Origin of the sequence: Streptomyces sp. NPDC052016, from assembly GCF_044548445.1 — a bacterium.
Lineage (GTDB): Bacteria > Actinomycetota > Actinomycetes > Streptomycetales > Streptomycetaceae > Streptomyces.
On sequence record NZ_JBIUBX010000016.1, the window covers coordinates 1 to 57,671 of the forward strand.

General features: G+C 72.5%; 39 protein-coding genes and 2 rRNA genes (1 of these 41 running past the window's edge). 18 read left to right on the plus strand and 23 right to left on the minus strand.

The genetic code is table 11. The features are described 5' to 3' along the window. Both ACIHAR_RS20595 and rrf read left to right on the plus strand, forming a co-directional pair. A 23S ribosomal RNA gene (locus ACIHAR_RS20595) occupies nt 1-73 on the plus strand; the annotation flags it as partial. 91 nt (nt 74-164) lie between these two features. Further along, nucleotides 165-281 (plus strand): 5S ribosomal RNA (rrf, locus tag ACIHAR_RS20600). Between the two features lie 109 nt (nt 282-390). Here rrf and ACIHAR_RS20605 read toward each other — a convergent pair. The 5 genes from ACIHAR_RS20605 to ACIHAR_RS20625 all read right to left on the minus strand — a co-directional run bounded on the left by ACIHAR_RS20605 (nt 391) and on the right by ACIHAR_RS20625 (nt 6,052). Continuing rightward, nucleotides 391-1,701 carry a DUF58 domain-containing protein gene (locus tag ACIHAR_RS20605; protein ID WP_400020871.1) on the minus strand — a complete coding sequence of 437 codons (1,311 nt, stop codon included), beginning with the start codon at nt 1,699-1,701 and terminating at the stop codon, nt 391-393. Further along, the gene (locus ACIHAR_RS20610; protein WP_365470990.1) at nt 1,701-2,690 is read right to left on the minus strand and encodes a MoxR family ATPase; all 990 of its coding nucleotides are present in this window, start codon (nt 2,688-2,690) and stop codon (nt 1,701-1,703) included. The genes ACIHAR_RS20605 and ACIHAR_RS20610 overlap by 1 nt, the downstream gene beginning before the upstream one ends. Then, nucleotides 2,690-3,886 carry a DUF4350 domain-containing protein gene (locus ACIHAR_RS20615; protein WP_400020874.1) on the minus strand — a complete coding sequence of 399 codons (1,197 nt, stop codon included), beginning with the start codon at nt 3,884-3,886 and terminating at the stop codon, nt 2,690-2,692. Before ACIHAR_RS20615 ends, ACIHAR_RS20610 begins: the two co-directional genes overlap by 1 nt. Next, entirely contained in the window at nt 3,883-4,629 is a 747-nt protein-coding gene (locus ACIHAR_RS20620) for a DUF4129 domain-containing protein (RefSeq protein ID WP_400021075.1), read from the minus strand. The genes ACIHAR_RS20615 and ACIHAR_RS20620 overlap by 4 nt, the downstream gene beginning before the upstream one ends. 106 nt (nt 4,630-4,735) lie before the next feature. After that, a complete protein-coding gene (locus ACIHAR_RS20625; RefSeq protein ID WP_365470928.1) occupies nt 4,736-6,052 on the minus strand; it encodes a glycerophosphoryl diester phosphodiesterase membrane domain-containing protein in 1,317 nt (438 codons plus the stop codon). 140 nt (nt 6,053-6,192) lie between these two features. On the opposite strand from ACIHAR_RS20625, the gene mtnA reads away from it, so the two are divergent. The 7 genes from mtnA to ACIHAR_RS20660 all read left to right on the plus strand — a co-directional run bounded on the left by mtnA (nt 6,193) and on the right by ACIHAR_RS20660 (nt 15,370). Next, on the plus strand, nt 6,193-7,335 hold the full coding sequence (gene mtnA, locus ACIHAR_RS20630; RefSeq protein WP_400020876.1) for an S-methyl-5-thioribose-1-phosphate isomerase: 1,143 nt from the start codon (nt 6,193-6,195) through the stop codon (nt 7,333-7,335). Between the two features lie 172 nt (nt 7,336-7,507). Further along, nucleotides 7,508-8,197, plus strand: a complete 690-nt coding sequence (gene mtrA / locus ACIHAR_RS20635) for a two-component system response regulator MtrA (protein ID WP_355939974.1) — start codon at nt 7,508-7,510, stop codon at nt 8,195-8,197. A gap of 1 nt (nt 8,198) precedes the next feature. After that, entirely contained in the window at nt 8,199-10,259 is a 2,061-nt protein-coding gene (gene mtrB / locus ACIHAR_RS20640; protein ID WP_400020879.1) for an MtrAB system histidine kinase MtrB, read from the plus strand. Then, on the plus strand, nt 10,249-12,093 hold the full coding sequence (locus ACIHAR_RS20645; protein ID WP_400020881.1) for an LpqB family beta-propeller domain-containing protein: 1,845 nt from the start codon (nt 10,249-10,251) through the stop codon (nt 12,091-12,093). Before mtrB ends, ACIHAR_RS20645 begins: the two co-directional genes overlap by 11 nt. Nucleotides 12,094-12,367: 274 nt before the next feature. After that, nucleotides 12,368-13,423 (plus strand): ComF family protein, encoded by a 1,056-nt coding sequence (locus ACIHAR_RS20650; protein ID WP_400020883.1) that lies wholly within the window; start codon nt 12,368-12,370, stop codon nt 13,421-13,423. A gap of 303 nt (nt 13,424-13,726) precedes the next feature. After that, nucleotides 13,727-14,419 carry a ribosome hibernation-promoting factor, HPF/YfiA family gene (gene hpf, locus ACIHAR_RS20655; protein WP_400020885.1) on the plus strand — a complete coding sequence of 231 codons (693 nt, stop codon included), beginning with the start codon at nt 13,727-13,729 and terminating at the stop codon, nt 14,417-14,419. Nucleotides 14,420-14,623: 204 nt separating this feature from the next. Then, nucleotides 14,624-15,370, plus strand: a complete 747-nt coding sequence (locus tag ACIHAR_RS20660) for a response regulator transcription factor (RefSeq protein WP_365470943.1) — start codon at nt 14,624-14,626, stop codon at nt 15,368-15,370. Between the two features lie 56 nt (nt 15,371-15,426). Here ACIHAR_RS20660 and ACIHAR_RS20665 read toward each other — a convergent pair whose 3' ends face one another. Next, entirely contained in the window at nt 15,427-16,599 is a 1,173-nt protein-coding gene (locus ACIHAR_RS20665; protein WP_400020888.1) for a winged helix-turn-helix domain-containing protein, read from the minus strand. 86 nt (nt 16,600-16,685) lie between these two features. Then, nucleotides 16,686-17,309 carry a GNAT family N-acetyltransferase gene (locus ACIHAR_RS20670; RefSeq protein ID WP_365470949.1) on the minus strand — a complete coding sequence of 208 codons (624 nt, stop codon included), beginning with the start codon at nt 17,307-17,309 and terminating at the stop codon, nt 16,686-16,688. A 283-nt stretch (nt 17,310-17,592) separates the two neighbouring features. Between ACIHAR_RS20670 and secA the strand changes: the two genes are divergently transcribed. Then, nucleotides 17,593-20,406 (plus strand): preprotein translocase subunit SecA, encoded by a 2,814-nt coding sequence (secA, locus tag ACIHAR_RS20675; RefSeq protein WP_400020891.1) that lies wholly within the window; start codon nt 17,593-17,595, stop codon nt 20,404-20,406. A gap of 279 nt (nt 20,407-20,685) precedes the next feature. Here secA and ACIHAR_RS20680 read toward each other — a convergent pair whose 3' ends face one another. Further along, nucleotides 20,686-21,327, minus strand: a complete 642-nt coding sequence (locus ACIHAR_RS20680) for an Rv3235 family protein (RefSeq protein ID WP_400020893.1) — start codon at nt 21,325-21,327, stop codon at nt 20,686-20,688. Nucleotides 21,328-21,663: 336 nt separating this feature from the next. On the opposite strand from ACIHAR_RS20680, the gene ACIHAR_RS20685 reads away from it, so the two are divergent. Together ACIHAR_RS20685 and ACIHAR_RS20690 are read left to right on the plus strand one after the other, a co-directional pair. Beyond that, entirely contained in the window at nt 21,664-22,179 is a 516-nt protein-coding gene (locus tag ACIHAR_RS20685) for a DUF6912 family protein (RefSeq protein WP_400020895.1), read from the plus strand. Nucleotides 22,180-22,244: 65 nt separating this feature from the next. Continuing rightward, complete coding sequence (locus ACIHAR_RS20690; protein ID WP_400020897.1) at nt 22,245-22,907, plus strand: HAD family hydrolase; 663 nt, start codon at nt 22,245-22,247, stop codon at nt 22,905-22,907. A gap of 66 nt (nt 22,908-22,973) precedes the next feature. Here ACIHAR_RS20690 and ACIHAR_RS20695 read toward each other — a convergent pair whose 3' ends face one another. After that, on the minus strand, nt 22,974-23,540 hold the full coding sequence (locus ACIHAR_RS20695) for a DJ-1/PfpI family protein (protein ID WP_365470963.1): 567 nt from the start codon (nt 23,538-23,540) through the stop codon (nt 22,974-22,976). 580 nt (nt 23,541-24,120) lie between these two features. On the opposite strand from ACIHAR_RS20695, the gene ACIHAR_RS20700 reads away from it, so the two are divergent. After that, a complete protein-coding gene (locus ACIHAR_RS20700) occupies nt 24,121-29,067 on the plus strand; it encodes an NAD-glutamate dehydrogenase (RefSeq protein WP_400020900.1) in 4,947 nt (1,648 codons plus the stop codon). Nucleotides 29,068-29,532: 465 nt separating this feature from the next. On the opposite strand, the gene ACIHAR_RS20705 is transcribed toward ACIHAR_RS20700, so the two are convergent. Then, nucleotides 29,533-30,372, minus strand: a complete 840-nt coding sequence (locus tag ACIHAR_RS20705; RefSeq protein ID WP_365470969.1) for an ABC transporter ATP-binding protein — start codon at nt 30,370-30,372, stop codon at nt 29,533-29,535. Further along, complete coding sequence (locus ACIHAR_RS20710; protein ID WP_365470972.1) at nt 30,365-31,282, minus strand: ABC transporter permease; 918 nt, start codon at nt 31,280-31,282, stop codon at nt 30,365-30,367. Before ACIHAR_RS20710 ends, ACIHAR_RS20705 begins: the two co-directional genes overlap by 8 nt. A 349-nt stretch (nt 31,283-31,631) precedes the next feature. Here ACIHAR_RS20710 and ACIHAR_RS20715 point away from each other — a divergent pair, with 349 nt between their 5' ends. Further along, on the plus strand, nt 31,632-32,258 hold the full coding sequence (locus ACIHAR_RS20715; protein ID WP_365470975.1) for a TetR/AcrR family transcriptional regulator: 627 nt from the start codon (nt 31,632-31,634) through the stop codon (nt 32,256-32,258). 423 nt (nt 32,259-32,681) lie between these two features. Here ACIHAR_RS20715 and ACIHAR_RS20720 read toward each other — a convergent pair whose 3' ends face one another. The 3 genes from ACIHAR_RS20720 to ACIHAR_RS20730 form a co-directional block, all read right to left on the minus strand. Continuing rightward, entirely contained in the window at nt 32,682-33,611 is a 930-nt protein-coding gene (locus ACIHAR_RS20720) for an ADP-ribosylglycohydrolase family protein (protein WP_400020903.1), read from the minus strand. 133 nt (nt 33,612-33,744) lie between these two features. Further along, nucleotides 33,745-34,725 carry a UDP-glucose 4-epimerase GalE gene (gene galE, locus ACIHAR_RS20725; RefSeq protein WP_400020905.1) on the minus strand — a complete coding sequence of 327 codons (981 nt, stop codon included), beginning with the start codon at nt 34,723-34,725 and terminating at the stop codon, nt 33,745-33,747. A 285-nt stretch (nt 34,726-35,010) separates the two neighbouring features. Next, the gene (locus ACIHAR_RS20730; RefSeq protein ID WP_400021077.1) at nt 35,011-35,589 is read right to left on the minus strand and encodes a MarR family winged helix-turn-helix transcriptional regulator; all 579 of its coding nucleotides are present in this window, start codon (nt 35,587-35,589) and stop codon (nt 35,011-35,013) included. A 155-nt stretch (nt 35,590-35,744) separates the two neighbouring features. Between ACIHAR_RS20730 and ACIHAR_RS20735 the strand changes: the two genes are divergently transcribed. After that, nucleotides 35,745-36,158 (plus strand): organic hydroperoxide resistance protein, encoded by a 414-nt coding sequence (locus tag ACIHAR_RS20735; protein ID WP_365470987.1) that lies wholly within the window; start codon nt 35,745-35,747, stop codon nt 36,156-36,158. Nucleotides 36,159-36,191: 33 nt separating this feature from the next. Here ACIHAR_RS20735 and ACIHAR_RS20740 read toward each other — a convergent pair whose 3' ends face one another. The 9 genes from ACIHAR_RS20740 to ACIHAR_RS20780 all read right to left on the minus strand — a co-directional run bounded on the left by ACIHAR_RS20740 (nt 36,192) and on the right by ACIHAR_RS20780 (nt 53,448). After that, nucleotides 36,192-37,745, minus strand: coding sequence for a hypothetical protein (locus tag ACIHAR_RS20740; RefSeq protein ID WP_400020908.1), 1,554 nt, complete (start codon nt 37,743-37,745; stop codon nt 36,192-36,194). A gap of 73 nt (nt 37,746-37,818) precedes the next feature. After that, nucleotides 37,819-39,096 carry a hypothetical protein gene (locus tag ACIHAR_RS20745; RefSeq protein ID WP_400021079.1) on the minus strand — a complete coding sequence of 426 codons (1,278 nt, stop codon included), beginning with the start codon at nt 39,094-39,096 and terminating at the stop codon, nt 37,819-37,821. 2 nt (nt 39,097-39,098) lie between these two features. Further along, nucleotides 39,099-41,324 carry a CDP-glycerol glycerophosphotransferase family protein gene (locus tag ACIHAR_RS20750; RefSeq protein WP_400020910.1) on the minus strand — a complete coding sequence of 742 codons (2,226 nt, stop codon included), beginning with the start codon at nt 41,322-41,324 and terminating at the stop codon, nt 39,099-39,101. 8 nt (nt 41,325-41,332) lie between these two features. Beyond that, nucleotides 41,333-43,537 (minus strand): CDP-glycerol glycerophosphotransferase family protein, encoded by a 2,205-nt coding sequence (locus ACIHAR_RS20755; protein WP_400020911.1) that lies wholly within the window; start codon nt 43,535-43,537, stop codon nt 41,333-41,335. Between the two features lie 63 nt (nt 43,538-43,600). Continuing rightward, nucleotides 43,601-45,874, minus strand: a complete 2,274-nt coding sequence (locus tag ACIHAR_RS20760) for a CDP-glycerol glycerophosphotransferase family protein (RefSeq protein ID WP_400020912.1) — start codon at nt 45,872-45,874, stop codon at nt 43,601-43,603. A gap of 143 nt (nt 45,875-46,017) precedes the next feature. Then, nucleotides 46,018-46,899 (minus strand): carbohydrate ABC transporter permease, encoded by an 882-nt coding sequence (locus tag ACIHAR_RS20765; protein ID WP_365462124.1) that lies wholly within the window; start codon nt 46,897-46,899, stop codon nt 46,018-46,020. Beyond that, nucleotides 46,896-48,179 (minus strand): carbohydrate ABC transporter permease, encoded by a 1,284-nt coding sequence (locus ACIHAR_RS20770; protein ID WP_400020914.1) that lies wholly within the window; start codon nt 48,177-48,179, stop codon nt 46,896-46,898. The genes ACIHAR_RS20765 and ACIHAR_RS20770 overlap by 4 nt, the downstream gene beginning before the upstream one ends. A 69-nt stretch (nt 48,180-48,248) precedes the next feature. Next, nucleotides 48,249-49,628: an ABC transporter substrate-binding protein gene (locus ACIHAR_RS20775; RefSeq protein ID WP_365462120.1), complete on the minus strand. Its 1,380-nt coding sequence runs from the start codon at nt 49,626-49,628 to the stop codon at nt 48,249-48,251. Between the two features lie 175 nt (nt 49,629-49,803). After that, nucleotides 49,804-53,448: an FHA domain-containing protein gene (locus ACIHAR_RS20780; protein ID WP_400020917.1), complete on the minus strand. Its 3,645-nt coding sequence runs from the start codon at nt 53,446-53,448 to the stop codon at nt 49,804-49,806. Between the two features lie 340 nt (nt 53,449-53,788). Here ACIHAR_RS20780 and ACIHAR_RS20785 point away from each other — a divergent pair, with 340 nt between their 5' ends. The 3 genes from ACIHAR_RS20785 to prfB form a co-directional block, all read left to right on the plus strand. Continuing rightward, complete coding sequence (locus ACIHAR_RS20785; protein WP_400020919.1) at nt 53,789-55,504, plus strand: serine/threonine-protein kinase; 1,716 nt, start codon at nt 53,789-53,791, stop codon at nt 55,502-55,504. 143 nt (nt 55,505-55,647) lie between these two features. Beyond that, nucleotides 55,648-56,892, plus strand: coding sequence for a serine/threonine-protein kinase (locus ACIHAR_RS20790; RefSeq protein WP_365462114.1), 1,245 nt, complete (start codon nt 55,648-55,650; stop codon nt 56,890-56,892). 418 nt (nt 56,893-57,310) lie between these two features. Beyond that, nucleotides 57,311-57,671, plus strand: partial view of a peptide chain release factor 2 gene (gene prfB / locus ACIHAR_RS20795; RefSeq protein WP_365462112.1) — the beginning only. The gene runs 746 nt beyond the window's last position; 361 of the gene's 1,107 nt are visible here — the first part of the coding sequence; it begins with the start codon at nt 57,311-57,313; its stop codon lies off the right edge, out of view.

Consider the following 57,671-nt stretch of genomic DNA (forward strand, 5'->3'; position numbering starts at 1 on the left):
GTTGATAGGCCGGATCTGGAAGCACGGTAACGTGTGGAGGTGACCGGTACTAATAGGCCGAGGGCTTGTCCTCAGTTGCTCGCGTCCACTGTGTTGGTTCTGAAACCACGAACAGCCCCATGCCATGGTCACGGCGTGGCGCGGCGTTCACAGTTTCATAGTGTTTCGGTGGTTATAGCGTGAGGGAAACGCCCGGTTACATTCCGAACCCGGAAGCTAAGCCTTACAGCGCCGATGGTACTGCAGGGGGGACCCTGTGGGAGAGTAGGACGCCGCCGAACAATTTTTGGGAAAACCCCCGCATCGTTGATGCGGGGGTTTTCTGCGTTTATGGCATGTTGCGGACTGGGCGGTTTTCTGCGTGCTCTCGCAGGAGAGCCCGTTCTGGTCTTACAAGCGTCCTGCCGCTTTCAGTGCCAGGTAGGCATCGGCCAGGGCCGGCGCGAGCTCGTCCGGTGTGGCGTCGACGACCGTGACCCCGTGGCGGCGGAGTTGCTCGGCGGTGCGTTGGCGTTCCGTCTGGGCCTGGGCCGCTGCTGAGGCCTCGTAGACGGCATCGATGGTGCCGCGGGAGGCCGCCATGCGGGCGATGTGCGGGTCGGCCACCGAGGCGACCAGGACTGTGTGGCGTTGGGTGAGTTGTGGCAGGACCGGCAGCAGGCCCTCTTCGACGGGGGCGGCGTCAAGGGCGGTCAGAAGGATGATCAGCGAGCGGCGCGGGGTCGTACGGAGGGCTGTGGCGGTGAGGCCGTGGGCGTCGGTTTCGACCAGTTCCGGTTCGAGGCCGGCCATCGCGGTGACGAGGGACGGGAGCACGTCACGGGCGGTACGGCCCTGGACCAGGGCGCGTACGCGTCGGTCGTAGGCCAGGAGGTCGACTCGGTCGCCGGCGCGGGAGGCCAGGGCGGCCAGGAGCAGGGCGGCGTCCATGGAGGCGTCGAGTCGGGGGGCGTCTCCGACGCGGCCTGCTGAGGTACGGCCGGTGTCGAGGACGAGGAGGATGTGGCGGTCGCGTTCGGGGCGCCAGGTGCGGACGGCGACCGTTGACTGGCGGGCTGTGGCGCGCCAGTCGATGGAGCGGGTGTCGTCGCCGGGGACGTATTCGCGCAGGCTGTCGAACTCTGTGCCTTCGCCTCTGGTCAGGGCGCTGGTGCGGCCGTCGAGTTCGCGGAGACGGGCGAGCTTTGAGGGGAGGTGCTTGCGGCTGGTGAAAGGGGGGAGGACGCGTACGGTCCACGGGACTTTGTGGGTGCCCTGGCGGGAGAAGAGGCCGAGAGGGCCGTAGGAGCGGATGGTGACGCGGTCGGCTTGGCGGTCGCCGCGGCGGGTGGGGTGGAGGTGGGTGGTGAGGCGGCGGCGTTCGCCGGCGGGGACCGTGAGCTGGTGGCGGGAGGCGGGGATCTCTGTGCCGGGCTGCCAGCTGCTGGGGGGCCAGGCGTCGCGCAGGCGTGCGCGGAGGCGGCGGCGGGACGGGTTGGTGATCGTGAGGGTGACGTTCGCGTTGTCGCCGAGGCGTACGGAGGTGTCGCCGGAGCGGGTGAGGCGCAAGCGGCGTACGGGGGCTGACAGGGCGAAGTCGCAGGCGCAGGCGGCGGCCAGGGGTGCGTTGACGGCGAGGATGCCGGTCCAGCTGGGGTCCCAGATACCGACGGGGAGGGAGCCGAGGGCCGCGAGGAGGGCGGCGCGTCCGGTGAGAGCCATCAGCGGGGGACGGGGACGTGGGTGAGGATCGCGTTGATGACGGAGTCGGCGGTGACGCCTTCCATTTCGGCCTCCGGGCGGAGTTGGACGCGGTGGCGGAGGGTGGGCAGGGCGAGGGCTTTGACGTCGTCGGGGATCACGTAGTCGCGGCCGGTCAGCCAGGCCCAGGCGCGTGAGGTGGCCAGGAGGGCTGTCGCGCCTCGCGGGGAGACCCCGAGGGTGAGGGAGGGCGATTCGCGGGTGGCGCGGCAGATGTCGACGACGTAGGCGGTGATCTCGGGGGAGATCGTCGTCTTGGCGACCGCGGCGCGGGCGGCTTCGAGGTCGGCGGATCCTGCCACGGGGCGTACGCCGGCGGCGCGCAGGTCGCGGGGGTTGAAGCCCTCGGCGTGGCGGGTGAGGACGTCGATCTCGTCCTGGCGGGAGGGCAGCGGGACGGTGAGTTTCAGGAGGAAACGGTCCAGCTGGGCTTCGGGGAGGGGATAGGTGCCCTCGTATTCGACCGGGTTCTGGGTCGCGGCGACCAGGAAGGGGTCAGGGAGGGGGCGCGGGGTGCCGTCGACGGTGACCTGGCGTTCCTCCATGGCTTCGAGGAGGGAGGACTGGGTCTTCGGCGGGGTGCGGTTGATCTCGTCGGCGAGGAGGAGGTTGGTGAAGACCGGGCCGGGCTGGAAGGAGAACTCGGCGGTGCGGGTGTCGTAGACGAGGGAGCCGGTGACGTCGCTGGGCATGAGGTCGGGGGTGAACTGGACGCGTTTCGTGTCGAGTTCGAGGGCGGCGGCGAGGGCGCGGACGAGCAGTGTTTTGGCGACGCCCGGCACTCCTTCGAGGAGAACGTGTCCGCGGCAGAGGAGGGCGACGACGAGACCGGTCACGGCGGGGTCCTGGCCGACCACGGCCTTGGCGATCTCGGCGCGCAGGGCTTCCAGGGAGGCGCGGGCGCTGCCCGGGTCCCCGGTGATCCCGGCGTTGTCAGTGGTCGGGTCCATCATGGACGGCGTACCTCTCTTTCGAGGGCGTCGAGTTGGTCGGCGAGGGCGATCAGGGTCCTGTCGTCGCCGGGTGGCGGGCCGAAGAGGAGGGGGTGCAGCAACTGTCCGTCGCCGTTCAGGTGGGCGGACAGGGCGGGGATGAGGGCCTCGGGCGTGTGCGCCTGGGTGACGGGGACGCCTACGAGGGGGGCGAGGCGGGTGCGGGTGGTGGAGCGAAGAGCGGCGGCCGCGCGGTCGCGGGCGTTGGATTTGCGGTAGAGGCGGGCGCGGCCTTCGACGGTTTCGGAGGCGCGGATCGCCACGGGGAGTTTTTCGGGCACCAGGGGGCCGAGCCGGCGTGCCCGCCAGAGGGCGGCGAGGGCTGCCGCGACGAAGAGCTGCAGGGTGCCCCAGAGCCAGCCGGAGGGGAGCAGTTCGAAGAAGCTCTTCTCGTCGTCCGGGTCGGTGGCGGTGGTGTCGGAGAGTGTGGGGAGGTACCAGACCAGATGGGGGCGGGAGCCGAGGAGTTGGAGGGCGAGCGAGGCGTTGCCCTGCTCGTCGAGGCGGTCGTTGTGGAGGATGTCGGGGGCGCCGAGGATGACCGTGTCGCCGTTGCCGGAGGTGGTGGGGATGCGCAGGAGGGTGGCGAGGCGGTTGCTGGGGTAGCACTCGTCGGCTTCGAGGTGGGTGGTGGTGTAGCGGATGCCGCCCGTTTCGGCGGGGCCGGCGCTGCGGGCTGCGGGCAGGGTGCAGCGGGGGGAGAGCGTGGCGGCCCGGCTGGTGGCGGGGTCCGCGGTGACGCCGGGGGCGAGCGTTTCGACGGACCAGCTGCCGGGGGCGACGAGGACGGTGCGGCCGTCGGAGTCCGCCATGGCCGTGTGCAGCTGTCGTTGTTGGCGTTCCGTCAGAAGGTCGGGGCCGGCGACCAGGAGGGTGGTCTCGGGGGTGGTCGCGGCGCGGGCCTCGGCCAGGGTGGTGACGACGCGGGTGGTGACGCCGCGGTCGGAGAGGAGTTCGGCGACGGCGCGGCTGCCGGAAGGATCGGCGGAGCGCGGGTCGAGGACGCCGTGTCGGGCGTCGGAGCGGAGCACGGCGAGGGCGACGGCCCCGGCCAGGAGGAACGCGAAGGCGAGTGCGATCCCTCGCGTGCGGGTCCACAGGTGGCGGGCCGTGGGCGAGGCCGAGGTGGACGAGAGCGGGGCCTCGGTCGTCATTCGGCGGCTCCCTGGCGGGTGTGGTGGTCCGCAGTGCGGGCGCTGCTGTGGGCGAGCTGGGGTTTGGTGCTGTCCAGGGCGCGGTCGAGGCCGGCGATGCGGTGGTACGTCTCCTCGGTCACCGTGCGGCCGCCGTATGTGACGTCGTCGAAGTCGCGGGCGGCCGCGCGCAGCCGGTCGGCGTGGGACGGCAGGGTGCGACCTGCCTCCGCGGCGGCTTCGTCGGCGGTGCGGCCGGGGCGGATGTCGAGGAGGGCGCGCTCCTCCAGGGAGCGGACGATGGCACGCATGCGTTCCTGGACGGCCCGGTTCCAGTGGCCCTGGACGGCGTGGGCCTCCGCGGCGGCGCGGTGGTCGGCGGCGCTGCGGGGACGGTCGTCGAAGAGAGTGGCGGAGGAGACGGGTCGGCGGCGCGGGGTGCCGAGGCGCCACCACACGGCGGCCAGGGCGGCGACGACGGCGAGGACGATGACGATCAGGCCGAGTGTGCCGCCCGGGGCGGCGGTGGAGGCGGCGCCGAACAGCTTGTCGATCCAGTCCCAGAGAGTGCTCAGGGCGCGCTCGAACAGGCTGGGGTCGTTCTCGTGGTATTGCCGTTCGGACAGTTCGCGCCGGGCTGCTTCCCGTGCGGGGTCACGCGGGATCGTCAGCGGGGGCTCGTCGTCGGAGCGCACCCATGACAGGGCGGTGGCGTCGCCGAGCCGCAGCAGGCCGTGTGCCGCGCCGTCGGCGGCGCGTGACAGGGCCGCCGGGGCCCAGGCGTCCGTGCCGGGCGGTGTGGACGCGGGTGCGCCGCCGCCCGGCAGGACCGGTGCCGCTGTGAGAACTGCGCCCGCCGGGCTCACCGCATCAGCCCGCAGGGGTGGCGCCGGGGGAGGGGGACCCGTAGCCCTGGACGCCGGCGGCGCGGGCCAGGTCCAGGTCGAGGGCCTCGCGGCGGATGCGCATGTCGATGTACAGGAGGACGCTGACGCCCGCCGTGATCGGGAAGGTGATCAGGGAGCCGATCACGGAGCCGACACCGCTGACGATGAGGTACGTCCACCCGAGTTCGCTGCTGCCGTCGGCGAAGGCGCCGAGACCGCCCTCGCTCAGGGCCGCACCCAGGAGGGCGAAGGGGACGGCGACGATCATCGCGACGATGTTCGCGATGAGCAGGGAGAGCAGCTGGATGCCGAAGATCCGCCACCAGGAGCCGCGCACGAGCTTCACGGAGCGGCTCAGGGACTTCCTGATGCCTTGCTTCTCCAGCATCAGGGCGGGATAGGCGAGGCAGAAGCGGACCAGCAGCCACACCACGACGACGGACGCGGCGATGATTCCCAGGGCCGACAGTCCGTCGCCTGCGGCGCCGTCCACCAGCAGGCCGGGCAGGATGCCCACGGCGAGGACGCCGACCATGATCAGAAGCAGCAGGAAGATCAGGCCGAACAGCCTCAGCACCTGGGGGCGGGCGTCACGCCAGGCCTCACCGGTGGTGACCGGCTTGCCGAGCACGGCGCGACTGGTGACGGTCGTCAGGAGAGCGGTGGCCAGGATCGTGCCGATCATGGCGATCAGGGCGACGACACCGGAGCTCAGCATGACGTCGCCCATGGCGCGGGTCTGCTCGTCGAGGGTGGCGCTCGGGTCGGTGAGAGCGGCCGTGCTCGTGGCCTCCTTCAGGACCAGACCCTGGAGCAGGACGACGATGACCTCGACGAAGACGGCGACCGTCAGCGAGATGCCGAGGACCGTGCGCCAGTGGGTGCGCATGGTGGAGACAGCGCCGTCCAGGATCTCGCCCACACCGAGCGGGCGGAGCGGGATCACGCCGGGCTTGGCCGCGGGCGGGGGGCCGCCCCAGCCTCCGGGAGCGCCGTAGCCGCCGTAGCCCCCGTATCCACCGGGGCCTGCCGGGCCGCCGTGTCCGCCCGGCGGGCGGGGGCCCCAGCCCGGGCCGGGCGGAGGAGGTGGCGGCTGCGCGGGGTTCTGGGCTCCTGTGGGGGCGGACCACTGGGCCGGGGGCGGCTGCTCCTGCGACCACTTCGTGCCGGGGCGCTCAGGGTTCGCGGCCGGCTGGTCCTCGGGTCGGGTGCCGCCGGGCTCGGCAGGGTGGGACGCCCCGGGCTCCTGTCCGTCGGAGGGGGTGGATCCGGGCGAGGCCCAGCCCGGAGTGTCTTTCATCGTCGCTCCTTCACGGTGCCCGTCCGCGGTCGCGGCGGCAGGTTGGGAGCCATCGTGCCATGGGGTGGTCATCGACGGACCGGCCGCGGTCGGGGCTGCACACCTTCAATTGTCCGCCGGATAACGGGCAGACTGACCGCATGGCTGATCAGTACGCGCAACCCGGCGAGGACAAGCGGCCCACCGACATACCGGCGATCCGTTGGGAGGAGCCACCCGAAGGTCCCGTACTGCTGCTCCTGGACCAGACGAGGCTGCCGGCCGAGGAGGTCGAACTGGTCTGTACGGACGCGTCCGCGCTGGTGGAGGCGATCCGTTCGCTCGCCGTGCGGGGGGCGCCGCTGCTCGGCATCGCCGGGGCGTACGGCGTCGCGCTCGCCGCCGCGCGCGGCTTCGACGTGGACGAGGCCGCGGTCGCGCTCGAGGGCGCCCGGCCCACCGCGGTGAACCTGTCCGTCGGCGTGCGCCGGGCCCGCTCCGCCTACCGGGCGGAGCTCGCCAGGGGCGGTGACGCCGAGCAGGCCGCCCGGGCCGCGCTGGCCGCCGCGCGACAGCTGCACCGGGAGGACGCCGAGGCGAGTAGGCGGATGGCGGAGCACGGGCTGGCGCTCCTCGACGAACTGCTGCCCGGTGGCGGGCACCGGATCCTCACGCACTGCAACACCGGCTCGCTGGTGTCGGGTGGCGAGGGGACGGCGTTCGCGGTGGCGCTCGGGGCGCACCGCACCGGCCGGCTGCGACGGCTGTGGGTGGACGAGACCCGTCCCCTGCTGCAGGGCGCCCGTCTGACGGCGTACGAGGCGGCCCGCAACGGCATGGCGTACACCCTGCTCACGGACAACGCGGCGGGTTCCCTGTTCGCGGCCGGAGAGGTGGACGCGGTGCTGATCGGGGCGGACCGCGTCGCGGCCGACGGCTCGGTGGCGAACAAGGTGGGCAGCTATCCGCTCGCGGTGCTCGCCCGGTACCACCACGTGCCGTTCGTCGTGGTGGCGCCGGTGACGACGGTGGACCTGGACACGCCCGACGGTGCGTCGATCGAGGTGGAGCAGCGTCCCGGATTCGAGGTGACGGAGGTGACCGCGCCGCAGGTGCCGGTGTCGGGGCCGGGGGGCGGGAGTCCGGTCGCGCCCCTGGGGACCCAGGCGTACAACCCGGCGTTCGACGTGACACCGCCCGAGCTGGTGACGGCGATCGTCACGGAGGAAGGCGTCATCTCGCCGGTGACGGCGGAGGGGCTGGCCGAGCTGTGTGCCCGGTCGAGCCGGGCGACGACCGGCTGACGGCGGGGCCGAAAGCGGTCGTACCTCGTCCGCGCCCCCAGGTTTTCCGGCCGCTGTGCCGTCACGGGCACGGCGGCGACGGGCGGGGGCAGACAGTGACGGTTCCCTACGACTATCGTCACGGGCCAGTGACCCTGCTCACCAGCGCCACTGTCACTGTTATGAGAATGGGATGATGTCGTTTATGAAGGGACGAGTCCTTGTCGTCGACGACGACTCCGCACTGGCCGAGATGCTCGGTATCGTGCTGCGTGGTGAAGGTTTTGAGCCGTCTTTCGTAGCCGACGGCGACAAGGCGCTGGCCGCTTTCCGTGAGGCCAAACCCGACCTGGTGCTGCTGGACCTGATGCTGCCCGGCCGGGACGGCATCGAGGTGTGCCGCCTGATCAGGGCGGAATCCGGGGTGCCGATCGTGATGCTCACGGCCAAGAGCGACACCGTCGACGTCGTCGTCGGACTGGAGTCCGGCGCCGACGACTACATCGTGAAGCCCTTCAAGCCGAAGGAGCTCGTCGCCCGGATCCGGGCGCGGCTGCGGAGGTCGGAGGAGCCCGCCCCGGAGCAGCTCGCCATCGGTGACCTCGTCATCGACGTGGCCGGACACTCCGTGAAGCGGGACGGGCAGTCGATCGCGCTGACGCCGCTCGAGTTCGACCTGCTGGTCGCGCTGGCGCGCAAGCCGTGGCAGGTGTTCACGCGCGAGGTGCTGCTGGAGCAGGTGTGGGGCTACCGGCACGCGGCCGACACCCGTCTGGTCAACGTGCATGTGCAGCGGCTGCGTTCCAAGGTCGAGAAGGACCCGGAACGGCCGGAGATCGTGGTGACCGTCCGTGGCGTCGGATACAAGGCAGGGCCGAGCTGACATGTCCGGAGACAGTGCCGCTTCGGCCCCCGGCCGGTCCGGGGCCCGCACGGGGCGGCCTGTCGGCCGGAAGAGGGCGGGCTCCCGCCTCGGACACCTCTTCGACGGCGGGCTGCTGCACGGCGGGATCCACAACAGCCCCGTCCTGAGGCTGCTGCTGCGCTGGATACGCCGGCCGCTGCTGCCCGTCATGCGGCTGTGGCGGCGCAACATCCAGCTCAGGGTCGTCGTCACCACCCTGCTGATGTCACTGGGCGTCGTGCTGCTGCTGGGCTTCGTCGTCATCGGGCAGGTGCGCAACGGGCTGCTCGACGCCAAGGTCAAGGCCTCGCAGAGCCAGGCCACCGGCGGATTCGCCGTCGCCAAACAGAAGGCCGACGAGGCGGCCGGCGCGGCCGCGGGCGACGGGACCGCGGTGGACGGCCGGTCCTCCCAGAACGTCATCCAGTGGATGAGCGAACTCGTGTCCTCGCTCTCCAGCGGCGGCCAGGGCGCCTTCGACGTCGTGACGCTGCCCCCCGGCGACGACAGCGGCGGCGGCCGCGGGCCGCGCGCCTCCGGCGACGTCAAGCCCACCAAGAGCATTCCCGAAGCCCTGCGCACCCGCATCAACACCAGCACCGGCGCCGCCCAGAGCTACACCCGCATCATCTACGGCGACGACAGGGAGTCCCAGCCCGCACTGGTCATCGGCAAACAGGTCAACGACCCCAACGGCGACCCCTACGAGCTGTACTACCTGTTCCCGCTGACCCAGGAGGAGAAGTCCCTCAGCCTGGTCAAGGGCACCCTCGCCACCGCCGGGCTCTTCGTCGTCGTACTCCTCGGAGCCATCGCCTGGCTCGTCGTGCGGCAGGTCGTCACACCCGTGCGGATGGCGGCCGGGATCGCCGAGCGACTGTCCGCGGGACGCCTCCAGGAACGGATGAAGGTCACCGGCGAGGACGACATCGCACGGCTCGGCGAGGCCTTCAACAAGATGGCGCAGAACCTCCAGCAGAAGATCAACCAGCTGGAGGACCTGTCCCGCATGCAGCGCCGCTTCGTCTCCGACGTCTCGCACGAACTGCGCACGCCGCTGACGACCGTACGGATGGCCGCCGACGTCATCCACGAGGCACGCGAGGACTTCGACCCCGTGACCGCGCGGTCCGCCGAACTCCTCGCCGACCAGCTCGACCGCTTCGAGTCGCTGCTCGCCGACCTGCTCGAGATCAGCCGCTTCGACGCCGGCGCCGCAGCCCTGGAAGCCGAACCGATCGACCTGCGGGACGTCGTGCGCCGCGTCGTCAGCGGAGCCGCGCCGCTCGCCGACCGCAAGGGCACGACCATACGGATACTCGGCGACCAGCAACCCGTCGTCGCCGAAGCCGACGCACGCCGCGTGGAGCGCGTCCTGCGCAACCTCGTCGTCAACGCCGTCGAACACGGTGAGGGCGAAGACGTCGTCGTCAAGCTCGCCTCGGCGGGCGGCGCGGTCGCCGTCGCGGTACGCGACTACGGCGTCGGACTCAAGCCCGGCGAGGCCACCCGCGTGTTCAGCCGCTTCTGGCGGGCCGACCCGGCACGCGCGCGTACCACGGGCGGCACGGGCCTCGGACTGTCGATCGCCCTGGAGGACGCCCGGCTGCACGGCGGCTGGCTGCAGGCCTGGGGCGAACCCGGCGGCGGCTCGCAGTTCCGCCTGACCCTCCCCAGGACCGCCGACGAGCCACTGCGGGGCTCGCCGATACCCCTGGAACCCAAGGACTCACGCCGTAACCGGGGGCTCGACGAAGCCGGCCTGCCGCGCGGCGGAGGCGAGAAGAGCGCCACCGTGCCCGTACAGCCCGCCGGCGAGCAGCGGGCCCCGCTCGCACCCCGCCTGGCCACGGTCGCCCCCACCGCCGACCCCACGGCCCTGCCCGGCAACGGCGCACGCGTCGTCCCCCGGCCCGCCACCGGCGCACGCCGACAGGACGAGCCGCCCGCCACCGGCACGCCACACGACGACACACCGGAACGGACGGACGCGGAATCCAAGGGCTCCGTACAGCAAGGGGAGGCATTTCGTGGTCGCTGACCGCGAGGGAGGGCACCGGCGCACGCCGGGGCGCGCGGCCGGGCGCACAGCGGTGTACGCCACCTGTGGCGCCGTACTGCTGGCAGGGTGCGCCTCGATGCCCGACAGCGGGGACCTGCGAGGTGTGGAATCCACCCCTCGCCAGGACACACAGGTGCGGGTCTTCGCGATGCCGCCCGGCGAAGACGCACCGCCCTCCGAGATCGTCCAGGGCTTCCTCGAAGCGCTGACCAGCGACGACCCGCGCTTCTCCACCGCCCGCCAGTACCTGACCAGCAGGGCCGCCCAGCGCTGGGAGCCGGAACGCTCCACCACGGTCCTCGCCGACGGGCCGGGCACCGAGGCCAGCCAGCCCGGCGACCGTGAGAACGGCGACGACTACACCTTCACCCTGACCGGCACCAAGATCGCCACCGTCGACGCACAGCAGTCGTACGCCCCCGCATCCGGCGACTACCGGCAGACCGTGCACCTCACGCGCGACAAGAAGACCCGGCAGTGGCGCATCGACGCCCTGCCCCAAGGCGTCGTCATGGGCAGGTCGGACTTCCAGCGCAACTACATGTCCGTCAACAAGTACTACTTCGCCTCCAACACCACCTCCGCCGGCTCCGACCAGCCCATGGCCGTCGCCGATCCCGTCTACGTGCGCGAACGCGTCGACCCCATGACCCAGATGGTGCGCTCCCTGCTCAACGGGCCCACCAGCTGGCTGCGGCCCGTCGTCAGATCGAGCTTCCCCACCGGCACCGCACTCTCCAAGGACGTCACCTCCCTCACCCCCGACGACCGGAACAAACTCACCGTCCCGCTCAACGACAAGGCGGCCGGCATCGGGCACGGCAAGTGCGACGAAATGGCCGCCCAACTGCTGTTCACGCTGCAGAGCCTCACCCAGACCGTCGACGAGATCGAACTGCGGGCGGGCGGCAGACAACTGTGCGTCCTCGGCGACGACCGGGCCACCGCCGTGGCCGACCGCGGCGCGGAGACCAACCCCGACTACCTGTACTTCATCGACGGCGGCCACCGGCTGGTCCGCATGACCAACCACGGCGGCAACAGCGTCAGGCCCGAGCCCGTGCCCGGAGCACTCGGCGACGGCAGCAAGGCGCTGCGGTCCGTGGCCGTGGCACGCGACGAACACAGCGCCGCCGGAGTCGCCCTCGACGGCAAGGCCCTCTACGTCGCCCCGACGATCGCCGGCAGCACCCTCGGCGAACCCGCCCTGCAGAGCAAGGGCAAGACCGAGGCCGACCGGCTCACCACACCCAGCTGGGACGCCCAGGGCGACCTGTGGGTCGCCGACCGCGACCCCGCCGCCCCACGGCTGCTCCTGCTGGAGAAGGGCGGCGGCCAGCCCGTGAACGTGCTCACCCCCGGCCTGGACGGGCGGATCAACGCCGTACGGGTCGCCGCCGACGGCGTACGGATCGCCCTCGTCGTGGACAAGAACGGCACCCAGTCCCTGCTCATCGGGCGCATCGAACGCGACAGGACCGGAGAACAGCCCACCGTCTCCGTCCAGGAACTGCGCTCGGCGACACCCGACCTGGAACAGGTCACCGCCATGTCCTGGGCCGCGGACAGCCGCCTCGTCGTCGTCGGGCGCGAGTCGGGCGGAGTCGAGCAGGTGCAGTACGTGCAGTGCGACGGCTCCATCCCCGAGACGGGAGCACTGCCCGGTCTCACCAAGGTGACCAGCATCGCCGCCTCCGAGGACAGCGACGCCCCGCTCTTCGCCACCTCCGAGGACGGGCTGCTGTGGCTGCCCGGGGGGAGCGGATGGCGGACAGTGAAGGAGACGGCTTCGGTGGCGTTCTATCCGGGGTGATTCGGGCTATGGGCCGGACGGGACTGGTTATGGGCCGGGCCGGATGGGTTATGCGCCCGACTGGACGGGTTATGGGCCAGGTCGGATGGGTTATGGACCGGGTCGGATGGGTTATGGACCGGGTCGGATGGGGCGTTCATCGTCTCGGCTGACATGTGTGGCTGACATGTGTGCTCGAAGGGCTGACCATTCTCCGGTCAGCCCTTCGCCAGTTTTCCACAGACGTTTTCCACAGGGGTGGTCAGCGGGTGCCGGCACCGGCACAGTGGTGGACGTGGAAGGCGTCCGACGGTGGTGGCAGGAACTGACCGGCCTGGTGCTGCCGGCCGAGTGCGGCGGCTGCGGGCGCGCCCGTACGGTGCTCTGCCCCGAGTGCCGCGCCACCCTCTGCGGCAGCCCCCCGCGCCGGGTGCGGCCGGTGCCCGAGCCGGCCGGGCTGCCCGCCGTCCACGCGGCCGCCCGGTACGCGGACGAAGTGCGGGCCGTGCTGCTCGCCCACAAGGAACGAGGGGCGCTGGGGCTGGCGCGACCGTTGGGGGTGGCGTTGGCGGGGGCGGTGTGGGAGGGGTTGGGGGAGGTGGGGGAGGGGGAGGGGCCCCCACCCCTCGGAAACGTACTCCTCGTCCCCCTCCCCTCCACCCCCCGATCCGTCCGAGCCCGAGGCCACGACCCCGCCCGTCGTATCGCCCTCGCGGCGGCCGGTGAGCTGCGCAGGGCGGGGGCGTCGGTGCGGGTGGCCGCGGTGCTGCGGCAGCGGCGCGCCGTGGCCGACCAGTCGGGGCTCAACTCGCGGCAGCGGCTGGAGAACCTGGTGGGCGCGCTCGCGGTGGTGCCCGGTGGTGCGCGGGTGCTGTGCGGCGGTTCGGTGGTACTCGTGGACGACCTGATCACCACAGGTGCGTCCCTCGCGGAGGCGGCGCGTGCCGTGCGCGTGGCGGTGGCGCAGGAGCGGGCGGCCGCCGGGGCAAGGGAGGGTGACCAGGCCGCGGCGACGACGGCGGGTGAGGAGGCTGTCAGGGTGACGCCGGGTGAGCGGGCGGCCCGGGCGACCGCGACCACGACGGCGACCGGGAACGCTGCGGCGAGTACGGGCGCGCGGCGAGCCGGGGCGTTCGCGTGGACGGATCGTGCGGAAGGCGCGAGGGCCGTGTACGGAGGCGTGACTCGGGAAGGCAGAGGGGTACGGCCGTCCGGAGCACGGGAGGGAGGTGCGCGTGGGGTGCCGACGGGGCCCGCGGGCGTCGGCCATGCGGGTGACGTGGTGTGTGCGGCCGTAGTGGCGGCACCGCCGGACGCTTTCGAAATAAACCGGAACTGCCGCAGAAGTTGAGTCGTTGCAGGGAATGAGAGGGCCAATTCACCTGAACGGAGGTACGCCGCAGTAGAGGGTGACGACATCCGTCCGGGCGAGATATGTTCGGTTGTGAGGGAAAGCCGCAGGCCACACCTCTCAATTTCGAATGCCGTGCTGCGGTTTTCGGCTATCACCCGCAGCACCTGGGGTGGAGATCTCGCCGATGGGGGAGGAGGAGGTGGAAGTCACCGAGTCCGAGGTTCCGGAGCTCACCGGAGCCTGGTGCAAAAGGGAGATGCTCCGCCGTTGATGTGGAGCGATCCGGGAACGGAGTTCTGCGTGGACATCGTCGTCAAGGGCCGCAAGACCGAGGTGCCCGAGCGGTTCCGCAAGCACGTGGCCGAGAAGCTGAAGCTGGAGAAGATCCAGAGGCTCGATGCCAAGGTGATCAGCCTCGACGTCGAGGTGTCCAAGGAGCCCAATCCGCGACAGGCGGACCGCAGCGATCGAGTGGAGATCACGCTCCGCTCCCGCGGTCCGGTGATCCGGGCGGAGGCAGCGGCCAGTGACCCGTACGCGGCACTCGACCTGGCGGCGGAGAAGCTGGACGCCCAGCTGCGCAAGCAGCACGACAAGCGTTACACGCGACGCGGCACACGCCGGCTCTCGGCAGCGGAGGTCCCCGACCACGTCCCAGGCGTCGCGACCCTCGGCGGCAACGGCCGCCCCGTCCCGGCCGAAGAGGCCGAGAGGGTGCCCACGAAGAAGGTCGGCTCGCTCGAGGTGCAGGGCGACGGCCCCCTCGTGGTGCGCGAGAAGACCCACGTCGCCGCACCGATGACCCTTGACCAGGCTCTCTACGAGATGGAGCTGGTCGGGCACGACTTCTACCTCTTCGTCGACTCCGAGACGAAGGAACCCAGCGTCGTCTACCGGCGGCACGCCTACGACTACGGTGTGATCCACCTCAGGACGGACACGATGGTCACGCAGGCGCACGCGCCCGAGGCGGGCGGCGCGCTGGGCGGCTGACCCGGTGCGGTGACAGCGGAGCAGGTGCCCCTGGAGCGCTTGTGCGCCCCCAGGGGCACCCGTGTGCGACCCCTTCGCGCACCTCTGCGTCACCGCGTTGTCGTCCAGGCATGGAATCATGGCGGCAACGGCTCAACCGGTGGGCCGTTGCCTTGCGTTGGCGATGGCACAGGACCACGGCCACAGCCTTCAGGGGGAGGAACGATGGCGGACAGCTTCGGACCGATGCGTGACGGGGATGCCGTCGGCGGCGTCGTCGGCATGGGCCCGGACGCGGGTGCTCCCCGCAAGGAGCCGATCAGAGTCCTTGTCGTGGACGACCACGCGCTGTTCCGCCGCGGACTGGAGATCGTGCTCGCGGCCGAGGAGGACATCCAGGTCGTGGGTGAGGCGGGTGACGGTGCCGAGGCGGTGGACAAGGCGGCCGATCTGCTGCCGGACATCGTGCTGATGGACGTACGGATGCCCAAGCGCGGTGGTATCGAGGCGTGCACGTCCATCAAGGAGGTGGCCCCCAGCGCGAAGATCATCATGTTGACGATCAGCGACGAGGAGGCCGATCTCTATGACGCGATCAAGGCGGGTGCCACCGGTTATCTCCTGAAGGAGATCTCCACGGACGAGGTCGCGACGGCGATTCGCGCGGTGGCCGACGGGCAGTCGCAGATCAGCCCCTCCATGGCGTCGAAACTGCTCACCGAGTTCAAGTCGATGATTCAGCGGACGGACGAGCGCCGGCTCGTGCCGGCACCGCGGTTGACGGACCGTGAGCTGGAAGTGCTCAAGCTCGTCGCCACGGGCATGAACAACCGGGACATCGCCAAGGAGTTGTTCATCTCCGAGAACACCGTGAAGAACCACGTGCGCAACATCCTGGAGAAGCTGCAGCTGCACTCCAGGATGGAGGCGGTGGTGTACGCGATGCGGGAGAAGATCCTCGAGATCCGGTAGGCCCGGCCGGTGTCCCGGTGTCCCGGTGTCCCGGTGTCCCGGTGTCCCGGTGGCGGTCAGGCGAGGGCTCGGGTGATCTCCTTCGTGAGAGGCTCGCGCAAGTCCGGGGCGTCGACGCGTTCCACCCGTATGTCCGTGCAGTCCACCCAGCTCGCCGCCTCGACGAGGGCTTGTGCGACCGCCGGGACCGCCTTCGGGCCGTCCAGGGTGACCTGCTTGGCGACCAGGGTGCGGCCCTCGCGGGCCGGGTCCACGCGGCCGACGAGCCAGCCGCCGGCCAGCACCGGCATGGCGAAGTAGCCGTGGACCCGCTTCGGCTTGGGGACGTACGCCTCCAGGCGGTGCGTGAAGCCGAAGATGCGTTCGGTGCGGGCCCGTTCCCAGATGAGGGAGTCGAAGGGGGACAGCAGTGTGGTGCGGTGGCGGCCGCGCGGGGGTGTCCGCAGGGCCTCCGGGTCGGCCCACGCCGGTTTGCCCCAGCCTTCGACGGTGACGGGGACCAGGCCGGAGTCGGCGATCACCGCGTCGACCTGTTCGCCCTTGAGCCGGTGGTAGTCGGCGAGGTCCGCGCGGGTGCCGACGCCGAGGGACTGGCCGGCCAGGCGCACCAGGCGGCGCAGGCATTCGGTGTCGTCGAGTTCGTCGTGCAGCAGGTCGGCCGGTACGGCGCGTTCGGCGAGGTCGTAGACGCGCTTCCAGCCGCGGCGTTCGACGCAGACGACCTCCCCGTACATCAGGGCGCGCTCGACGGCGACCTTGGTGCCGGACCAGTCCCACCACTCGCTGGTCTTCTTCGCGCCGCCCAGTTCCGTGGCGGTGAGGGGGCCTTCCGCGCGGAGTTGCTTGACGACCTGGTCGTAGGTGCCCTCGGGGAGGTGGTGGTTCCAGTGGGGCCGGTTGCGGTAGGCGCGGCGGCGGAAGGCGAAGTGCGGCCACTCCTCGATGGGGAGGATGCAGGCGGCGTGGGACCAGTACTCGAAGGCGTGGGTGTCCTTCCAGTAGGCGTTCTCGACCGCTGTGCGGCCGACGGCGCCGAGGCGGGCGTACGGGATGAGTTCGTGGGACCGGGCGAGCATGGAGATGGTGTCGAGCTGGACGGCGCCGAGGTGGCGCAGGACGCCGCGGACGCCGGCTCTGCGGTCGGGCGTGCCGAGGAAGCCCTGTGCCCGCAGGGCGATGCGGCGGGCCTCGTCTGCGGAGAGCTCTGCGGTGGGGCGCGGGGTCGTCATGCTGCGCACGATAGGGGGTGGGTCTGACAGTGGGGCGTGAGCTGGGGTTCTGGCGTGAGGGGGCACGGCTGGCGGGGGCTTGGTTCTCACCCGTCGGACGGGCTGGACGTGCCCGTGCCCGACGGGCTCGACGTGCCGACGGGCGGGGCGGGCAGGTAGGGGGCCGTCGACGGCAGGCCCAGGTCCGACGGGAGCAGGGAGCCGACCCAGCAGTCCCGGCGTACCCCCTTGTTGTTGACGGCGGAGCGCTGGGTGCCCTCCAGGGTGAAACCGGCGTGTCGCGCCACCGCGCGGGAGGCGTTGTTGCCGACTTCGGCGCGCCATTCGACGCGGTCCACGGCGAGGTCGGTGAAGGCCCAGCGGGCGGCGGTGAGGACGGCCTCGGTGGTGTAGCCGCGGCCGCGGTGTTCCTTGGCGGTCCAGAAGCCGATCTCGGCCGTGCCGAGGGAGCGCATGGCGAGGCTGTTGACGCCGACGAGGGTGGTGGCGTCGGGGAGGAACACGCCGAAGGTGTACAGGGAACCGTCCGCCCAGCCGTCCGGGGCGAGCTGTTCGACGAAACTGCGGGCGTGTTCGGGGAGGTAGGGGGAGGGGATGGTGGTCCAGCGCTGGATGTCGGGGTCCTGGGCGGCGGCGTGGACGGCGTCCGTGTCCTGGGGGCCTACCGGACGCAGGACCAGGCGGTCGGTGGTGAGGGTGACGGGCTGCATCGGCCGATTCTGCGTGGGGGCGCCTTCCGGGTGCCATGTTTTTCGCGGTGTGTGAGCGGATGACCACGGCGGGCGCAATTTCGTTCGCGGGAGGCGGCACCATCCGCGGGGCCCGGCCGTTGTCCTGATGCGAGCAGTTTTTTGACGCCATGCGCGGCAGTGTGCGGTCCTCGTCACGCCAGGCCTCCCGGCGCGGTGGGGTCCTCGCATACGATGGCCGTTGCTCAGTAAGTCAAATGGAAACCGACCGTCCCAGGCCCGACCGGCAAGGAGACCAACCCCCGTGTCCGTCCTCTCGAAGATCATGCGTGCAGGCGAAGGCAAGATCCTGCGCAAGCTGCACCGCATCGCGGACCAGGTCAACTCCATCGAAGAGGACTTCGTCGACCTCTCCGACGCCGAGCTGCGGGCCCTCACCGATGAGTACAAGCAGCGGTACGCCGATGGTGAGAGCCTCGACGACCTGATGCCGGAGGCGTTCGCCACGGTGCGTGAGGCGGCCAAGCGCGTCCTCGGCCAGCGTCACTACGACGTGCAGCTGATGGGCGGCGCGGCCCTGCACATGGGGTACGTCGCCGAGATGAAGACCGGTGAGGGCAAGACCCTGGTGGGCACGCTGCCGGCTTATCTGAACGCCATCTCCGGAAAAGGCGTCCACCTCATCACGGTCAACGACTACCTGGCCGAGCGCGACTCCGAGATGATGGGGCGCGTTCACCGGTTCCTGGGCCTGAGCGTCGGCTGCATCCTGGCGAACATGACGCCGGCGCAGCGCCGCGAGCAGTACGCCTGCGACATCACGTACGGCACGAACAACGAGTTCGGCTTCGACTACCTGCGCGACAACATGGCGTGGTCGAAGGAGGAGCTCGTCCAGCGCGGGCACAACTTCGCCATCGTCGACGAGGTCGACTCCATCCTCATCGACGAGGCCCGTACGCCGCTGATCATCTCCGGTCCGGCGGACCAGGCCACGAAGTGGTACGGCGACTTCGCCAAGCTGGTGACGCGTCTGAAGCGCGGCGAGCCCGGCAACCCGTTGAAGGGCCTCGAGGAGACCGGCGACTACGACGTCGACGAGAAGAAGCGCACGGTCGCCATCCACGAGGCCGGTGTCAGCAAGGTCGAGGACTGGCTGGGCATCGACAACCTCTACGAGTCGGTGAACACGCCGCTGGTGGGCTACCTGAACAACGCCATCAAGGCGAAGGAGCTCTTCAAGAAGGACAAGGACTACGTCGTCATCGACGGCGAGGTCATGATCGTCGACGAGCACACGGGTCGTATCCTCGCGGGCCGCCGCTACAACGAGGGCATGCACCAGGCGATCGAGGCGAAGGAAGGGGTGGACATCAAGGACGAGAACCAGACGCTCGCCACGATCACCCTGCAGAACTTCTTCCGCCTGTACAACAAGCTGTCCGGCATGACCGGTACGGCGATGACCGAGGCCGCCGAGTTCCACCAGATCTACAAGCTCGGTGTGGTCCCGATCCCGACGAACAGGCCGATGGTCCGCAAGGACCAGTCGGACCTGATCTACCGCACCGAGGTGGCGAAGTTCGACGCGGTCGTCGACGACATCGCCGAGAAGCACGAGAAGGGCCAGCCGATCCTCGTCGGTACGACGTCGGTCGAGAAGTCCGAGTACCTGTCGCAGCAGCTCAGCAAGCGCGGTATCCAGCACGAGGTGCTCAACGCCAAGCACCACGAGCGTGAGGCGTCGATCGTCGCCCAGGCCGGCCGCAAGGGCGCCGTGACGGTGGCGACGAACATGGCCGGCCGTGGTACGGACATCAAGCTCGGCGGCAACCCCGAGGACCTCGCCGAGGCGGAGCTGCGTCAGCGCGGCCTCGACCCGGAGGAGCACATCGAGGAGTGGGCCGCGGCGCTTCCGGCCGCCCTGGAGAAGGCCGAGCAGGCCGTCAAGGCGGAGAAGGAAGAGGTCGAGGAGCTCGGCGGCCTGTTCGTGCTGGGCACCGAGCGGCACGAGTCGCGTCGTATCGACAACCAGCTGCGGGGTCGTTCCGGCCGTCAGGGTGACCCGGGCGAGTCGCGTTTCTACCTCTCGCTGGGTGACGACCTGATGCGGCTGTTCAAGGCGCAGATGGTCGAGCGCGTGATGTCGATGGCGAACGTCCCGGACGACGTGCCGATCGAGAACAAGATGGTCACGCGTGCGATCGCGTCCGCCCAGTCGCAGGTCGAGCAGCAGAACTTCGAGACGCGTAAGAACGTCCTGAAGTACGACGAGGTCCTCAACCGCCAGCGTGAGGTCATCTACGGCGAGCGTCGCCGCGTCCTGGAGGGCGAGGACCTGCACGAGCAGGTGCAGCACTTCATGGACGACACGATCGACGCCTATGTCGCCGCGGAGACCGCCGAGGGCTTCGCGGAGGACTGGGACCTGGACCGTCTGTGGGGCGCGTTCAAGCAGCTCTACCCGGTGAAGGTCACCATCGACGAGTTGGAGGAGGCGGCCGGTGACCGGGCCGGTCTGACGGCCGAGTTCATCTCCGAGTCCATCAAGGACGACATCCACGAGCAGTACGAGGCACGTGAGGCGCAGCTCGGCTCGGAGATCATGCGTGAGCTGGAGCGGCGGGTCGTGCTGTCGGTCCTGGACCGCAAGTGGCGTGAGCACCTCTACGAGATGGACTACCTCCAGGAGGGCATCGGTCTGCGCGCGATGGCGCAGAAGGACCCCCTGGTCGAGTACCAGCGTGAGGGCTTCGACATGTTCACCGCGATGATGGACGGCATCAAGGAGGAGTCCGTCGGCTACCTGTTCAACCTGGAGGTCCAGGTGGAGCAGCAGGTCGAGGAGGTTCCGGTCGAGGACGCCGTGCCGGTCGACATGGAGAAGCAGGACGTGGTGCCGGCGCAGGCGAACGGGCGGCCGGAGATCCGTGCCAAGGGCCTGGACGTTCCGCAGCGGCGGAACCTGCACTTCTCGGCGCCGACCGTGGACGGCGAGGGCGGCACCATCGAGGGCGACTTCACCAGTGACGGCGAGCCGGTGCGCTCCGAGGCGGACGGTCTCACGCGGGCGGAGCGGCGCAAGCAGGCGAAGGCCGGGCGGCGCCGCAAGAAGTAGGGCCGAGAAGGCTTCGTAGGGCTTGAGGGCCGGGTCACCCGAGGGTGGTCCGGCCCTCGTGCTTGCCCAGCAGCTTCCCGTCGGCTGCCCGGGTGGTCCGGCCCTCGTGCTTGCCGGGGTCTCCGGCCCTTGCGCTTGCCGGGGGGTGGTCGCGGGCTGCTTCCGCGGTGTCGGGCCTGTTCACGAGGTGTCACGCACGTGGTTCCGCGGTGTCAGACGCCTGCTTCTGCAGGGTCAGGCGCCCGCTCACGAGGTGTCAGGCGCCTGCTCCCCGCAGGGTCAGTCGTCCGCTGGGCGGGAGGCGCGGGGGCCGCCGAGTTCGACGGCCGTGCAGCGCCACCGGCGGTCCGCGCCGAGTTCCAGGCGGAAGGCCATGGCACGCAGGCGGTCGCCGGCGCCGATGCGGGCGAAGGCCTCGATGGCACCGGGGCGGGGCATGTCGTAGCCGATGTCGCGGACGACCGGGCGGATGCCGTGGGTGAAGCGCAGGGGGCCGCGTTCGGCGAGGTGGGCCAGGTCGTCGTAGGCGCGGCCGAGGGTGTGGCGGAGCATGGAGTGCACGGGGCGCTGGCCGGTGAGGACGGCGAGGAGCAGGTCGGCGAAGAGGTCGGTGGGGCGGGGCTGGGGGCGTGGTGGCTGGGTGAGGGGCCTTCGGGGGGTCTGGGTCGGGGCGGTGCGGTTCTCGGTTCGCGGCGTCGTGAGGGGCGTTGGGGGGAGTGCGGTGGTGGTGGGGCGGTTGTCGGTGGGGCGGGTGCGCGCGGAGGCGCTCGGTGATCCCGGTGGGCGGCCGCCGCTGGGTGCGGTGCGGGGCGAGGGGCCGGTGGGGGTGCGGGGTGGCGCGCCGGCGGGGCGGCGGGTGTCGCGGCGGCCGGGAGGGCGGGTGCCGGGGTGGTGCTGGACCCTCGTCATGACCTTGTTCATGGTGTCCCCGTTCGTGGGCGCCCGGTCGCGGCTCTACCGGGCGGTAACTTGCCGTTGCGGATCTTGTACGGGGATGCGTTGGGTGACCGCAAGAAAGCGGAGAGCGTCTGCGGCGGCCGGGGACGATTCACCTATCAGGGTGGCGGCGGGCGCGAACGGCCCGGGGTCGCGGGGGCGTACCGGGTGAGTTCCGCAGGGCCGGGTTGACGGGTCGCGGGGTGCGGGCGGGGACCCGAAAGGGGACTGCCGCACGTATCCTGAAGGCGCTCCGGCGGCGTGGGACCTGCCCTCCCCGGGGCCCGAGCGGAGCCTCCGACCAGGAAAGAGCGGCCCACCATGCGCGTCTACGTCCCCCTGACCCTCCCCGGTCTCGCCGAGGCGCACAAAACGGGGGAGCTGGGGTCCGGGCCGCTCGTCGCGTACGCCGTGACGCCCGCGCTGCGTGAGTGGTACCTCTCCGACGACATCGAGGAGCTGGAGTACGCGGCCCTCGGCCGGGCCGCGCTCGCCTCGCTGCGGATGCTGGCGGCGCACCCGGGGGCGCCGCGCCGGCGCGTCGTCGTCGCCGTGGACGTACCCGACGGCGCGGCCGCGGCCGATCCCGACCGGGGGCTCGATCCCGCTGCGCTCGGCGAGGTGCGGGTGGCCGGGGGCGTACGGCTGGCCGAGGCGGCCGCCGTCCACGTGGACGCCGGGGACGCGGAGGCGGACGTGGCCGCGGCGGCGCAGGCGCTCGCGGCCGCGGACGGCGGCGACGACGACGCGCAGTTCGTGGTGGACGGCGCCGAGGACCACGAGCTGCTGTGGTTCGCCACGCAGGAGATCCCCAACCTCGTCGGCGCCGGGGACTGACCGAGGGCGCCGGGAACGGCCCGGTGCTCTCCTGTTTGTCAGTGGCGGCGGGTACGTTTGCGGGCATGGGGAAGTCAGCGGCGCACATCGTCTGGGACTGGAACGGCACACTGTTCCACGACATCGACGCGATCATCGGGGCGACGAACGCGGCGTTCGTCGAGTTGGGGCTGGAACCGATCACGTTGGAGCGGTACCGGGCGCTGTACTGCGTGCCCGTCCCGAAGTTCTACGAGCGGCTGATGGGCAGGCTGCCCACCGACGTCGAGTGGGAGGTCATGGACGAGGTCTTCCACCGGTACTACGCCGAGCACCGGGTGACGTGCGGCCTCACCGACGGCGCGGCCGAGCTGCTCGCGGACTGGCGGTCGGCGGGCCGCAGCCAGTCGCTGCTGAGCATGTACGTGCACGAGGAGCTCGTCCCGCTGGTGCGCGGCTTCGGCATCGAGCCGCACTTCATACGGGTCGACGGGCGGACGGGGCCGTCCGGGGGCAGCAAGGCGGAGCACATGGTGCGCCACCTCAAGGCACTGTCCGCGGTCGATCCCGAGCACACGGTGGTGATCGGAGACGCCGCCGACGACGCGGTGGCGGCGCTGCACGTGGGGGCGCGGGCCGTGCTCTACACCGGCGGCTCGCACGGCCGGGCCAGCCTCGAGGAAGTCGGGGTGCCGGTGGTGGACACGCTGGAGGAGGCCGTCGAGGTGGCGCAGCAGATGGCCGCGTGAGACGACTGCCAGGCTGTGGGGTGCGGCGCCCCCGCGGGCGCCGCACCGACTGTGATCCCGGGCGGCTCAGATCGCGGGCGCCTTCGCGCGCAGCACGGTGAGGAACTCCCGCATCCAGGCAGGGTGGTCCGGCCAGGCGCGGGAGGAGACCAGCGTGCCGTCGACGACCGCCTCGGTGTCCTGGAAGGTGGCGCCGGCGGTCTGCATGTCGAGCTCCAGCGCCGGATAGGCCGTGACACGGCGGCCGCGGAGGCTGTCGGTCGCGGCGGTGAGGAGAGGGCCGTGGCAGATCTGCGCGACCGGCTTGTCCGCGTCGAAGAACGACTTGAGGATCTTGCGGAGTTCGGGGTCGTTGCGCAGGTACTCGGGGGCGCGGCCCCCGGGGATGACCACGGCGGCGTACTGGCCGGGGTCGACCTCGGAGAAGGCCAGGTCGGCGGGCCAGGTGTAGCCGGGTTTCTCGGTGTAGGTGTCGAAGCCGGGCTCGAAGTCGTGGACGACGAACCGGAGCTGTTTGCGGGTGGGGGCCGCGATGTGGACGTCGTAGCCCTCCTCGCGGAGGCGTTGGTAGGGGTAGAGGACCTCCAGGGATTCCGCTGCGTCGCCGGTGACGATGAGGATCTTCGCGGGCATGTCGGACGGCTCCTCTCGGGCGGGCGGCTCTTCCAGCAACGTGCCTCTTGGGGGCGGCCCTGCCAAGAGGTGGGGTGCTTTCAGAGTGCCCGGGGGCGGGTTCCGCGTCGACTTTTCCCGCCCGCCCTTCACACACCGCGCCCCGCCCGGACCCTGTGCAGAACGTCAAACTTCGACCCCCTGTTTTGTACACATACGGCTCATGACGGGCCCCCGGTGAGGAGCGATAGCCTTGGTGGCGTGATCAGCGCGATATCTCGCGGGGGCGACGTTGCCCCTGCCCTGCGCCCGGTGACCGCGGACGACATCCGTGGCCGGGCGGCAGTCGCTGGTCCTCACGGGCGGGGCGGGGCCGCAGGGGCCCCCGGGACGCCGTGCACACCCCGGAAGCAGGCGGCGCCGAGAGCAGCGTCACACCCGGGGGCAGCGTCGAGAATGACCGATAACCCCCCGCTCATCTCACCTTGCGGCATAGCGTCGGAACCGACCGGAGACCCCGCGTCGCGGCGTTACGTCACAGGGGAAGAGACCGTTTTTCCTTCTACGTCACGCAACGGCGCGCGACAGGAGCCAGAGGACAATGCAGACCAAGCTGGACGAAGCCAAGGCCGAGCTGCTCGAGAGGGCGGCCCGGGTCGCTGAGAACAGCCCGGTCGGGGGGCACCTACCGACCGGGACGACGGGCGAGGGCACTCCGGGGATCCCGGACCACGAGGCCGTGCTCTCGTTCCTCCAGCGCTACTACCTGCACACCGCCCCGGAGGACATGACCGACCGCGACCCGGTCGACATCTTCGGAGCCGCCTTCTCCCACTACCGGCTGGCCGAGAACCGGCCGCAGGGCACCGCGAACGTGCGGGTCCACACCCCGACCGTCGAGGAGAACGGCTGGACCTGCAGCCACTCCGTCGTCGAGGTCGTCACCGACGACATGCCCTTCCTGGTCGACTCGGTGACCAACGAGCTGTCCCGGCAGGGGCGGGGCATCCACCTCGTCGTCCACCCTCAGGTCGTCGTCCGCCGTGACGTCACCGGCAAGCTCATCGAGATCCTGCCGGGCGGTCCCGCCGCCGGACAGTCGGCGCACGACGCGCACGTCGAGTCCTGGATCCACGTCGAGATGGACCGCGAGACCGACCGCGCCGACCTCAAGCAGATCACCGCCGACCTGCTGCGCGTCCTGTCCGACGTGCGCGAGGCCGTCGAGGACTGGGAGAAGATGCGCGACGCGGCCCTGCGCATCGCCGACCGGCTGGAGGACGAGCCCGTCCCCGGCGACCTGGCCGAACCGGAGGTCGCGGAGGCCCGCGAGCTGCTGCGCTGGCTGGCCGACGACCACTTCACCTTCCTCGGCTACCGGGAGTACCAGCTGCGCGAGGACGACTCCCTCGCCGCCGTCCCCGGCACCGGCCTCGGCATCCTGCGCTCCGACCCGCACCACGCCGACGACGAGAGCCACCCCGTCAGCCCCTCCTTCGAGCGGCTCCCGGCGGACGCCCGCGCCAAGGCACGCGAGCACAAGCTGCTCGTGCTGACCAAGGCCAACAGCCGGGCCACCGTGCACCGGCCGTCCTACCTCGACTACGTCGGCGTCAAGAAGTTCGACGCGGACGGCAACGTCGTCGGGGAGCGGCGCTTCCTCGGGCTGTTCTCCTCCGCCGCCTACACCGAGTCCGTCATGCGCGTCCCGGTCGTCCGGCGCAAGGTCGAGGCCGTCCTGAAGGGCGCCGGCTTCTCGCCCAACAGCCACGACGGGCGCGACCTGCTCCAGATCATGGAGACCTACCCGCGCGACGAGCTGTTCCAGACGCCGGTGGACGAACTCCAGTCCATCGTCACGTCCGTTCTCTACCTACAGGAACGCCGACGGCTGCGCCTGTACCTGCGGCAGGACGAGTACGGCCGCTACTACTCCGCGCTGGTCTACCTGCCGCGCGACCGCTACACCACCGGCGTGCGACTGCGGATCATCGACATCCTCAAGGAGGAGCTCGGCGGCATCAGCGTCGACTTCACCGCCTGGAACACCGAGTCGATCCTCTCCCGCCTGCACTTCGTCGTCCGCGTCCCGCAGGGCACCGAGCTGCCGGAGCTGTCCGACAGCGACAAGGAGCGCATCGAGGCGCGGCTGGTGGAGGCGGCCCGGTCCTGGGTGGACGCGTTCTCCGAGGCGCTCAACGCCGAACTCGGCGAGGAGCGGGCCGCGGAGCTGCTGCGCCGGTACAACAACGCCTTCACCGAGGGCTACAAGGCCGACCACACCCCGCGTTCCGCGGTCGCCGACCTCGTCAACCTCGAACGGCTCGACGAGGAGCGCGACTTCGCCCTCAGCCTGTACGAGCCGGTGGGCGCCGGCCCCGACGAGCGCCGCTTCAAGATCTACCGCAAGGGTGAAGCGATCTCCCTGTCGGCCGTGCTGCCGGTCCTGAACCGGCTGGGTGTCGAGGTCATCGACGAGCGGCCGTACGAGCTGCGGTGCGCCGACCGCAGCGTCGCCTGGATCTACGACTTCGGGCTGCGCATCCCCCGCTCGCTCAGCGGCGGCAGCGGCGACCACCTCGTCGACGACGCCCGCGAGCGCTTCCAGGAGGCGTTCGCCGCGACCTGGACCGGCAAGGCGGAGAACGACGGCTTCAACGCCCTCGTGCTGGGCGCCGGGCTGACCTGGCGGCAGGCGATGGTGCTGCGCGCGTACGCCAAGTACCTGCGGCAGGCCGGCTCCACCTTCAGCCAGGACTACATGGAGGACACCCTCCGCACCAACGTCCACACCACGCGCCTGCTGGTGTCGTTGTTCGAGGCGCGGATGTCGCCGGAGCGGCAGCGGGCCGGACTGGAGATCGTCGACGCGCTGCTGGAGGAGCTGGAGGCCGCTCTGGACCAGGTGGCCTCCCTCGACGAGGACCGGATCCTGCGCTCCTTCCTCACCGTCATCAAGGCGACCCTGCGCACCAACTTCTTCCAGACGACCGCCGAGGGCACGCCGCACGCGTACGTGTCCATGAAGTTCGACCCGCAGGCCATCCCCGACCTGCCGGCACCGCGCCCCGCCTTCGAGATCTGGGTGTACTCGCCGCGGGTGGAGGGCGTGCACCTCAGGTTCGGGAAGGTCGCGCGGGGCGGTCTGCGCTGGTCGGACCGGCGTGAGGACTTCCGCACCGAGATCCTCGGCCTGGTCAAGGCGCAGATGGTGAAGAACACCGTCATCGTGCCGGTCGGCGCCAAGGGCGGCTTCGTCGCCAAGCAGCTGCCCGACCCGAGCGTCGACCGCGACGCGTGGATGGCCGAGGGCATCGCCAGCTACCGGACGTTCATCTCCGCGCTGCTGGACATCACCGACAACATCGTCGGCGGCGAGGTCGTGCCCCCGGCGGACGTGGTCCGGCACGACGAGGACGACACCTACCTCGTCGTCGCCGCCGACAAGGGCACGGCGACGTTCTCCGACATCGCCAACGAGGTCGCCGAGCAGCACGCCTTCTGGCTCGGGGACGCCTTCGCCTCCGGCGGCTCCGCCGGCTACGACCACAAGGGCATGGGCATCACCGCCCGCGGCGCCTGGGAGTCCGTGAAGGGGCACTTCCGGGAGCTGGGCGTGGACACCCAGACCGAGGACTTCACGGTCGTCGGCATCGGTGACATGTCCGGTGACGTGTTCGGCAACGGCATGCTGCTCAGCGAGCACATCCGCCTGGTCGCCGCCTTCGACCACCGGCACATCTTCATCGACCCCGACCCCGACGCGGCGACGTCCTACGCCGAACGCCGCCGGCTGTTCGAGCTGCCGCGCAGCTCGTGGGCCGACTACGACACCGAGCTGCTGTCCGCCGGCGGTGGCGTCTTCCCGCGTGCGGCGAAGGCCATCCCGGTCAACGCGCACATCCGCGCGGCCCTCGGCATCGAGGAGAAGGTCACCAAGCTGACCCCGGCCGACCTGATGAAGGCCATCCTCAGGGCGCCGGTGGACCTGCTGTGGAATGGCGGCATCGGCACGTACGTCAAGGCGAGCACGGAGTCCCACGCCGACGTCGGCGACAAGGCCAACGACGCCATCCGCGTCGACGGCGCGGACCTGCGCGTCAGGGTCGTCGGCGAGGGCGGCAACCTGGGGCTGACCCAGCTGGGCCGGATCGAGTTCGCCCGCCGCGGCGGCAAGATCAACACGGACGCCATCGACAACAGCGCCGGCGTGGACACCTCCGACCACGAGGTGAACATCAAGATCCTGCTCAACGGGCTGGTCGCCGAGGGCGACATGACCGTCAAGCAGCGCAACAAGCTGCTCGCCGAGATGACCGACGAGGTCGGCCGGCTCGTGCTGCGCAACAACTACGCGCAGAACGTGGCGATCGCCAACGCCCTCGCCCAGTCCCACGACATGCTCCACGCCCAGCAGCGCTACATGCGCCACCTGGTCCGCGCCGGCCACCTCGACCGGGCGCTGGAGTTCCTGCCCACCGACCGGCAGATCCGCGAGCGCGTCGCCGCCGGACACGGCCTGACCGGCCCGGAGACGGCCGTGCTGCTGGCGTACACGAAGATCACGGTGTCGGACGAGCTGCTGCAGACCACGCTGCCGGACGACCCCTACCTGCGCGGTCTGCTGTACGCGTACTTCCCGACGGCGCTGCGCGAGCAGTTCGCCGAGCAGATCCAGCACCACCCGCTGCGCCGCGAGATCACCACGACTGTCCTGGTCAACGACACCGTCAACACCGGCGGCACGACCTACCTGCACCGCCTGCGGGAGGAGACCGGCGCCTCGCTGGAGGAGATCGTGCGGGCGCAGACCGCGGCCCGGGCGATCTTCTGCTCGGCGCCCGTGTGGGACGCCGTGGAGGCTCTCGACAACCAGGTCGAGGCCGGCGTCCAGACCCGTATCCGCCTGCACTCGCGCCGCCTGGTCGAGCGCGGCACGCGCTGGCTGCTCAACAACCGGCCGCAGCCGCTGGAGCTCGCCGAGACGGTCGACTTCTTCGCCGACCGCGTCGAACAGGTCTGGTCGCAGCTGCCGAAGCTGCTGCGCGGCGCGGACCTGGAGTGGTGGCAGAAGATCTACGACGAGCTGACCGGCGCCGGCGTGCCGGACGAGCTCGCCACCCGGGTCGCCGGGTTCTCGTCGGCCTTCCCGGCCCTCGACATCGTGTCGGTGGCCGACCGGATGGGCCGGGACCCGCTGGACGTCGCCGAGGTGTACTACGACCTCGCCGACCGGCTGCACATCACGCAGCTCATGGACCGCATCATCGAGCTGCCGCGTGCCGACCGCTGGCAGTCCATGGCCCGCGCCTCCATCCGTGAGGACCTGTACGCGGCCCACGCGGCGCTGACCGCGGACGTCCTGGCCGTCGGCAACGGCACCTCGACGCCCGAGCAGCGCTTCAAGGCCTGGGAGCAGCGGAACGCGGCCATCCTGGGCCGCGCACGCGCCACGCTGGAGGAGATCCAGGGGTCGGAGACGTTCGACCTGGCCAACCTGTCGGTGGCGATGCGGACGATGCGGACGCTGCTGCGGACGCACTCGTAGCGCAGGCGGCCGGCCGCCCCGGCTGCACGGAAGGGCGCCTCCCGAGGCATCGGGAGGCGCCCTTGTGTACGTCCGTGGGGTCGGCGGCGGCAGGCACCGGCTACCGTCGCGGCTCCAGGCACCGGCTCCTGTCGCGGTCGCAGGCCCCGGCTTCCGTCGGGTCAGAGTCCCGGCGGGCACCGGCTCCTGCCGTGGCGGGCACCGGCTCCCGTCATGCCGTCGTCCGGGACGCACCGGCTTCCGTGCACCGGCTTCCGTCGTGCCGGCTTCCGTCGTGCCGGCGGTCGGCGTCCGGCGGGCGCCGGCTCCCGTCGTGGCGGGCGGGCACCGGCTGCCGTCGGGTCGGCGTCGGGGACGCGCGGGCTTCGTCGCAGCGTCTTCCGGCGCGCCGGTGTCGGGTGCGTCGGTGTCGGGTGCGCCGGTGTCGGGTGCGCCGGGCTCCGCGTACCGGTCACGGCCTGTCGGCTAGGCGGCGGCCTTCGGGCGCGGCTTCGCCTTCGGCTTGCCGCCGGTGAACGCCTCGTAGGCCTGCATGACCTCCTCTGTCGGGCCGTCCATGCGCAGCTCGCCGCGTTCCAGCCACAGCACCCGGTCGCACGTGGTGCGGATCGCGGAGTTGCTGTGGCTGACCAGGAAGACGGTGCCCGCGTGGGCGCGCATCTCCTGGATGCGCTCCGCCGACCGCTTCTGGAACCTCGCGTCACCGGTGGACAGCGCCTCGTCGACGAGGAGGACGTCGTGGTCCTTGGCGGCCGCGATGGAGAAGCGCAGGCGGGAGCCCATGCCGGAGGAGTAGGTGCGCATGGGCAGCGATATGAAGTCGCCCTTCTCGTTGATGCCGGAGAAGTCGACGATCCCCTGGTAGCGCTCCTTGATCTGCTCCCGCGACATGCCCATCGCGAGGCCGCCGAGATAGACGTTGCGCTCGCCGGTCAGGTCGCCCATGAGGGCCGCGTTGACGCCGAGGAGGGAGGGCTGGCCGTCGGTGTAGATCCTGCCGCGCTCCACCGGCAGCAGGCCCGCGACCGCCTTGAGCAGGGTCGACTTGCCGGAGCCGTTAGTGCCGATCAGGCCGATCGCCTCGCCCTTGTAGGCGACGAAGGAGACGTTCTTGACCGCGTGCACCTTGCGCACTCCCGCCGCCTTCTCGGCCTGCTTGCGGCGCAGGATGCGGTTGAGGGCGGCGGTCGCGGAGCCGCGGCCCGCGCCGGTGCCGTTGACCCGGTAGACGATGTCGACGCCGTCGGCGATGACGGTGGGGACCCGGTCGTCGGTCGGTTCGGTGAGCGTTGCGTTGTCAGCCACGGCCGTACGTCTCCTCAGCCTTCCAGAAGTAGATGAAACCGCCGACCCCGGCGAGCACCGCCCAGCCGACCGCCCAGGCCCACACGTGCGGGGGCAGCTGGCTCGCGGTGAACGTGTCGATCAGCGCGAAACGCATCAGGTCGATGTAGACGGCGGCGGGGTTGGCCCGCAGCACGTCGTCGAGCCACACCGGCCAGTCGCCGTGTCGCTGGAGCAGGTTCTCGATGCTCCACATGACGCCCGAGACGTACATCCAGGTCCGCAGGACGAACGGCATCAGCTGGGCGATGTCCGGTGTCTTCGCCCCGATGCGGGCCAGGACCATCGACACGCCCGCGTTGAAGACGAACTGCAGCACCAGGGCGGGCACCGCCAGCACCCAGGAGACGGCGGGCGGAACGCCGACGATCAGCAGGATGACCACCAGCGCGGCCATGGAGAACAGCAACTGCTGCAGTTGCTGCAGGCAGAACGAGATCGGCAGCGCGGCACGCGGGAAGTGCAGCGCCCGCACCAGGCCGATGTTGCCGGAGATCGCCCGGGTGCCGGCCATGATCGAGCTCTGGGTGAACGTCCACACGAACACGCCCGTGACCAGGAACGGGATGTAGTCCGGCACGCCGTTCTTGGTGCCCAGCAGGACGCCGAAGATGAAGTAGTACACGGCCGCGTTGAGCAGCGGGGTCATGACCTGCCAGACCTGGCCCAGCTTCGCCTGGCTGTACGTCGCGGTGAGCTTGGCGGTGGCGAACGCGCTGATGAAGTGGCGGCGCGCCCACAGCTGGCGGATGTACTGCGGCAGGGACGGGCGGGCGCCGCTGACCGTCAGGCCGTGCCGGGCCGCGAGGGCCGCGAGGTCTTCGTGGACCTCGGGCCGCGTCCGGGGCGGTGTGGGGAGGACCTGGCTCACATCCGCTGCTTTCACTCGGGGGTGGGGGTGCGTGCGTCCGGCGTGCGGCCGTCGCCACGGCGTTTTCTTACGCTTCTCTTCACGTTCTCTTACGTCGGGACGGGACCGTATCGTCGCAACGTGAGCGTAGGCCGAACAGGCGTCGGAACGCAACCGTTTCGTCGTCACGGCGGCGTGTTTTCGTTGCGGGGCCGAGACCGTTTCGTCGTGCGGGCGAGACCGGTTCGTCCCGAGGGTGAGACCCTTCCGTCGCCGCGTCGAGACCGTCGTGTCTCTGGGCGGGCGGCTGCCCGTCGCCCGCCCGCGTGGGGACGGGTCCGTTTCGTCGCAACGCCCTATGCTGGGCCGCATGACGACGAACGCCGACGGGCCCCAGACGCGTCCGCGCCGCCGGACCCCCGCGGGAGCGGCCGTCCTGCGGGAGGACGTGACGGAAGCCATCCGGGCGGCCGTGTTCGAGGAGCTCGCGACCGTCGGCTACGCGCGGATGTCCATCGAGGGCATCGCCCGGCGCGCCGGCGTGGGCAAGACCGCGGTGTACCGGCGCTGGCGCTCCAAGCTGCACCTGGTCCTGGACATCGTCTCGGCGATCGCCGTGCAGGGCCTGCCGGCGCCGGACACGGGGAGCCTGGAGGGCGACCTGCGGGTGCTGTACGAGGTGACGTCACGGGCGCTGTGGCATCCGGTGGCCTCGCAGATCGTCCCGGACCTCCAGGCCGAGGCGGCCCGCAACCCCGAGATCGCCGAGGCGATGCAGAAGGCGCTGCGGGACGGGCAGGAGGGCGTGGCTCTCAAGATCGTCGCGGCCGCGGCTCAGCGCGGTGAGGTGAGCGAGGACCTCGACGACGAACTGGCCCTCGACCTGATCTCGGGTCCGCTGTACTGGCGCTCGGTGGTGCTCCGCACCCGGAAGCCGCCCCGGGGGTACCTGGATTCCCTGGCACGGGCGACGGCCGCGGCGATCAAGGCACTCTGACCCGGAACGCACGCCGCACCCAGATCTTCACGCATCCAGCCGCCGCGCCCCGGCCGTCACGCGCCCGCCGCTGGTCACGCCCCCAGTCGCCGCGCCGCGGTCGTCGCGCCCACCGGTGGCCACGCACCCCAGCCGCCACAGCCCCGGCCGTCGCGCGCCCGCCGCTGGTCACGCCCCCAGTCGCGGCGCCGCGGTCGTCGCGCCCACCGGTGGCCACGCACCCCAGCCGCCACAGCCCCGGCCGTCGCGCGGCCGCCGCTGGTCACGCCCCCAGTCGCCGCGCCCCGGTCGCCGCGCCCACCGGTGGCCACGCACCCCAGCCGCCGCGCCCTGGCCCTCACACCCCCAGCTGCCGCGCCCCGGCCCTCAGATACCCGTCCGCAGCGCCCCGGCCCTCACACCCCCCGTCGCGCGCCCCGGTCGTCACGCGCCCAGCCGCCGCGCCAGCTCGCTCAGGTCGTCGGCGTGCAGCACCCGGTCGCCGAAGCCGGGCAGGGGGACGTGGAGGACCCGGCTCCACCGCTCGGGAACGGCCGCCGCGCCGTACACCGCGCCGGCCAGGCCGCCGGTGACCGCGCCGACGGTGTCCGTGTCGCCCCCGAGGTCGACGGCGGCGCGCACGGCGTCCTCGTAGGAGCCGGTGGTGCGCAGGGCCCACACGGCGGATCCGAGGCAGGGCCAGACGGCTCCGTTGAACTCGGTGGCCAGATCGGGGTGCCAGTCGGGGGCGAGGACCGTCGCGTAGCGCGTCCGGTGGTCGGGGTGGACCTCGGCCAGGACCTCGGGGAGCGCGGCCAGCGGGTCGGACCCCGACAGGGCGATGCGCAGCAGCTCGTGCAGGATCGCCGTGCCCTCCCAGGCCGCGCGGTCGCCGTGGGTGAGGGCGGCGAGCCGGCGGGCGGCGTCCATGGTGGCGGCGCGGCCCTGGTGGGCGAAGTGCACGGCGGAGGTGGCGGCCCGCATCAGTGAGCCGTTGCCCGCCGCCCGTTGGCTGCTCTGGAAGTGGAGGGCGGCGGCCAGGTCCCACGGATCGCCGCTGCCGAGGACCGCCTCGGTCTGGAGGCCGATGTCCTTGGGCTCGGCGGCCGCCCACCGCCGGAACCGCCGGAAGACGTCCGCCGGGTCCAGCCCGCCGCACTCCAGCAGGGACTGACCAACCAGCACCGCCATCTGCGTGTCGTCGGTCGCCTCGCCCGGGTCCCAGCCGCCGCCCCCGCACATCTCGCCGCCGTGGCCGGCCGACGGGAAGCGGGCCGAGAAGGCGCCCTCCGGCCCGAACTCGAAGGGCGCGCCCAGCGCGTCCCCCACGGCGGATCCGACGACGGCGCCCACGGCACGTTCGGGATCGATCATCCTGGCAGCCTACGAGCCGGCTCCCCCCCCCGGTACGGCTTCGGGTCGGCCCGTCCCGTCCTGGAAGTCCCCGACCGCTCCGGTGCCGTCCGCGCCGGCCCGGGCCTTGCCCGCCGCGCGCGGTGCTCCCGGGTTACGACCGGGCCGCCTCCGGGTGCAGGCGTACCCAGCCCTCCCAGGCCGACGTGATCATGTCCTGGACGTCGTGCTTGGCCTTCCAGCCCAGCTCGGTGGCGATGCGGTCGGCGGAGGCGACCACGCGGGCCGGGTCGCCGGGGCGGCGCGGGGTGACGGTCGGGGCGCGGTCGTAGCCGGTGACGGCGTTGACGAGGTCGATCATCTCGCGGACGGAGACCCCCTCGCCGCGGCCGATGTTGAGGGTCAGGGAGTGGCCCGGCGACGTCTGGAGCGCGCGGGCCGCGGCGACGTGCGCCTCCGCCAGGTCCACCACGTGGATGTAGTCGCGCACGCAGGTGCCGTCCGGGGTCGGGTAGTCGTCGCCGAAGATGCGCGGCGGCGCGTTCTGGGTGAGGCGTTCGAAGACCATCGGGACGAGGTTGGAGACGCCGACGTCCGCCAGTTCCGGGCTCGCCGCGCCGGCCACGTTGAAGTAGCGCAGGGAGGCGGTGGACAGGCCGGTGGCCCGGCCGGTCGCGCGGACCAGCCACTCGCCGGCCAGCTTGGTCTCGCCGTAGGGGGACATCGGCACGCAGGGCGTCTCCTCGGTGACGAGGTCGACGTCCGGCATGCCGTAGACGGCGGCCGAGGAGGAGAAGACGAACGACGGGACCCCGGCCTCGGTGACCGCTTCCAGGAGGACCCTGAGACCCTCCACGTTCTCCCGGTAGTACTCCAGGGGCTGGTCCACCGACTCGCCGACCTGCTTCTTCGCCGCCAGGTGGACGACGCCGGTGACGGAGTGCTCGGCGAGTGCGCGGTCCATCAGCGCCCTGTCCAGCGTGGAGCCCACCACCAGCGGCACGTCGGCGGGCACGCGGTCGGCGAGGCCCGACGACATGTCGTCGAAGACCACCGCCCGCTCGCCGGACTCGGTCATCGCCCGTACGACGTGCGCCCCGATGTAACCGGCGCCGCCTGTGATCAGCCAGGTCATCCCGTGATCCCCCTCCTCGGTTGGCGGTTCGTCTCACAGTGAAGCAGGCGCCGGGCTCGCCCGCAGACACTGTGCACAACGTTCCGTGCCCGTTCGGATACGGACCGTTCCGCCCCGCTCCCGACGGGTGAGGGGCGGGGTGGGCGCTGTGGCCGGCGGGTCGTCGCGGGGGCGACCGTCAGGGCGGCGCCGCCCCACGTGCAGCTTACGACGTCCGCGGACCGGGCCGGACGGGCCGCCGTGTCAGTGACCTGCGCCTTCTGTGCGCGCCGGCCCGTCCTCGCCTCACCCGCGGGCCCCGCATGCCGCGCCCTTCTCCCCGCCTTCGTCCGCGTCCTCGGTCCCCGCCGCCGTCGCGGCCGCGTCCAGGGCGACGGTGAGGCGGTCGAGGCGTTCGCGCAGTTCGCCGATCTCCTCCAGGTCGAAGCCCGTGGCGGTGAGGATCCGGCGGGGCACCCGCAGGGCCCGCTCGCGCAGGGCCGTGCCCTCCTCGGTGAGCCGGACGTCCACCGAGCGCTCGTCGCGGGCGCTGCGCTCGCGGCGCACCAGCCCGGCCGCCTCCAGGCGCTTCAGCAGCGGCGAGAGCGTGCCGGAGTCCAGGCGCAGGTGTTCGCCCAGCTTCTTGACGGGCAGCTCCCCCTCCTCCCACAGGACCAGCATCACCAGGTACTGCGGGTAGGTCAGCCCGAGGTCCTTGAGGATCACGCGGTAGACGCCGTTGAAGGCGCGCGAGGCCGCGTGCAGGGAGAAGCAGATCTGGCGGTCGAGGCGGAGCCAGTTCTCCTCGGATGCGGGGGCGGACGCGGAGGCGGAGACGGTGGTGGATGCGGATGCGGCAGGGCCGGCGGCAGCACCGGTCGACATCGGGGTCATGCCTCTAGGGTAGCTCCAGCGAGCCATTTGATTGTGTGCAACTGAATTGTGTGCTCTACTTATCTGCGTGAGGCGGCCCGGACACGGATCGACGTGCGAGGGCCGGCCACCCCCGACACCCGTTTTCCGAGAGGGATGGTTCAACCATGGACGCGCTCTACACCGCAGTCGCCACCGCCACCCACGGCCGCGAGGGCCGCGCCGTCTCCTCCGACGGCAAGATCGACCTCGCGCTGGCCATGCCCGTGGAGCTGGGCGGCGACGGTCAGGGCACCAACCCCGAGCAGCTCTTCGCCGCCGGGTACGCGGCCTGCTTCGGCAGCGCCCTCGGCCTGGTCGGCAGGCAGGCGAAGGTCGACGTCAGCGACGCCGCCGTGACCGCCGAGGTCGGCATCGGCAAGCAGGGCGAGGGCTTCGGCCTCAAGGTCGCCCTCCGGGTCGAGCTGCCGGACACCGTGGACCAGGAGACCGGCCGCAAGCTGGTCGAGCAGGCCCACCAGGTCTGCCCCTACTCCAACGCCACCCGCGGCAACATCGAGGTCGACCTCGTCATCGAGTAGCCCCCGGGGCCTGCCTCCCGGATGACGGGACACTCACCCGACCCGCGCCAGCACCTCACCCGTCCGCCGGCTCCACGCGACCACCACCGCCTCCTCGGGCACCGGCCGCCAGCGTGTCAGCAGCAGCCAGCGGACGTGGTGGCGGCGGACGATCGCCGACCGCTCGGCGCGGGTCGACGCGGGGGAGAGGTAGGCCCGCACGTCGGCGAGCCGCCGCAGCCGCTCCCGCTCCTCCAGCGCGGCGTCCGGCCAGGCCGGCGCGGCGAGGTTCGGCCCGTACCCGGCGATCGCGTGGACGGCGTAGTACCCGTCGGTGATCACCACCTCGCCCGGCCGGATGTGCCGCGCGGCCCAGTCGTAGGAGGGCCAGCGCGGCGGCTGCTCGAAGCCGACCGGATCCACCGTGCGCGGTACGACCGCCCCGGCGTGCACGGTGAGGAAGCCCAGGCAGGCCGCGCCCGCCCCGACCGCCCCCAGCACCCGACGCCCCGAGCCCCACGGCCGGGGCGCCGCCAGTTCCACCGCGAGCGCGAACTGCGGCGCCACGAGGGTGAGGCCGAGGATCCGCCCGTAGGTGTAGTGGCCGCTGACCCAGCCGTACGCCACCACCAGGCAGTCGAGGGCGCACATCAGCACCAGCGGATCGCGCGCCGAGCGCCGCCCGCGCAGCCACAGCGCCGGCAGCGCCAGCAGCGCCAGCCCGAAGTGGCCCAGGAGCCCCTCGTACAGCCGCCGGTGCATCGCGTCCACGCTGTCGTCCCCGGCCAGCGCGAGGACGTCGAAGTACGGCCACGCCGCCGCGACCAGCAGCGCCACGGCGCCCACGACCGCCCACCGCAGCACCACCGCGGGCCGCCGTCCGCGCTGCCACCCCACGACGAAGGCGGCGCCCCCGGTCACCGCCGCGACCGACGTGATCGGATGCACCAGCAGGATCACCCCGTACAGCGCGCCCAGCCCCGCGTACCCGGTGAAGCCGCGCAGCCCGGCCGGCCCCACGAACCGCACCCGGCGTGCGTCACGCGCGCGTGCCGCCGTCAGGGCCCACGCCCAGAAGGCGAGCCCGATCGCGAAGGTCGAGGGGTAGCCGAGGTTGCCGGTCATCGACATCAGGCCGAGGAAACCGCTCCACCAGGCCCGTTCCGTGCCCCAGAGCAGCGTCATCGCGGCCACGGCGAACACCGGCGCCCACGGCCGGGGCGTCAACGCGCGCGTGAAGCGGCCGATCCCGGTCAGCAGCACCAGCAGGTTCAGCGGCCCGGCGACCCGCACCACCTCCCAGCCCGTCAGCCCGGTCAGCCGGGCGAACGCACCCGCGGCCACCGCGTACGGCGAGTAGTAGGGGCTGCCCGCGCCCGGGAGGTCCGCGGTCGGATGGCGCGGGTCGAGCAGGTCGGCCTTGAGCCGCTCGACCACTGCCGCGTGCTGCCCCGCGTCGCAGCACAGCGGCACCCGCCAGTACGCCAGCGACATCACCAGCCAGAACAGGAACCCGAAGACCTGGTACGGCGTCGGACGCCACGCGCGCCCGCCGCGCAGCGCCGTCGCACCGCGCAGGGTGCGCCGGGTGAGGACGCCGACGCTCATCGGGCCGGGAGGAGCCGGGACAGGAGAGGCATTGGCCGTATGTTCCCGTTGGGGTCGGCGGCCTTGCCGCCCGTCACCTCATCGAGTGAACCGGATCCGGCCGTTCCCGCACCGGGAGGACGATCCGCTCCCGGACGGCGGATTCCAGCAGCAGCGGCAGCCCCAGCACCGGCAGCAGCCACGCCAGCACGATCAGCCGGCCGCCCCAGATGTCGATGTCCGGGTGCCCGGCCTGCGTCAGGAGGCCGGTGGCCGCGGCGGCCAGCAGGAACGGGGCGAAGGCCCGGCACCGCCCGCGCACCGCCCCGCACGCCCCGGCCGCCAGCGCCGCCACGAACAGCGGCTCCCACGCCTGCCGCCGCAGCCACTCCACCCAGAAGTTCCCCTGGAGCTGCCAGAACTCCGACCACGGGCGCGTGCGGTCGGGGCGGGCGAAGTGGTGGGTCAGCAGGTCCTGGAGGCTCTCCGACTCCGACGGATAGTGCAGCAGCCGCGCCAGCAGCACCGTCCCCAGCACCCCGCACCCGCCCGCGACGGCCACCGCGACGACCCCGCGCCCCACCGGCCGGCCGCGCCGCCGGCGCCGTACGGCGAGCGACGCGCCCGCGCCCGCCAGGCACAGCCCGAGGAACAGCGCCTGCGAGTGCTTGACGGTGAACAGGGCGGCCAGCGCGCCGCCCACCAGCCACACCCCGGCCCGCACCCGCCCGTCCAGGGCCAGCGCACAGCCCCACACCGCCGTCAGCGTCAGCGCCAGCAGCAGGCCCTCCGTCATCGGGCGCATGGCGGTCGTGCCGCACGGCAGGACGTAGTAGAGGACCTGCCCGGTCAGACAGACGGGGGTGGCCGCGCGCAGCGTCCGCAGGACGAGGAACGCCAGCACCCCGCCCGCCGCCGTCACCGCGACGCCCGCCGCCCACAGCCCCCACGTCACCCCGAACACGGAGACGAAGGGGACGAGGAGCACCGGGTAGCCGGGCCGCGCCTCGAAGATCCGCATGAAACGCTCCGGCATGAACGGCACCGTGTGCCCGCCGGTCTGCCCCGCCGCCAGCCGCGCCTCCACGTTCCGCCACAGCCGCGCCCGGCACTCGGCCAGGACCTGCTCCGTGGGGTCGGCACGGTGGAAGCGGATCACGTGCACGCTCTGCCGGCGGGCCGCGACCGACGCCTGCCCCGCGCAGACGTGGTCGATGGTCGCGGCCGCCGCCTCCCGCTTGCTGTCGCCGCGCAGACTCAGCGCGTACGACAGGTAGTTCTTGCTGTCCGGGGTGTCCCGGCCGGTGACGTTCGCGAGCTGGAGCAGCGCGAACACCACCGCCGGCACCAGCACCCAGACCCGCGGGCGCAGTCTCACGTGGGCGCCACCAGGTCGCGGGCGGTGGCCGGGCCGGGGATCCGCACCGGCGCCCGCTCCGGCATCGGCTCGCCCAGCAGCAGCGTCCGGACGACCCGCTCGGCGGCCCGTCCGTCGTCGAACGCGCAGAACCGCTCCCGGAAGCCCGCCCGCAGCCGCGCCGACTCCTCGTCCCGCCAGCTGTCGGAGGCGAACAGCCAGGCCAGCTCCCGGTAGCTGCGCGAGACATGGCCGGGCGCCTCGGCGGTGATGTCGAAGTAGACGCCCCGGCTCGCCGCGTACGCGTTCCAGTCGTCGGCGTGGACGACGATCGGCCGGTCCAGGTTGGCGTAGTCGAACATCAGGGCCGAGTAGTCGGTGACCAGGACGTCGGAGGCGAGCATGACGTCCTCGACGTGCGGTTCGTCCGTCGCGTCGACGACGATCCCGCGCCGGTGCAGCTCGGCCAGGCCCATGCCGCGCGCCGGGCCGGACGCCAGGGAGGGGTGCAGACGGACCACCAGGGTGTGGCCCTCGCCGAGGTCGGCGGCGAACCGGGCCAGGTCGACCCGCTCCACGTGGCCGCCGCGCCGGTACTCGCGGCGGGTCGGCGCGTACAGCACCACCGTGTCGCCGGCCGGGATGCCGAGCCGCTCCCGCACCGCCGCGCCCGCGGCCGCGTCGGCGCCGACCAGCACGTCGTTGCGGGGGCTGCCGGTCCGCGCCGACGCGAAGTGACACGGGTACGCCCGCTCCCACACCAGCTCGGAGTGGAGGTTGGCGACCAGGCTGTGGTCCCAGCGGTCGGCGCGGCGCAGCATCTGCGGCACGTCCACGCCGTACCGGGCGCCGGGCTTGTCCAGCAGGTCGGCCGCCATGTACTTCAGCGGGGTGCCCTGGTGGGTGTGGATGTGGACGCTGCCGGGGCGCTTGACCAGCGTGCCGGGCCAGTTGACGTTGTTCACGAAGAAGCCGGCCCGCGCGGTCACCCGGCGGTAGGCGGGGGAGTCGAGGAGCACGTGCTCGACGTCGTCCGGGAGCAGCGCGGCCGTCTCCTCGTCGCGCACCACCCACACCCCCCGCAGGTGCGGCGCGATCTCGCGCGCCGTGCGGTAGACGGCGCCCGGATCACCGAGCACGCCCCGGTGCGAGAACGCCGAGTACACGACGAGATCAGGATCCAGTGGGCGCCGGGCCTCCAGCGCGCCCAGGCCCCGGCGCAGGCGCACCCCGGCCGCGCCGCGCGCCTGCCCCCCGCGCCGGGCGAGTTCCCGGCCGGCCTGCCCGGCCAGCCGCCTGACCCGGTAGGCCGCGTAGCCGCCCCGCAGCGCCCGCAGCTCGCCGGGCAAGGGCTCGGCGGACTCCTCGGACGGCGCGTACGCCCGGAACATCCTGGCCGTACGGCGGAAGAACTCGGCCTTGTCCGACGGTGGCAGCCGGTCCGGCTTGGCCAGGATGTCCAGGCAGTGCTCGCCCATCTTGCGGTGCAGGTGGGGACGCCAGACCGCCAGCTCAGGGCGGGAGTCGACGAAGGCGAAGACCCGCTCGTACTGGTCGTGGATGTCGAAGTGCTTGCGGCTGGTGGTGGACAGGATGTTGCCCTGGCGGCGCTGGCGGTAGTTCAGGCAGATCCGGTCCAGCGTGGCGATGTGCTCCGCGCTCAGCATGACCGGGAAGGTCCAGGGGGTGTCCTCGTAGTAGCCGGGCGGGAAGCGGAAGTCGTGCTTCTCGACGAAGTCGCGCCGGTACACCTTGTTCCACACGACCATCAGCAGGTCGAGGATCTCCGGATGCTCGGCGGCCGTGAAGGTGCCGTCGCCGCAGTCGGCGAGGACGTGCGCGAGGGCGTTGCGGCGCGTGCCGCCCCACCAGTAGGTGCGCGCGTAGTCGAAGACCAGCACGTCCGGGTCGCCGGACTCGTCGAGCCGGTCGGCCATCGCCCGCAGCGCGCCCGGGGTGAGGGTGTCGTCGCTGTCGAGGAAGAAGAGGTAGTCGCCGGCGGCGTGCGGCAGGCCCGCGTTGCGGGCGCGCCCGAGGCCGACGTTCTCCGGCAGGTGCAGGACCCGCACCCGCTCGTCGTGGGCCGCGTACTCGTCGAGGATCGCGCCGCAGCCGTCGGGGGAGCGGTCGTCGACGGCGATCACCTCGACGTCGCGGTAGGACTGCTCCAGGACCGAGTCGAGACACTCGCGCAGGAAGCCCTGCACCTTGAAGCACGGGACGATGATGCTGAAGCGGGGCACTGCTGGGGTCAGCTCCTTACGAGGGTGGAGGCGGCGGGGGCCGGGACGCGCTCGGCGAGCGGCCGCACGGGCGGGATCGCCTCCGGGGGCTCGCCGAGCAGCACCCGGCGCACCACGCGTTCGGCGGCCCGGCCGTCGTCGAACTGGCAGAAACGGGACCGGAACGCGGCCCTGAGCGCCCGGGACGCGTCCGAGGCGTACGAGCCGTCGCTGAAGAGGCGCGCCAGCTCCTCCGGGGTACGGGCGACCGGGCCGGGCGGGGACGCCATCAGGTCGAAGTAGACGCCGCGCGTCTCGGTGTAGACGTCCCAGTCGTCGGCGTACACGACGATCGGGCGGTCGAGGTTGGCGTAGTCGAACATGATCGACGAGTAGTCGGTGATCAGCGCGTCGGCGGCGAGGCAGACGTCCTCGGAGGAGCGGTGGCCGGTGACGTCGATGATCCGCCCGGTGCCGCCGCGCACGCCCCGGTCGTAGAAGTAGTGGGCGCGCAGCAGGACGACGACGTCCTCGCCGGCGGCCTCGCAGAAGGCCTCCAGGTCCAGGCCGGCGTCGAAGCCGGTGTGGTAGTCGCGGTGGGTGGGGGCGTAGAGCACGGCCGTCCGGCCCTCCGGGACGCCCAGCTCCCGCCGGATCCGCGCCACGTCCCGCGCGGTCGCCGTGTAGAAGACGTCGTTGCGCGGATAGCCGTACTCCAGGTGCTCGTACGAACCCGGGAAGGCGCGCTCCCACGTCTGGGTGGAGTGGGAGTTGGAGGAGAGGTTGTGGTCCCAGCGGTCCACCCGGCCCAGCAGCTTGGTGAAACTGCCCGTCGCCGCGGCCACCACCGGGTACGTCGACTGGTCCAGGCCCATCTTCTTCAGCGGGGTGCCGTGCTGCGTCTGCACGTGCACGCTGCCCTCGCGCTTGACCACGCCCTCCGCGAAGTTGGCGTTGTTGACCAGGTACTTGGCGCGGGCCAGGACCTGCCAGGAGCGGCGGCTGCCGATGACGGCGTAGTCCGTGCCCTCGGGCATGGCGTGCGCCTGGTCGGGCTCGACGAGGAACACCGAGCGGATGTGCGGGGCGAGTTCGGCGGCCTTGGCGTGGATCGCGGCCGGGCTGCAGGCGTACCCGCGCCCCCAGTAGGCGCAGTACACGGCCAGGTTCGGGTCGATACGGCGAAGAAGCTGGCGCCGGTAGTACAGGCGCGTGCGCAGCCCCCGGGGGCGCGGGACGCGCTGGGCGGCCGCCGACGCCCTCCGGTTGGCTCCCCGCAGCGCGCGGAACGCCGTGTACGCCCCCGCCGCCAGCAGCCGGTGCTGCACCCCCAGACTCCCGCCCGGCCTGCGGAAACCCGTGGGACGGTGGCGCCGGTAGAGGGCGCGCGCCCGGCGGAAGAAGGCGCGCCGCCGCCGTCCGGGCAGCCGCGCCGGATCCGCGGCCGTCTTCAGGACGGCGGCGAAGAGCTGCTCGAACAGCGGCGCCGAAAGGTCCGCCGCCACGGACAGCTCGGCCGCCTTCGTCAGCACCAGCTCGGTCTGGTCCAGCAGATCGGTGTGGTGCTCGCCCGGCAGGTTGAGCCGGCTGCCCTGCCGCCGCAGCAGATGCCGTACGACGACCCGGCGCAGGACCGCGACCCGCTCGGCGTGCAGCGTGACCAGGCCGCCGAAGCCGACGTCCGTGAAGTGACCGTCGGGGAAGGCGATCCGGTGCTCGGCGAGGAAGGCCCGCCGGTAGGCCGCGCCCCACGCCGGGAGCCGCACGCCGGTCACCTCGGGGGCCTCGGCGGGGGCGAAGACGCCCTGCGGCGCCCGCGCCAGCAGCGGGGCCGCCGGGTTGGTCGGCTCCCCCTCCCACCACGGCACGCGCTCGTGCTCGGCGTGGAGGACGTCGACCTCCCCGGTCTCGGTCAGGCGCGCGTCCAGCGCGGCCAGCGCGCCCGGGGTGAGGGTGTCGTCGCCGTCGAGGAACAGCAGGTAGGAGCCGTTCGCCGCCCGCAGTCCGGCGTTGCGCGCCCCGGCCAGGCCCGCCGACGGCGGCGAGTGCACGGGGGCCACCCGGCAGTCACGCTCCGCGAACCCGGCGACCACGGACGCGGCGGGGGCCCCGGCCGCGTCGCAGACCGGGATCAGCTCGAAGTCGCCGAAGGACTGGGCGAGGACGGAGTCCAGCGCCAGGGACAGCCGGCCGGCGACCCCATGGGACGGGACGATGATGCTGAAGCGGGGCATTCTGCTCTTTCTCTGTCGAGGGTCCTGCGGGTCCTGCTCAGGCGCCGTCGCGGCCGGCGGACCTCAACGGCGGTTCTCGGCGGCGGTGACGGTGAGGGGACCGGACGGCTGGGGCACGGTGGCGAGCGGGGGACGCGGGTGCGCCGAGGCCACCGACGGCACGGGCCGGCGCTCGGAGAGCGGCACCACGGCCGGCACCCCCGTCTGGCCCAGCACGACGTGCCGGACCACGCGCTCGGCGGCCCGTCCGTCGTCGTACGGGCAGAACCGCTCGCGGAACGCGGCGCGCAGCTGGGCGGAGCGGGAACCGCGCCAGTGGCCCGTGGCGAAGATGTCGATCAGCTCGTCCTCGCTGCGGGCGACCGCGCCAGGCGGGCAGGCCCGCACGTCGAAGTAGGTGCCGCGGGCCGCCTCGTAGGCAGCCCAGTCGTCGTCGGGGACGTGGAGGACGATCGGGCGGTCGAGGTTGGCGTAGTCGAACATGATCGACGAGTAGTCGGTGATCAGGACGTCGGAGGCCAGACAGACGGACTCGGCACTGGGGTGGCCGGTGACGTCGATGACGTGGCCGTCGGCGGGCAGGGCCGCGGGCTGCCAGTAGTGGGCGCGGGCCAGGATCACGAAGCGGGAGCCCAGCCGGCGTACGAACCGCTCCAGGTCGAGAGCGGGGCGCTGGGTGCGCCGGTAGTCGCGGTGCGTGGGCGCGTAGAGGACGGCGACCGTGTCACGGGGGACGCCGAGCTCCTCGCGCAGACGGGCCACGTCCGCGTCCGTCGCCCGCTGGAAGACGTCGTTGCGGGGGTAGCCGTACTCCAGCGTGGTGTAGCCGCCGGGGTAGACGCGCTCCCAGGTCAGGGTGGTGTGACGGTTGGCGGACAGCACGTAGTCCCACTTGTCGACGCCCCGCAGCAGTTCCTCGAAGTCCATGTCCCGGGCGGCGGCCGGGTGTTCCTGGAGATCGAGGCCCATGTGCTTGAGGGGGGTGCCGTGCTGGGTCTGCACGAAGACCTGGCCGGGGCGTTTGACCAGCCGGCGGTCGAAGTTGACGTTGTTCACCAGGTACTTGGAGCGGGCCAGCGCCGTCCAGTAGGCGGGGGTGCCGGGGCGCAGGGGGCGCGGGCCGGGCGGGATCGTGTGCTGGTGCTCGGGGCGGGCGATCCACGCCGTACGCACATGCGGCGCGAAGGTGCGGAACGCGGCCTCCAGCGCGCCCGGGTTGCAGCCGTGGCCACGGCCCCAGTAGGCGGCGAAGACGGCCCGGTCGGCCCGCAGCGGCAGGCGCAGCTGGATCCGGTAGTGCGCCTGGAGCAGCCCCGCGCGCAGGGCGCGGGTGAGCTTCGCGGTCAGCTTGGCCGTGCGGCGGCGCAGCCGCGCGGCGGCCTGGAGGGCCCGGTAGGTGCGGTGCAGGCCGAGGTGGACGAGGGTGTGACGCAGCCGGGTGCGCAGCGGCACCGGCGCCCCGGGGGTGCGGTACCGGCGGGAGTGGGCGCGGGCCCTGCGCAGGAACTCGGCGCGGGTTCCGTGCGGCAGCCGCCCCGGCCTGGTGAACACGGTCGTGAGGTGGTCGACCATGCGGCGGAACATCAGCGGGCGCCAGCGGGCGAGTTCGGGCCGCTCCGCGATGAACGCGAAGACCCGGTCGTACTGGTCGAAGACGTCGAAGTGCCGGCGGCTGGTGGTGGACAGGATGCTGCCCCGGCGGCGCTGCCGGTAGTGCACGCAGACCCGGTCCAGGGTCGCGATCGACTCGGCGGCCATCAGCGCCGGGTACGTCCACGGGGTGTCCTCGTAGAAGCCGGGCGGGAAGGTCAGGCCGGTCCGCGTGACGAACTCCCGCCGGTAGGCCTTGTTCCAGGCCACCATCAGCACCCTGAGCAGGCCCGGCCGGTCCTCCAGCCGGAAGGGGGCGGGCCCCTGCTCGGTCAGGTGCTCGGCGAACTTGTTGCGTTCCGCCCGGCCCGTCCAGTCCGTGGTGGCGTAGTCGTACATCAGGACGTCCGGCTCGCCGGTCTCCTTCAGCCGGTCGGCGATCGCCTCCAGCGTGTCCGGGGTGAGGGTGTCGTCGGAGTCCAGGAACAGCACGTAGTCGCCGGTGGCCTCGGCCAGACCCGCGTTGCGCGCCGGGCCGAGCCCGACGTTCTCCGGCAGGTGCAGGGGGCGCACGCGCGGGTCGCGTGCCGCGAACTCCTCGATGATCTCGCCGCAGGCGTCCGGCGAGCCGTCGTCGACGGCGATCACCTCGAGATCGGGGTACGACTGGGACAGCACCGATTCGAGGCACTCGTGCAGGTACGCCTGAACCTGGTACGCGGGGACGATGACACTGAACCTGGGCACGGCACATCCATGGGTCGGCGCGGGCGTTCTGCCCGGCAACGGCCGATGGAGTGAGTTGGTTACGTTCGCCTACGGCATCCGGGGGACAGCGGGTGAACGGTGAGGGGCGGGCCGGTGACGGCCCACCCCCCTTGCCCCGCCGTCTACTTGACGGCGCCGGCCATCACGCCGGACACGAACTGCCGCTGGAACGCGAAGAACACCGCCAGCGGGATCACCATCGAGAGGAACGCGCCGGGCGCCAGCACGTCGATGTTGTTGCCGAACTGCCGAACCTGCGTCTGCAGGGCGACCGTGATCGGCTGGCTGCCGGCGTCGGTGAACACCAGCGCCACCAGCATGTCGTTCCACACCCACAGGAACTGGAAGATGCCCAGGCTGGCGATGGCCGGACCGCCCAGCGGCATCACGACCCGCACGAACAGGCGCAGCTCGCCGGCGCCGTCGAGACGGGCCGCCTCCAGCAGTTCGCGCGGGATCTCCGCGAAGAAGTTCCGCAGCAGGAACACCGCGAAGGGCAGGCCGAAGCCCACGTGGAACAGGATCACACCCAGGATCGACCCGAACAGCCCGACCGCGCCGAACAGTTCCGCGATCGGGATCAGCGCCACCTGCACGGGCACCACCAGCAGGCCGACCACGCCCAGGAACCACCAGTCCCGGCCCGGGAACTCCATCCACGCGAACGCGTACCCGGCGAGCGAGCCGATGACGACGACCAGGACCGTCGCCGGCACCGTGATGAGCGCCGTGTTGAGGATCGAGTCGGTGATGTCGCCGTTCTCCAGCAGCTTCTCGTAGCTGTCCACGGTGAGCTGGGACGGCTCCGTGAACACCTTCCACCAGCCGCTCGCGCCGATGTCCTCCGGCGAGCGCAGCGAGGAGATCAGCAGGCCGATGGTCGGCACCAGCCAGAACAGTCCGACGACGACGAGGAACACGCGGACCAGACCGCCGCCCAGCTTCTCCACGATCCTCGCGGCCGGCGACTGCTTCGCCCGCACGGTCCCGGCGGAGGTCCTCATCGCCGCACCTCCCGCCTGAGCCTACGGATGTTGAACCACATCACCGGGATCACCAGCAGCAGCAGGAACACCGCGATGGCACTGGCGATACCGGGCTGGTCCTCGGAGAAGCCCTTGCGGTACAGCTCCAGCGCCAGCACGTTGGCGTCGTCCTGGGAGGAGCCGGGGGCGATGATGAAGACCAGGTCGAACACCTTCAGGACGTTGATCATCAGGGTGACGACGACGACCGCGAGGACCGGCGCCAGCAGAGGCACCGTGACCCTGCGGAACACCTGCCACTCGTTCGCCCCGTCGACCCGCGCCGCCTCCATCAGCTCCCGCGGCACACTCGCCAGCCCGGCCGCGATCAGCACCATCGCGAAGCCCGCCCACATCCAGATGTACGCCCCGATGATCGCCGGCGTGACCAGCGACGGGCCCAGCCAGTCCAGCCCGTTGTACGGCTCCTGGAAGTTGCTCGCGGGCAGCCGCAGCCGCGCCCCGTCGGCCGCCTCGGGGAGCGTGAACGTGCCGTCGCCGGCGGCCGTCGTCGACGCGACGACCCTGCCGTCCCTGACCGCCTCGATCCGCATGCCCGCATAACCCAGCTCGGACGGGTCGGGGGCGCCGAGGGTGCCGACGCCCTTGCCGCGGGTGAAGTCCTGCCAGGTCGTGCCCGTGACCGTGCCCGGCTCGGGCCGCGCCCGGACGGCGGTCTCCGCGCTGTCGGGCATCAGGTCCGGGGCCACGCCGACCAGGGGGAGGGAGACCGGTTCACCCGCGCGGACGGGCTCCTTGGTGATGAAGGCGCCACCCCCCTCCGGCCGGAGCGGCGACTCGCGTCCCGGGTGAGCCTTCGGGAACGCCGAGGACTGCGCGAACGTGTCGTGCACACCGACCCACACCGCGTTCGCGACGCCCTTGTCCGGGTCCTGGTCGTAGACCAGGCGGAAGATGATGCCTGCGGCGAGCATCGAGATCGCCATCGGCATGAAGACGACCAGCTTGAACGCCGTGCCCCAGCGCACCCGTTCGGTCAGCACCGCGAAGATCAGACCCAGCACGGTCGCGACCGTCGGCGCGAACACCACCCAGATCACGTTGTTCTTCAGCGCCGTACGGATGCCGTCGTCGGTGAACAGGGCCCGGTAGTTGTCGACTCCGGCGAACCCGTCGCCGGACTGGTCGTAGAAGCTGCGCACGACCGAGTACCCGATCGGGTAGACCACGAGCGCGCCCAGCAGCACCAGGGCCGGCAGCAGGAACAGCGCTGCCACCGTCTTCCGGGTGCCGGTCACGCTCTTGCGCGAGTGAGGAGGGGCGGGGGCTCCGGGAGCCCCCGCCGCCACGGCCGACTTCATCTCGGCTCAGTTCCCGTACGCCGCCGCCGCGTCCGACTCCAGCCTCGCCTGGGTGCCGGCCACGTCCGTCGGGTTCTTCAGGAAGTCCTGCAGGGCCTTCCACTCGCCCTTGCCGGGCGTGCCGCCGAAGGCCTGCGGGGCCTGGTCGGACATGTCGAAGCGGAAGTCGTCGCCGGCCTCGATCAGCGACTTGGCGATCGTGCGCTGCACGTCGTTCGGGTACACGGAGAAGTCGACGTTCTTGTTCGGCGAGAGGTAGCCGCCCAGCTTCGCGTGGACGGCCGCCGCGTCCGGGGAGGCGAGGAAGGTCGCCAGCGCCTGCGCCCCCTCGGAGTCCTCGAGGATCACCGCCGCGTCGCCGCCGGAGACCACGGGCGCGGTGTCGCCGACCTTCGGAAACGGGAACACCTTCGCGTCCGTGCCGACCTTCGCGCCCGCCTGCACGATGTTGACCTGCGCGAAGTCGCCCTCGTAGACCATGCCCGCCTTCGGCTGGTCGCCACCGGTGAAGGTCTGCGTCACCGAGGCCGGGAAGTCCGTCTGCAGTGCGCCGGTCGCGCCGCCCGCGACGTAGTCCTTCTTGCCCCAGATCTGCGCGAGCGTGGTCAGGGCGTCCTTGACGGAGGGGTCCGTCCATTTGATCTCGTGCTTCGCGAGCTGGTCGTACTTCTCCGGGCCCGCCTGGGAGAGGTAGACGTTCTCGAACCAGTCGGTCAGCGTCCAGCCCTCGGCGCCGCCCACGGAGAACGGGGTGACACCGGAGTCGTACACCGTCTGCGCGGTGGTGAGGAGTTCGTCCCAGGTCTTGGGCTCGGCCGCGCCCGCGTTCTCGAGGACCTGGGCGTTGTACCAGACCAGCGACTTGTTGGCCGCCTTGTAGTAGACGCCGTACTGCTTGCCGCCGACCTTGCCGATGTCCTGCCAGCCCTGGGAGTAGTTCTTCTGCAGCTCCTTCAGGGCGGTGGCGCCGAGCGGCTTGGCCCACCCCTTGTCCACGGCCTGCTTGATGGCGCCCGGCTGCGGGAGCATCGCGATGTCCGGCGGCTGTCCGCCCGCGACCTTCGAGCCGAGGAAGTTGATGATCGGGTCCTGCGCGGGCACGAAGGTCACCTTGGCGCCCGTCCGCTTCTCGAACTCCGCCAGGACCTTCTTGAAGTTGGCCTGCTCGGCGCCCGTCCACACGGCGGCGACCTCGAGCGTCGTGCCGTCCAGCTGGGGAAGGGTGAGGGTGCTGCCCGGCTCCTTGGCCGGACTGCTCTCGTCGCCGCCGCTCTTGTCGTCGTCGCCGCCGCACGCGGTGAGCGAGAGCGCCAGGGCTCCCGCCAGGAGCGCGGCGGCTTGCTTCACGGTCCTGCGTGTCCGGATGGTGTTGCTCGTGCTGCGCATCACTGCCCCGTTCTTCGTCCTCGTCGAACGTTCGAGCGCTGTCCCGTGGGCACTGGTCTACGCCGGGTGTGCAAGGTCGGCAAGTACGCGTGCGGTGTCAAGTGGGCGATCGTGACCGCGTCGTAATTGCGGAGCGAACGGGCACGGGGAGGGGCGGTGCCGGAAACACCCGTGCCTACAGCAGCGACGGCACCTCCACCGCCGACACCTCCCGTGCCGCCCGTTCGAGTGCGCTCGCCAGCAGGGCGAGGTCCGTCGGTCCGTTGCCCAGCTCCCGTACCGGCCTGCGGGCCGGGGGGTCGCCCATGCGCGCCCACTCCAGGGGCACCACCGTGGGGCGCAGGGTCGCCGTGCGGGGGATACGGCCCGTCACACGGCCGCCCTGGAAGGGGGTGAGGCGGCCGTCCGCGCTCTTCAGACGGCCGCGGCCGGGGGCCGGCTCGTCGGCGCCCGAGCCGGGGGCGTCGAGGGTGATGCGCAGCGTGGCCTGACGGGCCGGTTCCGACTCGGCCGTACGGCCGCCCGGGCCGGCGGCCGCCACCAGGTGCACGCCGAGCCGCTCGCCGTCGCGGGCCACCGCCTCCAGCGCGCGCATGACGGAGCCCGCGGCGGGCCGGCCGGGCGAGCCGAGGGCGGGGGAGACCAGGGCGTCCAGGTCGTCCACGACGACCACCAGCCGGGGCAGCGGCGGCGCCGCCTCCGTCCGCCGCCGGGCCGCCGCGCCGGGGCGCAGGCGCAGCGTCGAACTGGGCGGGGCGTCGAGGTCGGCGGCGCCGGATCCCGGGCCGCCACCAGGCTGCCGTTGCGGGACGATGCGGCCGGAGACCGCGCGGTGCGTGTGCCACTCGGCGAAGTCGGACAGCCCGAGCAGCTCGGCCCGCCGCTTCAGCTCGGCGCTCAGCGACTGCGCGAACTCCCGCATGCGGACCGGGTCGTTCGCGGTGAGATGCGTGGTGACGTGCGGTACGTCGGTGCAGACGCGCAGGCCGTCGCCCTGGCCCCCGCCGCCCTTGCCCACGGTGTCCCGGCCGTCCAGCAGGACTATGCCCAGCCGGTCGGGGCGCTCCGCGGCGGCCAGCGAGGCGACGACCGCCCGCAGCAGCTCCGTGCGCCCGCTGCCGGCCGGACCCTCGACCAGCAGGTGCGGCCCCTCGGCCGGCAGGTCCACGGTGACCGGGCCGCGCGGTCCGGCGCCCAGCACGGCCCAGGCCCGGCCGCCGAGCGCCGCGGTGTCGTCCGCCGCGTCCGCCCAGCGGGCCATCAACGAGTTCGGGGTGGCCCGGGCGAGACCCAGTTCGTCGAGGAGCCGGGCCGACTGGGGCAGCGGCGCCGAGACGCGCGGGTGCCGCTCGCCGGCGCCCGCGCCGTCCGGGCGCAGCGGGGCGAGCGCCCGCGCGAAACGCTCCGCCCAGGCCGGGGAGACCGCGTCCACGGCACCGACCGTGCCATGGCCCACCGGTCCGGGCCGCTCCGGCTCCGACCCGGCCGGCGCGACCCGCAGCAGCCGCAGCGCGGTCGCCACGTCCCCGCTGAGCAGGGCGACCGCCCCGCACGCGCGGAAGGCCGGCGCCGCCGCGCAGGCCGCCTCGTACGTCTCCGTCACCGGCGACGCGGGCGAGGCGGCCGCCGTCTCGGCCAGGCACACGACGTGTATGCCGGCCCGGGGACCCGCCGTCGCCAGCCGGGCCACCGCCGCACGCAGGTCGGCGCCGCCCGGGTCGCCGTCCACGACGACGACCGTGTACGGGCCCGGGAAGCCGTCCGGGGTGTCGTCCGCCCGCGCCCAGGAGGGCCGGCGGGCGGTGCCGCGCTGCGCGGGCACCGGCGCGGGAGGCGCGCCGGTGCCGTCCGCGAGGTGGTCCTCCAGACGGCGCAGGAGCTCGTCGGCGCGGGCCGTGGCCTGGTCGCGGTCGTAGGCGAGGAGCAGGCGGCAGTCCTGGCCGTGCCCGGGGCGCAGGTGCGGGAGCCAGCCCAGCCAGGCCCACTCGGCGGTGCGCTCCTCGTCGGAACGCGCGCGGTCCGTGCTGATCAGCACGATCTCCACGGCGTCCGGGGAGTGCAGCGCGGCGAGTTGGGCCAGCACCGACCGCGCCAGCCCGGCCAGGCGGGGGCGCGGCCCGGCCAGGCCCAGCGCGCCGACCTCGCGCAGCCCCACGGTCACCGGTACGGCGGGCAGCAGGCCCGAACCGTCGGGCGCCGCCCGGTCCGCCGTGCCCAGCCGGACCGCGAGCGCCTCCGGGTGACCGGGCCCGCGCTCCCACAGACGCGGGCCCGGTCCGAGCGCGGTCAGCAGCAGGGCGGCCGGGTCCGGCCAGGTGTCCGGCACGAGGGACGCGCCGGCCGACGGAGCCGCCTGCGGGCCCGCCGGTTCCTCGTCGTAGGTCCCCGGCTGGTCCGTCGGGTGGTCGCCGCCGCGTCCGCCGGTCAGCCGCCGCGCCCACGCGGACAGGCCCCCGCGCCTGCGGAGGCCCTGGGGGACGTCGGTGCCGCGCAGGGGGGTGCCTGTGCGATGGGACGCGGTGCCGCCGCCCTCGTCGCCGGAGGGCGGCGGGGCGGCGGAGTCCGCGGCGGTCGCGGCCGGGGCCGAGGAGGCGTGCGGGCCGCGGGCCTCGTACGCCGTCGGGAAGGAACCGAGGCCCGCACGGCCGCCGTGGGTGTCCCGGGAGCCCTCGCCGGCGGTCGTGGGCCGCGGCTCCCCGCGGCTCTCGATGCGGGGTGCGGTGCCCTGGCCCGGCACCAGGGCGGCTTCACCGGCCTGGTGCCTCCGATCGCCGCGGACGGGGCCGGAGCCGCTCCAGCCGGCCGTGCCGTAGGCGTGGCCGGTGGAACCCGAGGGGGCGGTGGCGTCGCCGCCGGCGGTCGCGCGCGCGGCGTCGCCGGTATGCGATCCCGGTTCCGTGCCGGAGGGGCCGCCCGTCCCGGTTCCGCGCGCCGCGCCGGTCGTACGGCCGTCCTCGGCCGTGCGTCCGCCGCCGCCTGCCGCGCGGGCGTGCCCCGCGCTCGGGGAGCCCGGCGCGCCCGCCGGGAGGGGGCCGGAGCCGACCGTCCCGCGCGTGGGTGCCGCGCCCGGTGCCGAGGAAGGTGCGGAAGGTGCGTCACCGGCTGCCGTGCCCCCGCACGGCACCCGGACGTGCCCCTCGCCGTCGGGCGTGGTCGCCACCGGGGCCCCCGGTCCCCCGGGCGGAGCCAGCCGCAGGGCCGACTCGCCCAGTCGGAGCAGCGCGCCCGGGGCGAAGCGGAGGGGGCGGTTCTGGACGCGGGCGCCGTCCAGGGTGGTGCCGTTGGTGGAGCCCAGGTCGGCGACCGTGACGCGGCCGTCGGCGGCGAGGGTCACCTCGCAGTGCAGACGGGAGACGTCCGGGTCGTCGAGCGGGACGTCGGCGTCGGCGGAGCGGCCCACGCGGACCCGGCCGCCGTGCAGCAGATGGACCCCGCCCGCGTCGGGCCCCGCCACCACGTCCAGCCGGGCCGGGGCGTCGTCGACCTCCGGGTGCGGCTCGGGATCGGCCGGGATGCCCAGGGACAGCACGGCGCCGTCGATCAGCGGCGGCTCGCCGAGCGTGCACCGCCCGGCGTCGAGCCGCTCCGCGCCCGCGTACAGCACGGGCTGCGCTCCTGCGGACACGGCGGCGCCGACCTCCCCGGAGACCGCCGCGGCCAGCGCGGAGGCCACCGCGGCCAGAGCCGTGCCGGCGGGCGCCGTGACCAGCACGTCGCAGCTCGCGGCGCGGCCCCGGGCCCGAGGTCCCCCCGCGCGAGCGGCGTCGAGCGCGGGGGAGGGCGGGCACGTCGGGTCTACGACGGTCAGCCGGATCTGCATCGCCGTCAGCGGTCCCTTCTGCCCGGGCGCGGACGTCCCCCACCCCGCACGAGCACGTCGGCCAGTACTGCACGCATCCTCGCACCTGTCACTGACAACGCGCCCGCCACCGCGGGACAAGTGATCTTGATTGGTCGGCTCTGCCCGCAAAAGTGCCTGGCGGACACGCCGTCGGCGATCAGTTGAGATCGGTCACGCCCGGCTCGGGAAACCGAAGGGAGCGGCGAAAGCGTCTTTCCTTCGAACCTTTGCTTCGAATCGCCCCGCACTACAGTGGGTCGGAACATGGGGCCGTACAGGGCCCTGAACACAGGCAAGCAAGCAGCAGGGAGCGCGTGACGTGCGGCCAGTCGGCAGCAAGTACCTGCTCGAGGAGCCGCTCGGACGCGGCGCCACGGGCACCGTCTGGCGAGCCCGCCAGCGCGAGACCGCGGGCGCCGAGGCGGCCGTGCCCGGTCAGCCCGGGGAGACCGTCGCGATCAAGGTCCTCAAGGAGGAGCTCGCGAGCGATCCCGACGTCGTGATGCGCTTTCTGCGCGAGCGCTCCGTGCTGTTGCGCCTGACGCACCCGAACATCGTCCGGGTCCGTGACCTCGTCGTCGAGGGCGATCTGCTGGCGCTGGTCATGGACCTCGTCGAGGGACCCGACCTGCACCGCTACCTGCGCGAGAACGGTCCCTTCTCACCGGTCGGCGCAGCGCTGATGACCGCCCAGATCGCCGACGCCCTCGCCGCCAGCCACGCCGACGGCGTAGTCCACCGCGACCTGAAGCCGGCCAACGTCCTGCTCATGCAGAACGGCGGCGAGATGCACCCGCTGCTCACCGACTTCGGCATCGCCCGCCTCGCCGACTCCCCGGGCCTGACCCGCACCAGCGAGTTCGTCGGCACGCCCGCGTACGTCGCCCCGGAGTCCGCCGAGGGCCGTCCGCAGACCTCCGCCGTGGACGTCTACGGCGCGGGCATCCTGCTGTACGAGCTGGTCACCGGCCGTCCGCCGTTCTCCGGCGGCTCGGCCCTGGAGGTCCTGCACCAGCACCTGAGCGCCGAGCCGCGCCGCCCGTCCACGGTCCCCGACCCGCTGTGGACGGTCATAGAGCGCTGCCTGCGCAAGAACCCCGAGGAGCGCCCCAGCGCCGAGAACCTCGCGCGCGGGCTGCGCATCGTCGCCGAGGGCGTCGGGGTGCACGCCAACTCGATGCAGATCGCCGCCGCCGAGGGCGTGGGCCATCTGCTCGCGCCCGACCCGTCGCCCGCGACCGTGCCGGGCGCGCCGGCCGGCGCCTACGACCCGAACGCCGCGACCAGCGTCCTGCCGCACACCTCCGGCCCCGGGAACCCGCCGGGCGCCGCCGACCCGACCGCCGTTCTGCCCCACACCTCGGGCCCGGCGGGCGCGGCCGACCCGACCGCCGTTCTGCCGCCGGTGCCGTCGCACCAGCCCGGCTCGCAAGGACAGCAGGGACAGCACGGGCAGCAGCCCGAGCAGCCGCACCCCTGGCAGAACCAGCTGCGGGCGGCCCGGGACCGCAACGAGCAGACCCAGGTGCAGTACATCGACCCCGACGAGGACCCGCTGCGCCGCCGTCCCCAGCGACAGGTCGCCCGCCCGCAGCAGCAGCCGCGCCAGCAGCAGCCGAGGCCCCAGCAGCAGGGCTACGGCCAACCTCAGCAGCAGCAGTCGTACGCGCCGCCCCAGCAGCCCCAGCAGCAGCCCCAGCGGTACGCGCCGCAGCCCCAGCAGAGGCCGCAGCGGCCCGCGCCGGAGCCCCGGCCGCCGCGGGAGCCGCGCGAGCCGCGACGGCGCGGCGCCAACCCGATGAAGATCCCCGGGCTCGGCTGCCTGAAGGGCTGCCTGTTCACGGTCGTCATCCTCTTCGTGGCCGGCTGGCTGGTCTGGGAGTTCACCCCGCTCCAGGACTGGATCGGCACCGGCAAGGGCTACTGGGACCAGCTCTCCACGTGGGTCGGCGACCTCGCCGGATGGATCGAGGACCTGGGCGGGAACTCGGGCGGTGACGGGGGCACCACCACCGGCACCAGCGGCGGAGCCTGACGCGCTGGAGCCCGCCGGATGACGGAACCGGACCGTGAGTTCGGGGATTTGTCGACATCCGGCGGGTGATTTCCGCCTCCACGGTGAAGGTCGGCTCTTCGGACGCGTACTTTTGTCGGCAACACGCGTCGGTAGGAGCAGTCTTGGCACGGAAGATCGGCAGCCGGTACACCGCCCATCAGATCCTGGGCCGGGGCAGCGCCGGCACGGTGTGGCTGGGCGAGGGGCCGGACGGACCCGTCGCCGTCAAACTGCTGCGCGAGGACCTCGCCTCCGACGAGGAGCTGGTGGGTCGCTTCGTGCAGGAGCGCACGGCGCTGCTGGGCCTCGAGCACCCGAACGTGGTCTCCGTACGGGACCTCGTCGTCGACGGGAACGACCTCGCACTGGTCATGGACCTGGTCCGCGGCACGGATCTGCGGACGCGGCTGGACCGTGAGCGGCGGCTCGCGCCGGAGGCGGCGGTCGCCATCGTCGCGGACGTCGCCGAGGGGCTCGCCGCCGCGCACAAGGCCGGGGTCGTGCACCGGGACGTCAAGCCGGAGAACGTGCTGCTCGACATGCAGGGCCCGCTGGGCCCCGGCGGCTCGCACCGGGCGCTGCTGACCGACTTCGGGATCGCCAAGCTGATCGACACCCCGAAGCGGACCCGCGCCACGAAGATCATCGGTACCCCGGACTACCTCGCCCCCGAGATCGTGGAAGGCCTCCCGCCCCGCGCCTCCGTCGACATCTACGCGCTCGCGACCGTCCTCTACGAGCTGCTGGCCGGCTTCACCCCGTTCGGCGGCGGTCATCCCGGCGCGGTACTGCGCCGACACGTCACCGAGACGGTCGCCCCGCTGCCCGGCATCCCGGACGAGCTCTGGCAGCTCATCGTGCAGTGCCTGGCGAAGGCGCCGGCCTCGCGGCTACGGGCGTCCGAGCTGGCCGCGCGGCTGCGGGAGCAGCTGCCGACGCTGGCGGGCATGCCGCCGCTGGACGTGGACGAGCCGGAGACGGAGGCCGCGGACGAGGGCGAACCGCAGGAGACGCCCACCCCCGCGTCCCCCGCTCCCTCCGGACGGGCGCGGCGCGGCTCGGTCCCGCTCGTGCCCGGCGCCAAGCCGGACTCCAACCGGGACACGCACACGTCGATGAGGGTGCCGGCGCCGGACGAGCTGGCGGGCGGCGCGCACGGGACCGCGCGGGTGCCGCGGGCGGCCGGGGCGCCGCGGCCAGGATCGGCGCGGAACCGGGCCGCCACGCGGCGGCGCCGGGTCGCGCTCGGCGCGGGGGCGGCCGTGCTCGCGGTGGCGGTGGGCCTCGGCGCGTGGGCGGCGACGTCGGGGGACGACGCCGGGACGGGCCCCCAGGACATGCGGGACTCGGCGCCGGCGTCGCCCTGACCGGCGCTTTCGCGCCCCCGCCGCCCTGACCGGCGCTTTCGCGCCCCCGCCGCCCTGACCGGCGCTTTCGCGCCCCCGCCGCCCTTGCCCGCCCCACCACCAGGGGCTTCGCCCCGGCGACCCCGCCAGGGAGCTCCGCCCCCTGAGCCCCCGGACCGCGCTCACCCCCGACCCGCTCGGCCGAGGGGCGGGCCACCTGGGCGGGGGCCGCCTTCCAGCCGGCACGCGGGTCGGGGGCCTCCTGGCGGGGCGACTCCGGTGGCGGCCGACCGCAGGCCCGGGGTACGGGGGCGAAGCGCCCGGGGCGGGCGCGTCCGTACCGGTGGGCGGGCCGGCCGCGACGACCGGCGTTGCCCGGTGGACGGACCGGCCGCGACGACCGGCGCTGCTCGGTTGGCGGAGCCGTTACGCTGGAGGCGTGGCAGTCGTCGATGTATCCGAAGAGCTCAAGTCCCTCTCCTCGACCATGGAGTCGATCGAGGCCGTTCTGGACCTCGACAAGCTGAGGGCAGACATCGCCGTGCTCGAGGAGCAGGCGGCCGCGCCGTCCCTGTGGGACAACCCGGACGAGGCGCAGAAAATCACCAGCAAGCTGTCCCACCTCCAGGCCGAGGTCAGGAAGGCCGACGCGCTGCGCGGCCGGATCGACGATCTCGCCGTGCTGTTCGAGATGGCCGAGGAGGAGGACGACCCGGACACCCGCGCGGAGGCCGAGGCCGAGCTCGCCGCCGTCCGCAAGGCGCTGGACGAGATGGAGGTCCGGACGCTCCTCAGCGGTG

What these genes read in the sequence shown, in the direction of transcription:
- ACIHAR_RS20670 (WP_365470949.1), bottom strand. Translation starts at nt 17,309, where the DNA reads ATGCAGCCCGTCACCCTCACCACCGACCGCCTGGTCCTGCGTCCGGTA.
- ACIHAR_RS20765 (WP_365462124.1), bottom strand. Translation starts at nt 46,899, where the DNA reads ATGAGGACCTCCGCCGGGACCGTGCGGGCGAAGCAGTCGCCGGCCGCG.
- mtrB (WP_400020879.1), top strand. Translation starts at nt 8,199, where the DNA reads ATGTCCGGAGACAGTGCCGCTTCGGCCCCCGGCCGGTCCGGGGCCCGC.
- ACIHAR_RS20720 (WP_400020903.1), bottom strand. Translation starts at nt 33,611, where the DNA reads ATGATCGATCCCGAACGTGCCGTGGGCGCCGTCGTCGGATCCGCCGTG.
- mtrA (WP_355939974.1), top strand. Translation starts at nt 7,508, where the DNA reads ATGATGTCGTTTATGAAGGGACGAGTCCTTGTCGTCGACGACGACTCC.
- ACIHAR_RS20730 (WP_400021077.1), bottom strand. Translation starts at nt 35,589, where the DNA reads ATGTCGACCGGTGCTGCCGCCGGCCCTGCCGCATCCGCATCCACCACC.
- ACIHAR_RS20740 (WP_400020908.1), bottom strand. Translation starts at nt 37,745, where the DNA reads ATGAGCGTCGGCGTCCTCACCCGGCGCACCCTGCGCGGTGCGACGGCG.
- ACIHAR_RS20735 (WP_365470987.1), top strand. Translation starts at nt 35,745, where the DNA reads ATGGACGCGCTCTACACCGCAGTCGCCACCGCCACCCACGGCCGCGAG.
- ACIHAR_RS20715 (WP_365470975.1), top strand. Translation starts at nt 31,632, where the DNA reads ATGACGACGAACGCCGACGGGCCCCAGACGCGTCCGCGCCGCCGGACC.
- ACIHAR_RS20610 (WP_365470990.1), bottom strand. Translation starts at nt 2,690, where the DNA reads ATGGACCCGACCACTGACAACGCCGGGATCACCGGGGACCCGGGCAGC.
- mtnA (WP_400020876.1), top strand. Translation starts at nt 6,193, where the DNA reads ATGGCTGATCAGTACGCGCAACCCGGCGAGGACAAGCGGCCCACCGAC.
- ACIHAR_RS20755 (WP_400020911.1), bottom strand. Translation starts at nt 43,537, where the DNA reads ATGCCCCGCTTCAGCATCATCGTCCCGTCCCATGGGGTCGCCGGCCGG.
- ACIHAR_RS20665 (WP_400020888.1), bottom strand. Translation starts at nt 16,599, where the DNA reads ATGACGACCCCGCGCCCCACCGCAGAGCTCTCCGCAGACGAGGCCCGC.
- ACIHAR_RS20625 (WP_365470928.1), bottom strand. Translation starts at nt 6,052, where the DNA reads ATGAAAGACACTCCGGGCTGGGCCTCGCCCGGATCCACCCCCTCCGAC.
- ACIHAR_RS20690 (WP_400020897.1), top strand. Translation starts at nt 22,245, where the DNA reads ATGGGGAAGTCAGCGGCGCACATCGTCTGGGACTGGAACGGCACACTG.
- ACIHAR_RS20685 (WP_400020895.1), top strand. Translation starts at nt 21,664, where the DNA reads ATGCGCGTCTACGTCCCCCTGACCCTCCCCGGTCTCGCCGAGGCGCAC.
- ACIHAR_RS20680 (WP_400020893.1), bottom strand. Translation starts at nt 21,327, where the DNA reads ATGAACAAGGTCATGACGAGGGTCCAGCACCACCCCGGCACCCGCCCT.
- ACIHAR_RS20660 (WP_365470943.1), top strand. Translation starts at nt 14,624, where the DNA reads ATGGCGGACAGCTTCGGACCGATGCGTGACGGGGATGCCGTCGGCGGC.
- ACIHAR_RS20775 (WP_365462120.1), bottom strand. Translation starts at nt 49,628, where the DNA reads ATGCGCAGCACGAGCAACACCATCCGGACACGCAGGACCGTGAAGCAA.
- ACIHAR_RS20605 (WP_400020871.1), bottom strand. Translation starts at nt 1,701, where the DNA reads ATGGCTCTCACCGGACGCGCCGCCCTCCTCGCGGCCCTCGGCTCCCTC.
- ACIHAR_RS20695 (WP_365470963.1), bottom strand. Translation starts at nt 23,540, where the DNA reads ATGCCCGCGAAGATCCTCATCGTCACCGGCGACGCAGCGGAATCCCTG.
- ACIHAR_RS20700 (WP_400020900.1), top strand. Translation starts at nt 24,121, where the DNA reads ATGCAGACCAAGCTGGACGAAGCCAAGGCCGAGCTGCTCGAGAGGGCG.
- galE (WP_400020905.1), bottom strand. Translation starts at nt 34,725, where the DNA reads ATGACCTGGCTGATCACAGGCGGCGCCGGTTACATCGGGGCGCACGTC.
- ACIHAR_RS20615 (WP_400020874.1), bottom strand. Translation starts at nt 3,886, where the DNA reads ATGACGACCGAGGCCCCGCTCTCGTCCACCTCGGCCTCGCCCACGGCC.
- ACIHAR_RS20780 (WP_400020917.1), bottom strand. Translation starts at nt 53,448, where the DNA reads ATGCAGATCCGGCTGACCGTCGTAGACCCGACGTGCCCGCCCTCCCCC.